Consider the following 57,671-nt stretch of genomic DNA (forward strand, 5'->3'; position numbering starts at 1 on the left):
CTGATATGACGGCTCATTGGGAGTTCCAGTTACAAGGCATGACAGAGAAAACGTATTCTTATCGTCCATTTATGCAGTCTCTGGAAACAAAAGTGACTAACTTTATGCAAGGGGTACAACAAGGTCCGGTTCCTGATTCACTGAGATCATTAAAAAGTCCGACAAAACCGCAATTTAAACGACGAAAAAGCGCAAAGAAATCGTAGAGTTAGATCAGTATCATCGAACTTGAAAATATAATCAGTTAATCTTACTTCTCATTTCTAAGCGATTAATATAAGAAGTAAGTATGACATTTAAGCATGTTGTTGGTTTTGGTGTTGCAGGTAATTTTGCCGGTCATTTAGAGCAGGCCGGTGAAGCTTCTGATTTTTTGAGCGTTAAAGTTGAAAACTCAATTCAGCCGAAAGCGTTGTTTCCATTTTATATCCCTTCAGAGAAGGCGGGATTTTTATCTCAATATCCGTTGTCTTCAGATACGATTATTCCACCGAATGATGCTGATAATTTACAAATAGAGCCTGAAGTTGCCATCGTGTTTGATATTGAGTATGAAAATGGAAAGGTAGCTCAGTTAATACCTGTGAAATTTGCAGCTTATAATGATTGCTCTATTCGCAAGCCGAATGCAAAAAAAATCAGTGAAAAGAAAAATTGGGGAAATCACTCTAAGGGGATTTCTCAAGATTTTATAGAGCTGTCTTCTTTCTCTAAAGGATGTGAATTGGATGCGTATCGCATTGCCAGTTTTCATGTGCGAGATGGGGAAATTAATCGTTATGGTGAAGATAGCGCAGTTATTGACTATAGTTATTTTCATGAACAACTAAGTTCGTGGATCATTGATCGAATGAACCATCAAAAAGATGAAGGCCCTGCGGAAGATATTTCATTGCATTTGTCGAATGCAGAGTTCCCAAAGCAAACTATTATCAGCATTGGTGCAACCCGATATACCCCGTTTGGGGAGTCTAATTTCTTACAGAGTGGGGATAAAAGCATTGTTGTCGTTTATAATTCAGACAAATATAAACCCGCCAAAATAGAAGAAATGGTACATAATAATCAACTTGAAAAAGACGGAATATCCTCATTAACTCAATGGGTTAGTGAATGAAAATAGCTTAATGCTTATATTATTTGATTGTCATAAATGTGTTAGGATTTATGTATTTGAGAGATTTTGCACAAAAATATAGGTAGTATATTCGGTTCAATTTTTGTTATAGAAGCATTTATGCCCAAATCTAATTTAAAACACATCTTTCTAATCCCAACACTGTTCTTTGTGTTGATCGTGGGGTTTGTTTTAAATAATCACCTTGGTGCAGTCCAACGACAAGTGAATCGAGAATATGATCGTATTATCGATTCACTTCAACGAACAATAAAAGTCATTATTTCTTTAGATTACAACCTCTCTCAAATGTATAAACAAGAAACGGGTGAATTTTATAATCATAATTTTGAGATGGATGAGAAGGCCGGACTTTGTGTTATTCGTCCCAGTAACGATCTTGATGCTGTCATGGTTAACCAAGGTATCTCGGTGCCTGAAAGTCGCTTAGATTATAGTATTGCTGGCAGTGAAGATTTATGTGACGAGAATTCAGAATTATATAAAATAGCGTCTAAAAAAATCGCCTTGGCACCTGTAATTTCCTTCATTCATGACTACGAAAATTATCTTCATGGCATCTATTTTATTTCAAAATATAATTACATCATTTCAGCCCCTAAAGAAATAGCAGAAAATCTAACGAAACAAAGTTTAGAGACGATTTACACTAGACCATACTGGAAGAACAGTATGAAAAATGATAATGAAAGGCACATTACATTTACACCTCCCTATACTGATGCTTTTTTTGATGGGCTAGAGGTTCTTACTTTCTCAACGCCTATTTATTATAAAGATTTATTTAAAGGTGTTCTGGTTATTGATTTATCGGTGGATAAACTATTACGTTCTAGTAATGACATATCTCAGCATATTCAATTGTTAGATAGCGATGAATATGAACGCTTTGAACAATACCGATTTATGCAGCCAGTTATTCTCAATGACACTAATTTTACGTATTTTCTGTATTATAAAAGCTCAATAAAAGAAGAGATCAAAAGTTTCTTTGTTCATGATGCAAAAAGTCTCATTTTAATTTTTGTCACTTATATCTTAGCGCTTCTATCTATGTTTTATTACCAAACTCGATTGTCACAGAATTATTATCGTGATTTAGCAAAGCAAGATCCAATGACAGGGTTGTATAACCGTCGAGGGTTTGAAATGAGCTTACAAGATCGTGTGGTTAAAAAGTTTGTTGGTTTTGCTATTTATGACATCGATGACTTTAAGCAGATTAATGATGTGTTTGGTCATGATGTTGGAGATGAAGCGATTAAGTATGTAGCAAGAATGCTGACTAAGAGTGTGAGAGACAGTGATATAGTCTCTCGCTTTGGGGGTGAAGAGTTTGTTATCTGCATTAATGCAGATTCAAGAGAAACGCTTGAGAATGTATGTGAACGAGTGAGAAAATCAATTCAGGATTCATCAGGTAAAATAGTGAGCGGTGGTTTTACTGTGTCTGGAGGGGTTTCGATTATTGATTCTCATCAAGACTTTTCATTTGAACACATTATTAAAAAAGCCGATGATTTGTTGTATAAAGCCAAAGAAGATGGAAAGAATCGTGTTTACTTTGCATAAACACGATGAGTAATAGCGATTAACTAACGTTCTCTAATTCTTGATTTAAGCGCTCTACAATTAAAGGCGCTTTTTTATGGCTTCGAATATCCATGAAAATATCTTTAGCTTCAGTATATTCTTGTCGAAGATAAACTAGCCATTGTTTTACTCTGTTTGCATAATACTGGCCTTTATCACCAGCCATTTGTAATTTTGAATAATGAATTAATAATGCAATCACTTCTGGCCACGGCATTTTCGGGTGATTGTGTTTCACTACGTTCCCAAGGTTTGGCATATTAAATGCGCCTCGGCACACCATTAACGAATCAATTCCTGTGGCGGCAATACAACGTTGTCCATCGGCATAGTTCCAAATTTCACCATTAGCGATAATAGGAATATCTATTTTTTGGCGAACTTGGTTGATGTAATCCCATTTTATTTCTTCTGCACGATAGCCATCAGTTTTAGTGCGCGCATGGATGGTTAATTCGTTTGCGCCAGCTTGTTTTATCGCATCGGCAATAGCAAAACATTCTTCGGGATTCTCCCAACCTAAGCGAATTTTTGCAGTGACTTTTTTATCTTGTGGTACTGCTTCACGACACGCTTTAACGATTTGATAAATTAATTCAGGATCTTTTAAAAGCGCAGCTCCGCCCCGACTTTTGTTTACCGCTTTTGCTGGGCAACCAAAGTTTAAATCAAGACCATCAGAACCAAGATCAATTGCTCGTGCCGCGTTTTCTGCCATCCAATTAGGTTCTTGTCCTAATAATTGTAGACGAATAGGGGTACCTGATTTGGTTTTACTGTCGTTATGTAATTCCGGACAGATTCGGTGGAATACATGAGGAGGTAAAAGTTGATCAACGATGCGCACAAACTCAGTAACACAGAAATCATAGTCGTTAATTTCTGTTAATAGTTCACGCATTAAGTGATCGAGTACGCCCTCCATAGGGCCTAGTATTACTTGCATATCCCACCTCTTTTATTGGAGGTGGGATTGTAGGGGGAAAGGGGCTAGATGTCACTTAGTTCCTTTATTATAGCTTTTAGTTATCGTCTCCCCTGTAGAGGGGAAGTAATTTAGTTGGTAACCTTGTTGGCTTTTGTTTGTTATATCTGATGTATAGTAATACATACATGCTTGTGGTTTACCTGAAATAGGTGACCCATACCAATATTGGATATCAGCACTAGTGCTTACAAAACCATCACCTGCATATTTTTCAATAGTTAAATCTTGATTTAATAATGCATTCCAAAGTTGACCACAGCCTTCACCAGTAATCTGCCCAGGTGAGTTTTGTTCCGTTTTTAAAGGAAAACCTTCCTTTGATGGGTAAATGGTCTCGTCTGAAAAAATAACACCGACACCAGAACTTACAGACGGTTCACCTTGCAAAACCCATGCGCCGTGATACATATTGACAGCAGCAGTGAAAGCTGAGAACACGCCATTCGCCCTCGATTCATGTGCATCATCTTGTAAGTTCAAAAATTTAGGCGCAGCGGTGACCGCTAGAATACCTAAAATAACGATAACAACGATCAGTTCAATTAAGGTAAATCCTTGATTATTTTTCATAGATTTCTCAGCAGCAAAAAATTAATAATAACGGCACTTAGGCTCTAATAATTATTTGCGCTATACTACGCCGAAAACTTAATTTCGGAAGTGAATAAATAATGAAATATCAATTAATTGCGTTAGATGGCGTTGATTTGAACTGTTCTGGCCTTTTTCTTGAAGGTGCAGTGCTTGCCGCTAATATGGCAACGAAGCCATTAGCACCAGAAGCGTGGTTAGGTGATCTTATTGGTGCAGATAATGCACTTGAAATGGAAAAACAAATCTCTCAGCACATTGAACACCAATATACGTTACTTAAACGTAATGAATATGAAATTACCGAATTAGTTAATTTTGATGATTTAGATGCCGTCACTGATTTCGCAGAAGGCTTCATGACAGTATGGCCAATGGTTGAAGAGTTATGGTCAGATCTTAACGTCGCTGATGGTACGATGCGTATGCTGTCCGCGTTATTAACGACAATGATGCTGGCTGTTGATGAAGAAGAAACGCACCGCCAAATGGCTGAAGCGGGTATTGATACACCGCCAACATTAACTCAAATGCTTCCTCAGTTAGACATGATGATTTTAGAAGTGGCAATGGCTGCGGATGAATATCAAATCGGCTATAAAGGACAGAAAGTGAATCCGTACAAAAATGTGGGCCGTAATGATACTTGTCCATGTGAGAGCGGTAAGAAGTTCAAGAAATGCTGTGGTAAATAGGTAGATTTCTATTTTCTGATTTAAATAAAAAAGCCATCGGGTAATAATTACCCGATGGCTTTTTTGTTATTAGCAATATAAATAGTTAATTATGCGCTTTTCTTATTGAAGAACTGAGCGATAACAATAATAGCGAGAGCAACTAAATTACCTGCAAAGATAATAACTAACCATTGTGGCATGGTAAGTGTTAGAAATTGCCAAACGATTTTGCTGCAGTCACCATACGCTTCAAACATCCAAGGTGCCCATTTATTTAATGGTGCCCATGATGGGAACGTGACAAATAAATCACACGTTGAGAATGGTGAAGGGTTTAATTGAAAATCAACATGTTGCATAGCAAGTTTTAAGCCCCAGCCAGCACTTATCCCCCAAGCAATAAGACCACACCATCTGAAAATAATGTTATTAGGGTTTAAGAGTCCAATAATGGCAGCACCAGCAATACCCATCATGGCCACTCGTTCGTAAATGCACATGACGCATGGTGGTAGTTTTATGATGTGTTGGAAGGTCAGTGCACAAGCTTCAAAAAAGAGAATGAAGATAAGCAAAATAAGCCAAGAGAGGCGAATGCGTGAAAAATGGTTAAGGGCTTGCATTATTATTCCTTAGTAAAAAGAAAGGCTCCGTATAAACAGAGCCTTTTAGTCAATCAAAAGTGGCTATGCCATTATTAATGACCACTAGAAACGGCATTAGTTGCAGCTTCTATCGTTCCGTGTGTGATCCAACCGAAATCGTAGAACATTGTTGTCATTGGTTCAAGTAAGAACGAGATACCAAATAAACCAACTAATGCCAAAACGATGGTATATGGCAGAGCCATCCAAACCATACGACCATAAGATAATTGAATTAATGGTGCGAGTGCTGAAGTTAATAAGAACAAGAAGGCTGCTTGACCGTTTGGTGTGGCAACAGAAGGTAAGTTAGTACCCGTATTGATTGCAACGGCTAATAAGTCAAATTGGTCTCGTGTAATAACACCATCAAGTAATGCGGTTTTAACTTCATTAATATAAACGGTACCAACAAATACGTTGTCAGAGACCATCGAAAGAATACCATTTGCCACATAGAATAGGGCAAGTTGAGAACTCTTATCTTCAACTGCTAATACCGCATCTATAATTGGTTTAAATAGTTCTTGATCTATAATCACTGCGACAATGGCAAAAAAGACCGCAAGTAATGCAGTGAAAGGCAATGCCTCTTCAAATGCCTTACCCATAGCATGCTCTTCAATGACACCAGTAAAAGCAGTTGCAAGAATGATGACAGATAAACCAATGAGGCCAACAGCTGCAAGGTGCATTGCTAAGGCAACAATTAACCATACGGCAATCACGCTTTGAATAATCAATTTTGCGTTGTCGATATTCGTACGATTTTTACGTTCTTCTGATTCGTACTCTTCTAGAATATTACGAACATTTTCAGGAAGTTTTGCACCGTAACCACAAATACCTAATTTTTCTACAACAACACACGTTAACAAACCGCAAATAAATACAGGGGCGGTCACTGGTAACATACGGATGATGAACTCACCAAACATCCAGTTTGCTTGATCCGCAATAATTAAATTTTGCGGTTCACCCACCATGGTCATTACGCCACCAAGCGCAGTACCAACACCAGCATGCATTAATAGGCTACGTAAAAATGCTCGGTAGTTTTCTAAATCGTCACGACTTAATTCATCCGTTACATTCGAATCACAAGTATGATCATGGCTAGGTGTACCACCTTGACCTGAGGCGACTCGATGGTAAATAGCATAAAAGCCAACAGCAACACTGATAACAACGGCAATAACGGTTAATGCATCAAGAAATGCAGATAAGAATGCCGCGGTAAAACAGAAAGCCACTGATAAGGCTGTTTTTGATTTTATGCCAATAAGTATTTTTGTAAAAATGAACAGCAGCAACTGTTTCATAAAGTAAATACCAGCAACCATAAACACAAGCAGTAAGAGAACTTCAATATTAGCTACTAATTCATGTTTTACTTGTTCGGCACTTGTCATACCTATAGCGATTGCTTGAATAGCAAGCAAACCACCAGGTTGAAGAGGGTAGCATTTTAAAGCCATTGCAAGAGTGAAAATGAATTCCACAACGAGCAACCAACCTGCAGCGAATGGGTCAACAAAAAAGAAAACCAGCGGGTTGATGATTAGAAACGAAATTATTGCGATTTTATACCAGTCGGGGGCTTTACCAAGAAAGTTTTTGATAAATGCATTCCCTAGCGAAATAGACATGTGATGCTCTCTACAATTGTTACTCTAATTCCATAAAAATAAGGTTAAGTAAGGAGTTGATAATAATCGCCTAACGTATTGTTTTTAGTAAAGATAAACAACTATTTAGTAAAGCAACAAGTAATAAATTACTGCCTTGCCAAATAACTACCTATAATTATCTTAACCTTATACCAAACGCCTGAACTCTACTCTTTATTGCTAATTAGTCAATATTATAGGGGGGGATAATGTACAAAATGTGCCTTTGCTCGGTTTTATAAAGAAAACTAAAGAAATGTATAAAAAAAAGTCATCTTCTACTTGATTCTTCTAGGGAGATATAGGCTTAAAAGTGAGAAGGTTAAGGCCTTAATTCGGTTTCAAATTAAGAAATAGTTAAGAATTTGTTTAAGTGGTGGTATGATGAGTTTAGTTATTTTAATAAAAAATGGATCGTAAACTTGTATGGTTATTAAGGCTAAAAGTCCTGCCGGATTTGCTGAAAAATACATTATAGAAAGCATTTGGAATGGTCGATTTCCTCCAGGTTCAATCTTACCAGCAGAACGTGAATTATCTGAATTAATCGGGGTTACAAGAACAACGCTTCGAGAAGTATTACAACGCCTTTCTCGTGATGGTTGGTTAACGATTCAACATGGTAAACCAACAAAAGTTAATGATTATATGGAGACGTCGGGTCTTCATATTTTAGATACATTAATGACATTAGTGGATGCAAATAATGCGACTTCAATTGTTGAAGACTTATTGGCAGCAAGAACTAATATTAGTTGTATCTTTATGAGACAAGCATTTAAGACCAATAAAGAAGGATCTCTTCGCACATTAGACCGAGTAATTGAGTCTTGTGAGCAGTTAATTGCAGCAGAAAGCTGGGATAAATTTATTGAAGAATCTCCATTTGGGACAAAACTTAAAGCTGAAATAAAAGAAGATAATGAAAAAGATCCAATAAAGCGCCAAGAGTTGTTAATTGCAAAAACCTTTAATTATTATGATTATATGTTATTTCAAGGTATTGCATTTAAATCAGGCAACCAAATATATGGACTGATCTTTAATGGTCTTAAAAAGCTTTATGCTCGTGTTGGTAGTTATTATTTCTCAAGCGATGAAGCAAGAGAATTAGCATTACAGTTTTATCGAGACCTAAAACAGATTTGTGAAGAAGAAAGAAAAGATGCTGTAATGCCGAGAATGCGTCAGTATGGTATTGAAGGCAATCTTATCTGGAATGAAATGAAAAAGAATTTACCAAGTAATTTTAGAGAAGATGATAGTTAATTTCATCTAAAAATACATAAAAGGCAGGCTAATATAGCCTGCCTTTTTTTTGTTCTAAATTTATAAAAGTAGTTATATTCTGTATTTTTTGTCATTTAATTGCGTTATCTAATGGTTGATAGTGTTGGTTCTATGTTTTTATTTGGAATTTAATTCTGTATACGTTAACAATATCTTAAAAACTGTCAAAGAGTATCTAGTACTGTATAGTGCGTAGGTATAAATAATAGAATTGATATAATCATCGATAATTAAACGTATAAAGGGTATGCAGTGAATAAATTAGTCAGTGGTTTCATCCTAGGAGCAGTATTGCTCGTAACCAATAGTGTAAATGCAAAAATATCTCAATGGTCTATTGGTGCTGCAGCAGCATATTCCCCCTCTTTTTATAAAGAAACACCATCAAATACAACGGTAATACCAATGATTGGTTATGAGGGAGAGCATATATTTTTGCGTGGATTCAATGGTGGTTATCGTTTATATCCTATTGGCTCACCTCAAAATATTATCTTTCGTTTTGTATATGATCCTCGAACATTTCAACCAGAAGATTCTAAAAATGCAGAGATGCAGCAATTAGATGAACGAAAAAGTACGGTGCTAGGTGGGGTTAGCTATCAAATAATTACTCATATAGGGATCATTGAGTTCACCGGAGGGACTGATGTTGGTAGAGCGCATAATGGATTATATGCAGAAGCAGCATGGCGTTTACCGATTAGAGGGAAAGGATGGGCCGTAACCCCATCTTTTGGTTATTCATATAATAGCCAACGGTTAAACAATCACCTTTATGGGGTATCAGCTGAAGAAGCCCAGAGAAGTGGTATTGAAGAGTTTGATGCTGATTGGGATGGCCAATTTTTTATTGGATTATCGACTTATTTCCACGTAACCCCAAATATAAGAGTGACGGGGGGCTTACGATATGTGAACCTTGAAGGGAATTTAGAGCAAAGTCCGATGATAGAGCACACAACCAGCTCTACGGGTAATGTTGGTATAGCATACGTATTCTAAATAATAGATATTTAGAATAAAAAAAGCCATTCTTTTGAATGGCTTTTTATCGAAATCGCATTGTTCTATAAGAACAATTTAGATAGCGAACTCTTCTAATGATTTACCAGAATCAAGGTGTACTTGAAGTGCTGATGGAGTGCGGCCTTGGCCTGTCCATGTTTTTTCTTCGCCAGCGTGGTCTAAGAATTTGTACTTAGCTGGACGTGGAGCACGTTTCTGCTTTGTTTTAACTGTAGTAGAAGACATTGTGTCTAGTAGATCTTCAGGAGCGATACCGCTCTCAATCATCATTTGACGGAATTCTTCAAGCTTCGCTTGTTTTTCAGCAAGTAGAGCGCGATCTTCAGCTTCTGTTTCTTGACGTTCAGCAACAACTGCTTGAAGCTTTTCAAGCGCTTCTTCTAGTTGCTCTAATGTCATTTCACGAGATAACGCGCGTAGGCTACGTAGGTTCAGTAATGTTTTAATAGTATCAGACATGTTTGATTCCATATTAATTTGATAATGTAATTTTTATATAACCATTAAATAATATATCAAACTATGGGATAAGGAAATAATTAATTATTAATGATAATAATATTAAAAGTGATATGTCTCTATTGTGAGATAATTAAATGTTAATTTTAAAGTATCTCATTCTACCTATGCGTGGTTTTTAATGTTAAAATTCTCAGAATAGTATTGCAAAGTTGTATTCAATCCGTACAATAACTCCACCTAAACGGGTAGAGGCGCATTGCCTAAAAGTAAATTGTTCGAGGTTGATAACCGATGACTGCAATTGAAAGGAGTTAATGCCGAAGTTAGTGCTGTTATCAAACAGGTTAGCTGGGGTTATTTCGAAAAGGAATAACACTGCCATAGTCAATTTTATTTTTTAACTATGGAGCGCTACTGTGGGGGAATGGTTTTATTACATTCACTTCCTTATAACGGTATATACCGTATCTACAGTAGATCTCCAACCAAACTGGTTGTTGTAGATCATGAATTTAGCCGATTTTTCCAATTCTCCAATTTCAATATTGCCCCCATTAGTTGCACTGGGTTTAGCTATCATTACGCGTCGAGTTTTATTATCTCTCGGTGTGGGTATCGTTTTAGGTGCTATCTTATTATCAAGTTATTCTATTTCTGGCACAAGCACGTATGTCTTTAATTCAGTTAAAGGTGTATTTATTGCTGACGGAGCAATAAATAGCTGGAATATGAGTATTGTTGCTTTTTTAATCTTATTAGGAATGACAACAGCACTTTTAACCCTATCAGGCGGAACTCGCGCTTTTGCTGAATGGGCACAAACACGTATTAAAAGTAAACGTGGAGCAAAATTATTGGCAGCCTGCTTAGGTGTGTTTATTTTTGTTGATGATTATTTTAATAGCTTAGCCGTTGGTTCAATATCCCGCCCTGTAACTGACCGTTTTTATGTATCACGTGCTAAGTTAGCTTATATTTTAGATTCAACAGCCGCGCCTATGTGTGTACTAATGCCTGCGTCTAGCTGGGGTGCATACATTATTACTATTATTGGTGGTATTTTAGTTTCTCATGGAGTAACTGAATATTCAGCACTGGGCGCTTATGTTCGTCTCATTCCTATGAACTTCTATGCGGTATTTGCATTATTAATGGTATTTGCTGTCGTTTGGTTCCAATTAGATATTGGTCCGATGCGAGATCATGAAAATGAAGCTAATCGTGGTAATGGCTTTGATGATCAAGCGGTTGATAAAGAATCGAAAGACTTAAATGAAGAGCTAAACATTACAGAAAGTGATACTGGTAAAGTTTCTGATTTAATCTTTCCAATTATCGTACTAATTGTCGCGACTATTTTCTTCATGGTTTATACCGGTGCTCAAGCGTTAATCGCTGATGGTAAAGAGTTCAATATTCTGGGTACCTTTGAGAATACCGATGTTGGAACCTCATTATGTTACGGTGCTTTACTTGGTTTAGCGTCTGCATTAATTACGGTTTTCCGCCAAAATATAGAAATGAAAGACATTGCAATCACAATGTGGATTGGTGCTAAGTCAATGTTTGGCGCAATACTAATTCTATTCTTTGCGTGGACAATTGGTTCTGTTATCGGTGATATGCAAACCGGTTCATATTTGTCTAGCTTAGCTCAAGGCAGTATTGGTATTCATTGGATCCCAGTTATTTTGTTCTTATTGTCAGGTTTGATGGCATTTAGTACAGGTACGTCATGGGGTACATTTGGTATTATGCTTCCTATCGCAGGAGACATGGCTGGTGCAACAGATATCGCACTCATTTTACCAATGCTAGGTGCTGTGTTAGCTGGATCTGTGTTTGGTGATCACTGTTCTCCTATCTCTGATACAACAATCTTGTCTTCAACAGGGGCTCGTTGTTGCCATATAGACCATGTATCGACACAATTACCTTATGCGTTATCTATTGCCGGTGTTTCAGCGGTTGGTTATATAGCACTTGGCTTTACTAACTCTGTATGGATGTCATTTTTAGCATCAACCGTTGCCTTTGTTCTTGTTTGTGGCGCAATGATGGTAATTTCAAAGAAGGGTCGCGTAACCGCTTAATCCTCTCTTTTTTTAACTCTTAAAAAACCGGCTTTTATTGCCGGTTTTTTATTGCTATTTTTCTGTTTAATCGCGATCATGGCGTTTCATATATGCTTTTAGGAGTTCTTTGTGTCTCGTTATAGTTTGCCTCTCATCGATAAAAACTCCCCATTTCAAGCTGTATTTGAACCGGCAATTAAAGACTTGATGGTGCATGTTCGTTCTGCTGCTCCTAAGTCAATCCACAGTATTTATTTATATGGTAGCGTGGCAAGACGAGAGGCGATTCCGGGCCGTTCAAATTTAGATGTTACTTTAATTACCACCGTTCCTTTAACAAACAAAGAACAAACATTAATCAATACAATTAAGGTTCGTTTTCAGTCTAAATATCCACAAATTACCGGGGTTACTTTCAACATCGGTACTGCATCAGAAGTTCTGCAATTAGAATCTATATTCAGTTGGGGATTTTGGTTACGTCACTGTTGTGTTTGTATTTTTGGTGATGATCTTTCTACTCGTTTTGGTGATTTTGAACCGAGCTGGGAAATTGCTAAAAACATGAATATGGACATTGAAGAATGGTTACAAGTGTACATAAAAAAAATCACCGCTAGCCAAGATATTAATACTCAAGTTCAATTACAGAAAACCATAGCAAAGAAATTATTAAGAAGTTGTTACTCTCTTATTATGCATAAAGATAAGGGCTGGTATGATCATCCTATTTTATGTGCACGCAAATTTCTAGAATATTATCCTGAAAAGCAGACAGAAATAGAACGCGTTGTTTTATTATTAAAAGGGCGAAAAGTACCTAAGCGCTCAGTTCTTGTTTTATTAAAAGAATTTGGAGATTGGGTTGTGAGCGAATTTAATAACATAGAAAGAAGAATAGGTTAACGATTGAACTCTCCTCACTGCGGCTTTTTATTAACTCGTCAGAATAAAGACATCAGAGACCATTCCCTCGTCGATTTATGGGTTAAATGTGATGACCATATAGCACATTTATTAATTGAAAATGAATTGGCTGTTATTTTCTTTTTGAAAGAACGACAAGCTGAATATGAGTCAATATTAACGAACGCACATATTCATTATTCAATTAAATCGACCTCTTTACATACTTTTCAGCATCAGCCTGTTTTTGGTTTGTATTTTTCGAGTACTCAGCAAAAACGAGTAGCAACAGCCCTATTTGAAGATCATCAACTGCCGACTTTTGAAGGTGATATTCGTTTAGCCGATCGTTATTTAATGGAACGTTTTATTTGTGGAGGAATGGCTTTTGTTGGTACTCCGCGACAAAGAAAAGGATACGTTGAATATCGAGATGTAAAAATTAAATCCGCAGAAATGACACCTGAATTCAGTGTGGTTTCATTAGATGTAGAGTGTTCAGAAAAAGGTATTTTATATTCTGTAGCGCTGCACTGTGAGCGTGATACTCGTATCATTATGGTAGGGCCAGAAGAGACGAGTGACTTACCGATAGAATGGGTTGAGAATGAAAAAGCATTGCTTCTTGCTCTAGAGTCTTGGTTTCAAACGTTTGACCCCGATATTATTATTGGATGGAATGTCATTAACTTTGATTTTAATTTACTAATTAAAAGAGCCAAATGGCACAACCTTGCCTTTCGGTTAGGTCGAGGGAATTCCTCTCTTTATTTTCGAGAATCAAATAAAAATAGGCAACAAGGTTTTTTATCTTTTCCCGGTCGGGTGGTTTTGGATGGCATTGATGCGTTAAAAACGGCGACATATCATTTTTCGAGTTGGTCTTTAGAGTCGGTATCTCAAGAATTATTAAATGAAGGGAAATCGATACACGATCCGAGTGATCGGATGGGTGAGATAAACCGTATGTACCGTGAAGATAAATGCGCATTAGCAAAATATAATCTTCAAGATTGTGTGCTAGTTACTCGTATTTTTGAACTAACACATTTACTAGAGTTTGCTATTGAAAGAACGAAATTGACCGGTATCGAACTCGATCGTGTTGGTGGTTCGGTTGCCGCTTTCACTAATTTATATTTACCTCGATTGCATAGAGCAGGGTACATTGCTCCGAATTTAGAAAGTGAGAATTGGATTGCAAGCCCTGGTGGTTATGTCATGAGCTCTAAACCGGGTCTATATGAATCGGTATTGGTCCTTGATTTTAAGTCGCTTTATCCTTCTATTATTAAAACCTTTCGTATTGACCCGTTGGGGCTAGTTGAAGGCTTAAAATTAGAATCGGGGATAGATGATGGGCAAGCTATCGAAGGATTTAGAGGTGGTCGTTTTCATAGAACAAAACATTTTTTACCTAATTTGATCGAAACCTTATGGTCAGCGAGAGATGTCGCGAAGAAAAATAATGAAAAAGCGTTTTCTCAAGCAATTAAAATCATAATGAATTCTTTTTATGGGGTGTTAGGATCATCTGGATGCCGATTTTTTGACCATCGTTTAGCGTCGTCAATTACGATGCGTGGGCATGAAATAATGAAAACAACCAGAGAGCTTATCGAATCTCAAGGGTATGAAGTGATCTATGGCGATACCGATTCCACCTTTGTTACCTTGGGGGAATCTATGCCATCTGATGAAGCGGATAAAATAGGCAAACAGTTAGTTGATCATATTAATCAATGGTGGACCGCGCATTTAGAGTCTGAATACGCAATAGACTCTGCTTTAGAAATTGAATATGAAACGCATTATCGTATCTTTTTAATGCCGACTATTCGCGGTTCTGAAATGGGATCGAAAAAACGCTACGCAGGGTTGATTAGAAAAGGCGATAAAGAAGAGATCATTTTTAAAGGGTTAGAAACGGTGAGAACCGATTGGACCCCTCTCTCTCAAGAGTTTCAAAAGGTACTTTTTGATAAAGTATTTCATCAACAAGCTGTGGAAGAGTACGTACGTGAATATGTTGATAAAACAAAATCGGGTGAATTTGATAATAAGTTAATTTATCGTAAGCGTTTACGTAGACAGTTAGATGAATATCAAAAGAATGTTCCACCGCATGTGAAGGCGGCAAGAATAGCCGATACACAAAACCAAAAATTAGGAAAACCACTCATGTATCAACAAGGGGGGTGGATTGAATACATAATAACGACAGCGGGTCCTGAACCCATTGAATATCGCCAAAATCCGATTGATTATGATCACTATGTTGAGAAACAATTAAAGCCAATTGCTGAGGGCATACTTCCTTTTGTTAATTTAAGTTTTACTGAATTATCGGCTTCTCAATTAGGTCTATTCTAACGATTAGTTTTGTTATATATTGAGTAATACATCTAAAAAACTTAGTAAAGTCAATAGGCTTTTAATAGCAAAAATTTGCGTCCTAACGCATAATCAATGCGCGCATTACTTTTTATTTAAGGTAAAATAGGACATTGAGATAAGCCTCAGCCGAGGTGGCTGTAGATTAATTCGGAGTGTCAGTTGTGATTAAAGTATTCCTTGTAGATGATCATGAGCTGGTTCGCACAGGGATTCGACGTATTCTTGAAGACGTCCGTGGAATTAAAGTAGTAGGGGAAGCTGACAGCGGTGAAGATGCCGTTAAATGGTGTCGAACAGAGCAGGCTGATATTGTTCTGATGGATATGAACATGCCTGGTATTGGTGGCTTAGAAGCCACGAAAAAGATTTTACGATTTAACCCAGATATGAAAGTTATAGTATTAACTATTCATACTGAGAATCCATTCCCAACGAAGGTGATGCAAGCGGGAGCTGCAGGCTATCTAACCAAAGGTGCGGGACCGGATGAAATGGTGAATGCTATTCGTATGGTACAAAGTGGCCAGCGTTACTTATCACCAGAAATTGCTCAACAAATGGCGTTAAGTCAATTTACGCCTGATTCTGAAAATCCTTTTAAAGAACTTTCAGAGCGTGAGTTACAGATAATGATCATGATTACTAAAGGCGAAAAAGTGACGGATATTTCCGAACAACTTAATTTAAGCCCTAAAACTGTGAACAGTTATCGTTATCGATTATTCAGTAAATTAGACATTAGTGGAGATGTTGAATTAACGCATTTAGCTATTCGTCATGGCATATTAGATGCTGAGACGCTGTAGTGCCTCCTTTTGATTCAAAAGCTTTTCTACTATCAGTTACCCATCAGCCCGGCGTTTATCGAATGTATAACGCCGAAGCTGAGGTTATTTACGTCGGTAAAGCAAAGGATTTAAAAAAGCGATTATCGAGCTATTTTCGCAGTAATATCCCTTCAGAAAAAACCAAAGCCTTGGTCACTCATATTGCACAAATTGATGTTACGGTCACTCATACAGAAACTGAAGCATTAATTCTTGAGCATAATTATATTAAGCAATATTTACCTAAATATAATGTGCTGCTGCGTGATGATAAATCTTATCCTTACATTTTTATTTCGAATCATAAGCATCCAAGGATCTCCATTCATCGTGGTACGAAACGAAAAAAAGGAGAATATTTTGGACCTTATCCTGATTCAGGAGCGGTTAGAGATTCCCTTCATCTAATTCAAAAACTATTCCCTATTCGTCAATGTGAAGATTCAGTGTATGCAAATCGTCATAGACCTTGTTTAATGCATCAAATTGGTCGCTGTTTAGCACCATGCGTAAAAGGCATTATTAGTGATGAAGATTATGCCGAGCAAACTGAATTTATTCGATTGTTTTTGCAAGGGAAAGATCGACAAGTTATTCAATCTCTAGTTGAACAAATGGAAGGGGCGAGTCAGGCTCTTAATTTTGAAAAAGCAGCGACAATTCGTGATCAAATTCAATCAATGAGACGCGTACAAGAACAACAATATGTTTCGGATGAAAGTAGTGACGATCTTGATGTATTAGGTTTTACAATTGAAAATGGACTCGCTTGTATTCACTTGTTAATGATTCGGCATGGAAAGATTTTAGGCAGCCGTAGCTTTTTTCCTAAAATTCCAGCTAAAACTGAGAAAGAGGAAGTGTTTTCTAGTTTTCTCACTCAATATTATTTAAACCATAGTCAAGGGCGCACTATTCCCAATCGAGTGATTACCAGTTTTGAATTTGAGAGTGAAGGGCTAGAGCAGGCATTAACGGAGCTGTCTGGCCGTAAAGTGTTATTTCAATTAAACCCTAAAGGAATGAAAGGTCGCTATTTAAAACTCGCGGATACGAATGCATTGTCGGCCTTAACGAGTAAGGCTAACCATAAGCTTACGGTTTATCAGCGATTTAAACAGTTAGAAGAAGCGCTTTCTTTAGCATCTATCCAACGTATGGAATGTTTTGATATCAGTCATACGATGGGAGAGAAAACCGTTGCGTCATGCGTTGTATTTAATCAAGAAGGGCCAGTAAAATCGGAATATCGTCGATACAATATTACCGGTATTACTGGAGGGGATGATTACGCCGCGATGGCTCAAGTTTTAGAGCGTCGTTATAGTAAGCAATTGGATATTGATAAAATCCCTGATATTGTGTTTATTGACGGAGGAAAAGGGCAATTGAACAGAGCTTACGACGTTATTCGTCAGCATTGGGGAGATTGGCCTAAAAGACCGTTATTACTTGGGATTGCAAAAGGAGTGACAAGAAAGCATGGGCTAGAGACTCTGGTGAAAATTACAGGAGAAGAGTTTTCGATGCCAAGTGATTCGCCTGCATTGCATTTAATACAACATATTCGTGATGAGAGTCATAATCATGCGATTAGCGGGCACCGTGCTCAGCGCGCTAAAGTAAGAAAAACCAGTACATTGCAACACATTGAAGGTGTCGGTCCTAAGCGGAGACAAGCATTATTACAATATTTAGGTGGTCTACAAGAATTAAAAAAGGCAAGTGTTGAAGAAATAAGCAAAGTGCCAGGTATTAGCCGCTCTTTAGCAGAAAAAATACAGGATGCGTTGAAACAAGGGTAAAAAAAGCGCACCATAGACCCGCGGACCAAAACTAAAGAATTATTATGCGATTAACGATACCAAATATACTCACGTTTATCCGACTTGCACTTATTCCAGTGTTTGTTGTTGTTTTCTATTTACCTTATGAATGGTCTGCAGTTGCTGCTGCGATGGTTTTTTGGGTAGCAGGCTTTACTGATTGGTTGGATGGGTTACTAGCAAGAAAGCTAGGACAAACCTCTCGATTTGGTGCCTTTTTAGATCCTGTCGCAGATAAAGTAATGGTTGCTGCGGCCTTAATTTTAATTACCGAACATTATCATAGTATTTGGATCACAATTCCTGCGATTACCATGATAGGGCGTGAACTGATTATTTCTGCTTTAAGAGAATGGATGGCAGAAATAGGTAAACGTGCAAGTGTTGCTGTTTCTTGGGTTGGAAAAGTTAAAACCGTTTCTCAAATGTTCGCATTGTGGGTTTTAATTTGGCGTTATGATGATTGGATGGTGTGGGTTGGTTATGTTGCACTTTATGTAGCCACCATTCTAACGTACTGGTCAATGATGCAATATCTCGCTGCAGCGAAAGATGATCTACTTAATGCTGATGATTAGTCAGTGATTGAGATGAAGAAGCGAACTTAGGTTCGCTTTTTTTGTATTTATAACAAAATAAAGTATAGAGTTCTGATATTGCTGCTTTTTATTCTTAGTTTTTAGTTTGTTTTATTCTTACTTTCTACAGTCATCTTATCTTAATTTGTTTGAATACTGCATTTTTAGTGTGTTTTATATTCATTTTGATCGCATTTTATTCAAACGGAACAAAAATAGAAAAATAGTGTTGACTACAGATGCTGAATCAGTAGAATGCATCCCGTACCCAAGAGGAAGGCAACTAAGTAATTGGTTAAGTCTTTGAGGGCTGGAATGGCGTGTTGGCAGAGTGGCTATGCAGCGGATTGCAAATCCGTGGAGCTCGGTTCGACTCCGGGACGCGCCTCCATTTGCGACACTAGCTCAGCTGGTAGAGCGCAACCTTGCCAAGGTTGAGGTCACGAGTTCGAGCCTCGTGTGTCGCTCCAAATTTTGTAACAACAGTCAAGTAACATTGGCGGACTGTTGAAGATGGTGTCTAACCCGCTTTATTTATAAAGCACATTGGTTGGGTGCATCGCAATAAAGAATTGCGTGCCCTGGTGGTGGAATTGGTAGACACAAGGGATTTAAAATCCCTCGGCGTTCGCGCTGTGCCGGTTCAAGTCCGGCCCGGGGCACCATCTATTAAAAGTCTATATCGAAAGATATAGCATGCGACACTAGCTCAGCTGGTAGAGCGCAACCTTGCCAAGGTTGAGGTCACGAGTTCGAGCCTCGTGTGTCGCTCCAAAATTAATAAGCCCGATCAGAAATGGTCGGGCTTTTTAACGTCTGCAGTATGTGAATATGAAATTCACTATCAACGACGGTGATTATTGTTGGGTAGCATAGAGTGCAACTTTGCCAAGGTTGAGGTCACGCCTAAGCCTTGAAGTACGGGAGCCCCGTATGTCGCTCCAAAATTAAAAAGCCTGATCAGAAATGGTCAGGCTTTTTAACGTCTGTACTATGTGAATATGAAATTCACTATCAACAACAATACATACTGTTTGGTGGAGTCGAATGTTAGATTATTTATCAGTTTGTTCTTAACGTAATGGTAAATAAGCGGTTATTTCACATTAATGATAATAATGTTATGAAAAAGAATTGCCATGTTATGAATGGATATGGTATTTTTCTTCACAATCTCGGGGTAAGTTCTGGGGGAAACGCGTAATGACCATTAAAGCTGGTGACATTACGTAGGGTAGGTATCAGTAAAACTTTACTGATAGAAGGGATACTAGTGGCAACAGTGCCATATAAACGGGAAACCCAACATGTACACATTCAAATTATATACTCCAATCAGCTCAATTCTTCCAACATGCCCTGTTGTTGAAAACGGTAGCATTACTGAACCTTGATTTAACTTAAAGCATTTAATCACTCCTGTGATATTAAGATCCCGTACTTATTAGTAAGTCATTGGGATACTTTGCTGTGCCACTTTTATTTTTCGCTATCTATATCCTGTTTTTCGGGGTGTTTTGTTATGCGTTAAAAATAAAGAGGTTTGAAAACATATTTCAAGGTAACAACAATGAGTTCTGTATTTAATGTCGATAACTCGACACTTACGTCTGCATTTTCACTTCAGGTTCCGATTTTAGATAAGCTCTATGATCTAACACCAGATAAAGCTTTAATCGAACAAACTGAACATGAATCAGAGGTTCGTTCTTATCCTAGACGCTTACCAATAGCGATAAAAAAAGCGTTTGGTGTGTTAGTTGAAGACACGCGCGGACAACTTTATTTAGATTGCTTGGCAGGAGCTGGAACACTGGCGTTAGGCTACAACCATCCTGAAATCAATCAAGCATTAAAAGATCAGTTAGATTCAGGTTTGCCTTATCAAACTTTGGATATTACAACGGAAGTTAAAAATACCTTTATTCAAAAAGTGAAACGTTTTTTACCAGCTTATTTTTCTGAAAATGCCGTAATTCAGTTCTGTGGACCATCAGGTGCTGATGCTGTTGAAGCAGCCATCAAACTGGCTAAGCAAACGACGGGACGAAATACGATGTTTGCATTTCGTGGGGCGTATCATGGGATGACAAATGGCACGATGGGGATGATGGGTAATCTTGAAACGAAATCTAGACGCACAGGATTGATGTCTGATGTTCATTTTATGCCCTTTCCTTATGATTTACGCTGTCCCTTTGGGCTTGGTGGCGATGACGGTGCGAAAGCCAGTATCCAATATATTGAACGGTTATTAAGTGATGATGAAGCTGGGATTATGAAACCGGCGGCGATGATTGTCGAACCTATTCAAGGTGAAGGTGGTGTGGTTCCTGCCCCTGCTTTTTGGTTGAAAGAGTTACGACGCTTGTGTGATGAACATGAGATCTTACTCATATTAGATGAAATTCAATGTGGTGTTGGTAAATCTGGTTATAACTTTGCTTTTGAAGAATCCAATGTTTCTCCTGATATTTTATGTTTATCAAAAGCCATTGGCGGCGGTTTACCAATGTCTCTGTTGGTGTTTAATAAGAGCATCGATACATGGAAAGCGGGTGAGCATACCGGAACATTTCGTGGTAATCAGTTAGCAATGGTGTCAGGGACAAAAGCGTTAGATATTATTGAACGAGATAATTTGGTCGAACATGCCACTGTGGCGGGTAAATATTTTCGTTTAGGTTTAGAGGCGTTACAACAACGCGTTAATTGCATTGCAGAGGTCCGTGGTAAAGGGTTGATGCTAGGTATTGAGATTCAAAAATCAGACGGCAGTAAAAATAAGTTTAATGAACCTCAATCTGATGGTGTTCTTACTTTAGCGATTCAAAGGGCATCATTGGAGCGTGGTTTGCTGATTGAAAAAGGGGGACGTGATGGTTCTGTTATTCGTTTTCTTCCCCCTCTTATTATCAGCTTTGAACAAATTGATTTTGCTCTACGTGTACTTGAAGATGCGATGATTGCTTGTGGTGGTGTGAGTGACACGATTGAGAGTGATGAAGTGCGTGAAGAATGGAGGTCGCACTTTATTCATACTGGGAAATGTGGAAGTGATACTTTTTCTCAAGTGATGAATCACACAACAAAAGCAATGAAAGCTGTTTTTGAGCAAACGACAGTCCCGTATTCAGGTTTAGATCCAAAAGAACTAGAGAAAGCCATTTATGCGGTGAATTTAGATACAAATAACGCACCCATTAATGATGTTATTGATGATATGGCGGATCTTGTTGCTAAACACTCAATTATTGTTCAACACCCAAGCTGTATTGCCCATCTGCATACACCGCCATTGATGTCCGCGATTGCTGCTGAAGTAATGATTGCAACGCTAAATCAATCAATGGATTCATGGGATCAAGCTTCTTCAGCGACGTATGTTGAACAGAAAGTCATTGATTGGGTTTGTACTAAATATCAATTAGGTGCTGACTCAGATGGCGTTTTCACCAGTGGTGGAACACAAAGTAATCTCATGGGGCTACTGTTAGCTCGGGACTGGATTGCGGATATGATCAGCCAGCACTCAATCCAAAAACAAGGCCTTCCAGAATATGCACATAAGCTGCGTATTATATGCTCTAACAAATCACACTTTACGGTACAGAAATCAGCGTCTCTATTAGGGCTTGGTGAAAAAGCAGTGTGCAGTGTTGAGACAAATGATAATGGCACCATAAAAATTGCAGCTCTTAATAAGACAATCTTCGATTTAAAAGCCAATGGATTGATCCCATTTGTACTTGTTGGTACCGCTGGGACGACCGACCATGGTGCTATCGATGATTTATCTGCATTAGCGGATACCGCCCAAGAACATGATCTTTGGTTTCATGTAGATGGTGCTTATGGAGGGGCATTAATACTCAGTAGCCATAAAAATCGTTTAAATGGAATCGATCGTGCTGATTCTTTAAGTGTTGATTTTCATAAATTATTTTATCAAACCATTAGTTGCGGGGCTTTGCTGTTAAAGAATCAATCGGCTTTTAAATATTTACTTCATCATGCGGATTATTTAAATAGAGAGCATGATGAACTTCCTAATTTAGTCGATAAATCCATAGCGACGACTCGTCGATTTGATGCATTAAAAATATTCATGACGATGCAGAATGTGGGGCCTAACGTATTAGGTGATATGTATGACCATTTGCTGGATCAAACACAAAGAGTAGCAAGCTTAATCAAACAAAATGAATGCTTTGAATTACTTGCTCAACCTGCATTATCAACCGTCCTATTTCGTGTCGTTAATCATGACATTGAACGTCTTAATTGTCTTAATCAGAACGTAAGGATTGAAGCGTTAACTCGAGGTGTTGCCATTCTCGGGGAAACGATTGTGGGTGATAAAACCGCATTGAAATTAACCATACTTAATCCATGTTTAAAGATGTCTGATTTTGAATCTTTGCTGGAAAAAATTAATACGTTGGCCGTAGAACTATCAAATAAGGGTAAATAATTATGTCTATTTTACAAATTGGCGCAGGTGGTGTTGGGTGGGTTATTGCCCATAAAGCGGCGCAAAATAATGACACGTTAGGTGATATCACGATTGCTTCTCGTACCATTGAAAAGTGCGAAAAAATTATCGAATCAATTAAGGGAAAAAATAACCTAAAAGATCCGACAAAAAAGTTAGAAGCAAAATCAGTGAACGCCGATGACGTTGAGGCTCTAATTACCCTTATTAATGACGTTCAACCTGATCTGGTTATTAATGCAGGTCCTCCATGGGTTAATATCGCGATTATGGAAGCGTGTTATCAAGCGAAAATCTCGTATTTAGATACCTCAGTTGCTGTGGATTTATGTTCAAAAGGGCAGCAAGTACCAGAAGCGTATGACTGGCAATGGGGTTACCGTGAAAAATTTAAAGAAGCGGGCATTACGGGTATTTTAGGTGCCGGTTTTGATCCGGGTGTAGTGAGTGTATTTGCCGCTTACGCGGTTAAGCATCTGTTTGATGAGATCGACACGATTGATGTCATGGATATTAACAATGGCGATCATGGTAAAAAGTTTGCGACTAACTTCGATCCAGAAACGAATATGCTAGAAATCCAAGGGGATTCTTTCTATTGGGAAAACGGAGAGTGGAGACAAGTGCCTTGCCATACCCGTATGTTAGAGTTTGATTTTCCACATTGTGGCACCCATAAAGTGTATTCAATGGCGCATGATGAAGTACGTTCAATGAAAGAGTTTATTCCTGCTAAACGAATTGAATTCTGGATGGGTTTTGGTGATACCTACTTGAACTACTTTAATTGTATGCGCGATATTGGTCTATTAAGCCCAGAGCCACTGACATTGCATAATGGAACTGTCGTTCAGCCTTTGCATGTCCTAAAAGCATTGTTGCCTGATCCAACCTCTCTTGCCCCAGGTTACACGGGATTAACGTGCATAGGAACGTGGGTACAAGGTAAGAAAGACGGTAAAGAGCGTAGTGTGTTCATTTATAACAATGCCGATCATGAAGTGGCGTACAAAGACGTAGAGCATCAGGCTATTTCATACACAACAGGGGTTCCCGCTATCACCGCTGCTTTACAGTATTTTCGTGGTGAGTGGGCTGCGGCTGGTGTGTTTAATATGGAGCAGTTAAATCCGGATCCATTCCTAGAAACAATGCCTCAAATTGGTTTAGATTGGCATGTTCAAGAACTCACACCAAAACAGCCAACGATTAATATTTTAAAATAATAGAAATACGATAATAATCGGTGTGATTCTTTGAAAAATCGCATCGGTTTATTCGATGTGCAGAGATGAGTATCATGACAGATCAATTGAAAAAAAGTGAATTGAAAACGCCTTATTTTATGATTGATGAAGCGAAGTTAATCGCGAATCTTGAAGTGGCAAAACGATTAAAAGAACAATCAGGCGTTAAGCTTGTGTTGGCACTTAAATGTTTTTCAACATGGGGTATCTTTGATCTGATTAAACCTTATTTAGACGGTACAACAAGCAGTGGACCTTATGAAGTGAGACTGGGGCACGAAACGTTTGGTGGTGAGACACACGCTTACAGTGTGGGTTACAGTGAAGAGGATGTGAAAGAAGTCATCGAAATTTGTAATAAATTGATCTTCAATTCGCAATCTCAGTTGACTGCTTATCGACATTTAGTTGAAGGCAAAGTGTCTGTCGGTCTTAGGTTAAATCCTGGTGTTAGCTATGCAGGGCAAGATCTGGCCAATCCAGCCCGTGAGTTTTCTCGCTTAGGTGTTCAAGCGGATCACCTTGATACCACTGTATTTGAGTATATCAATGGTGTGATGTTTCACATGAATTGTGAGAACAAAAGTGTAGACGCATTTTCGTCACTCCTTGATGCCATCTCAGTTCGATTTGGTACTTATTTAGATACTCTTGAATGGGTAAGTCTTGGGGGAGGCGTTTTCTTTACATGGCCAGATTATGATGTTGATAAGCTGGCAACAGTATTAAAAGCTTTTTCTGATAAACACAAAGTGCAGCTGTATTTAGAACCGGGTGAGGCCATTATTACAAAAACGGCCGATTTGGTTGTTAGTGTGGTGGATATTGTTGAAAATGGTAAAAAAACAGCCATTGTTGATTCAGCAACAGAAGCGCATCGCTTAGACACATTAATTTATAATGAACCCGCCTCGATACTAGAAGCCTCAGAGCAAGGTCAATATGAATACATTATCGGTTCATGTTCTTGTTTAGCGGGGGATCAATTTTGTGAAACTCAATTTGAACAACCATTACAGATAGGACAAAAATTGCACTTATTAGACAGTGCAGGTTATACCATGGTGAAATTAAACTGGTTTAATGGTTTAAAAATGCCATCGGTTTATTGTGAAAGACGGTCTGGAAAAATAGATAAACTGAACGAGTTTGATTATTCTGATTTTAAACGTTCGTTATCTCAGTGGACGATAAGTTAAAGAATAACAGACAGATAAGATGGCAATAAGACCGTACGCTTATTGCCACTTTTGCTTTAGAGCCATTTATTTATGCGTGTAAATAAATGGTTCTTATTTTGACTCAGGTTTACTTGGTGTGCTTAATATTTCTGATAAAGAATGCATTTCAGGTAATATTTGGTGGATCAAATGAAGCTGCTGTAAGACCATTCTGACTGAGTTTTCATCTTCATCACGCCATTCTGAAAGACGTTTTTCAATCCCTTCCTCGTTACGAATATTATTCTCAACGTTAAATTCTTTATTGTTTAATTGGCATTGAATTTGGTTTAAATGAGAATGAATAATACGGTGAGACTCTGCAACTAATTGATGTGTTTCTTCATCTTTTAAACGAGTTCGGTGAGCACCTAAAGCCGAAATATAGCTGAGCATCGCATGACATAAACAAAGAAATCGGAATGATTCATCCACCGCAGTTTGGTATTTTCCGGGTTCAATGAGCATGTTACTGATAGCAGAGCTTAAAGCGGCCTCATTATTGTGTGCTTGTCGGCGAGAAAGACGATATTGAAGCGAGTCTTTTTTCCCTGCGCGGTATTGGGCAATGATATTTGAGAGGTAATCTTGATGTGCTGTTACCGTGTCTGCCATGACTTTATGCAAGCGTTTTGACTGCCAATCTGGAAGTATGTAAGTAACCGCAACTACTGCTAATGCACACCCAACGATCGTATCACCAAGACGCGGAAGTATCACCGCATAGCCTTCACCTAATTGGTTAAAGCAAAATAAGACTAAGATCGTGATAAAGGCAGTGGCAAACCCGTAATTCGCTAATCTAAATGCAAAGAAAAGCACGCCTGCAATAACCATTAAGACTAATTGGCTGTCGATTGAAGGAAAGAGAACCAGTAATAACGTACCGACAACTAAACCAATTAGCGTACCAGCAATACGAGCGACCAGTTTTTCTTTTGTTGCGCTGTAGTTTGGTTGGCAGACAAACAATGTGGTTAATAAAATCCAATACCCATGATTTAAATTGAATGCTTGAATAATGCCATAACCCGCAGTTAGGGCAATCGCCATACGTATCGCGTGACGAAAAAGCATGGAGTCGGGTGTGAGATTCGCCCTCAGTCGTTGCCACATTGCTTTTGGAGTATGAGCGCCTTGGTCTGATAAAACTGTGTCATCTTCATTTTCTAAACATGCACGCTCAGGGTTACTGATATTGGCAAATTGACGTTCAACGGTTGCAAGGTTATTAAATAAATAATCCAATTGAATTAACGACAATCGCCACTCAGGTCGATGTTGTTCTTTTAATGCAAGAAGCGATTGTTGTAACTCATCCAAGGCGAAAATAGAGGTTTGTGCGTGTTGATAAGGCAAACCTAACGATAAGCAACGAGCCACTTCCTCACAGGCTAAAGATTGGCTGTGAAGAAGATGTTTAAAGCGAAAAAGAATGTCACTGCGGTTAAATGTATTTGCTAAGTCTTGGTAACGATAATGGCTTGAACTAACTCGTTCATGAATGTCTTGTGCAATGAAATAAATTTTTAAGAATCGATCGCTTGCCCCAACAACATGACCACGTTTAGCTCGGGTTAATAATGACGTTTTGCTGTCGTTTAATGCCGTTACCATTTGCGCATTATTTTTGGCTTCTTGGAGGCGATAAGGTTGAGGCGTTAAATTAGTGACAGGGTGAAAGAGTTCACTTTTATTGTTTAAATACGTAGCCATGGTTTCAAAGACGGTCGCTAAATTTTGTTGAACTGGTTGCAACGGCCAGAATATTTGCCACGTTAAAGAGATGGAATAATACCAAGCGGCACCACCGAGCAATAAGGTCGGTTGATACCATAAATTAGGGCTTTGATCAGCACCTAACATGGTGTAAATAGCGATGAGTAAGGATCCAAAAGCGATACTGGCGTAACGTGGACCTAAAGCCCCAAGCATAATAAAGCTGATGGTGGATAAGAATAAACCAATCGCAAAAAGTATCGGAGTATCAAATAAAAGTTCAATAGAGAATGCTGCAATAGCAAAGCAGATAAACGTAAAGAAAAGTGCTTTTAATCGTCCCGATAATTTGTCTTCGGTTTCAGCAAGTGCAGCAGCAATAATCCCTAAAATTAATGGGGTGATCGCGGTATTTTCACCAAGGTACCAGCAAGGGATCACTGCACCGATTAAGGCAAGTAATACACGAACACTGTAATTAATGGTTTTATTGGCCCAGTACTGACGAAAAAGCTGACGACTATTCACAAAATGACTTTTTATAAGAGAAAAACCCATCATAACAAAGTCATATAGAGAAGACAGCGTTTGCTCATCAATCAATGTCTTAATACTGATCTGGGACAACAAAAAAATAACCTGATATCCTATGCGGTCTTCGGTTGACGTCGAGTTGCCGAAAATACGTTCATCAGTGTAATTTTTATTAGGTAGTATCGAATCATGCAGATTAAAGCAACCACCTTCGCTCAATGGTTAGTTCAGGGTGACTTTTATCAACTTGAATTAGAGCCAGAGCAGCTGTTGTTTACCTCCCACAAATATCAAGTTTCTGTGCCGTTTGATAAATGGAACGGACAAGTCACTTTCCAACGAGGATTAGTGTGGGGAGCGCTTTGTTTCTATAATCGAAATGAACAAATAGCGTGGCGAGTTTCTGGGTTGCCTTGGCAAGAGTGTGACGCGGTAATTAATGCCGTATTAAACGCGTACGCAGAATGGAAAGAATCGAAAGTCGTTATGTTGAATCAGTTACAACCCCAGATGTTAGAACTGGTGAGTACGTTCAGTGCACAGCGTCGTTATTTGAAGCAAACCGAAGCGCTGTTGATGGTTGAGAAATTATACGATTTATTTGAGCAAACCAAGATATCGATCCCTTTAGCTCAACAACTTCAGCCTGAATGTATTGCGCCTGTATTAGATTGGTTAATGGAACCTGAACAACAACTTATCACGTTAAACGAAACGTGGTTAGAAGAGCAAAAAGTGGAGTGGAAATCTTTTTTCTCAGAATGTGAGTCACAACCATTAAACGAATCACAACAAAGTGCGCTGTTATTAAATGAAGACCATACATTAGTATTAGCGGGAGCGGGCTCAGGTAAAACAAGTGTACTTGTTGCTCGTGTTAATTATTTGATTAAAAGCCAAGTGGCTCAACCTGAAGAGATTTTATTATTGGCTTTTGGTCGTCAGGCCGCTCAAGAAATGTCAGCTCGGATCATTGAGAAGCTAGGAACTGATATTGGACAAAAAGTAAAAGTGGCCACGTTTCACCAATTAGGGTTGGATATTATTCGTCATGTCGAATACCAACAACCCAAATTGTCATGCTTGGTGACGGATTCAAAAGCAAGAAAAGAGTGGTTTAGCCATGTGTTAGATTCGGAGTGGAAAAATGCCACAGCAACGAATCGTTGGAAAAAACACTTAAAAAAATGGCCTATCGCTTACTTACGTGGTGATGTTGATTTAAAAGAAGAATCGCATAACGAAAAATTACAAGAATGGCTGCACAAACAAGTATGCCAGTTAAACAGCTTACAGCTAGATAAAAAAACAGTTACCGCCCGTATTGAAAACCATGCTGATGCGGCGCGTTTAAAAAGCGAGCTCAACATTGTATGGCCATTTTTTAAAGCGTATGAAAGAACCCTTAAACAAGAAGACGCAATTGATTATGATTTAATGATAACCAAAGCGACAGCCTATATAAATGAGGGGAAATACGCCTTACCGTGGTCATTTGTTATGGTTGATGAATATCAAGATATCTCTCCGCAGCGTTTAGATTTAATTGAAGCGATTTGCCATAAAGAGAATGATAAAAAAGAAAGAGCCACATTGTTTGCGGTCGGTGATGACTGGCAAGCGATTTATCGTTTTGCTGGTGCAGATGTATCTCTAACTACTGGGTTCGAACAACGTTTTCAATCTTGTCAAATTGCAAATTTATCAATGACGTATCGTTTTAATGATCAAATTGGTGCCGTTGCTAACCGTTTTGTACAAGAAAACCCGATGCAGCTTAAAAAAGAGCTGAACAGTTTCACAAAACAAAAACGTAAAGCAGTGAAAGTGATTGAGCACCAATCGATAGAAAAAGAATTACTCTCTTTGTCTAAAAATATTCGAGATGGTGAGAAGGTTCTGATGTTAGGACGTAATCATAATCACTGTCCTGATGCTTTTGATGAGTGGGTGAAATTTTACCCAGGGTTAAACCTTGAATACAAAACGTGTCATGCAAGTAAAGGAACTGAAGCTGATTATGTCTTTATTGTTGAAATGACGGATGGTCAATTCCCAATGAAAGAGAGAGCGGAATCTTTAGATGGCGCCTTGCTGCCACACCTTGAAGATTTTGCTTATGCTGAAGAGCGTCGATTGTTTTATGTTGCGTTAACGCGAGCGAAGAAGAAAGTGTGGATCGTATATCATGGAAAGGCATCCCCATTTGTTCAAGAGATTGTCGATAAAGATTACCCAGTGATCCTTGAGTGATGATGGATAGATACTGATAAATAAAAAGCCCTTATTATATTGTTAATAAGGGCTTTTTAAATGAATCGTACTTTTTAATTCATTGTCTCTATTAGATAGATGCTAGATGCGTTCAGCTAAATACGCTTGATAATCAGGGATTTCTATTTCTATTTCTTGAGTCATTCGAGGAGACGAAATCATAAACTTAGCGCTTGAACGATTCATTGCGACAGGCACATTCCATACCGTTGCAATACGCAATAATGCTTTTACATCTGGGTCATGAGGAACCGCATTGAGTGGATCCCAAAAGAAAATCATCATATCAATTTTCCCTTCAGAAATAAGCGCACCAAGTTGTTGGTCACCGCCCATAGGACCACTAAGTAAGCTTTTTATTGCTAATCCTGTTTCTTTGCTTAGAAGGTGTCCGGTGGTCCCTGTCGCGTATAAAAAATGCCCTTGTAGAGCTTCTTTATTTTCTTTTACCCAACGTAACAACTCTGCTTTGTAATTATCGTGTGCGACTAAGGCAATGTGTTTATGTGCCGGTACGATACGCGTTGTTTTCTTCATCAATGTTCCTTATTTTTATTATTAGTGCCGTATTTTTTCATCTTATAAATGATGACAATAGCCTTTATTTTTTTGCGCCCACAAAAAAAGTTGGACGATATTCTGCTGGCGAAAGAGAATCTAATAGTACTCGTTTTGGTAAATGATTTGGGGTTAGTGCTTCAATTTTGGGTGATAGAGCAAACGGCAACGGTTGGTTTTCTAAGTATCCAATCGCTTGTTGAACACTAAGTCGACCTTGTAATACCATTTTATCTGTCGGAGAAAAGAGAACTTTACTGCGAAGTAGCCCACGATAAACCGCATGACTTAAATACGTCGATATTAAACCAACGTCGTCTTGCATTTTTCGACTAGCAAGCTCGCTAATGGCGACTTCAATAGCAACGGCACCACCGACAAGGTAATCCAATTTTTCGTTTTCAAGCGCATCTTGTATTAAATTACGTTGTAATTCCTTGCTGTTATCACCCCAATAAGTCGCACTGACAATGACATCACTGTTTTTAATTGCATCATAAAACCCTTTTGTTACCGGCTTTGTTCCGCCTCGGGTTTTAGGCCCAGGTAGCCAACCAATATGAACAATACCTGAATCTCTAGGGTGCAGTTTGGCTAAGAAAGCCCCGGCTTGATACCCCATGTCATACCAATCAACACCGACTTCACCAAAATGAAGAGGGGGTAATTTCCCTGTTGAGCTTTTCAGTTGGTTTACTGTTGCAAATGTTGGGATACCTTGAGTCAATTGTCTGAAATTATCTTGATAGGCGATAGGATCAACCGTACCTAATAAAATGGCGTTAGAGCCTATTTCAATGCATTGTTTAATTTGTTCTTTTTGGCGATCAATATTGGGATAACCACCAGATTCATAAACGGTTAATTCGACATTATTGCGTTTTGCCTCTTCAACCATGCCATAGTTGATAGACAACCAATAAGAATCTTTTAAATGCGGATAGATGGCACAAATCTTCCAAGGCGCTTTAGCGTAAGAAAGAGGGGATAACAGTATTGAAATCAAGGTAATAAATAGGGAGATTGCTTTGATCTTCATGGTATCTTCGCACTGACTTTAGGTTGGTGATATGATACCTGCATTACTCCTTTTTCCAAAGTGTATTCCAGATTATGTTATTTTCTTCTACAGGCATAGGCCAAAAACTGTTCATTACCTTCACGGTGATGATCGCGTTAATGGCGTTTGGCTCTGTTGTTGGCGTGCTTGGTTTTTCATACGTAGAAAAAACAGAAAGAACGGTGATTGACTCTGCGATTCCTGCAGTGATTGAAGCTCGATATATTTCTGATTTAAGTACAAAAATCATTTCAACATCTCAATTACTTTCGCAAGTAAATGTAGAAGATGACCGCAATAAATACGGAAAAGAATTATTTAGCGCTATCGAAAGTTTATACGTTCGATTAAAAGGCCTAGGTGTATACCCATTTGATAAAGCATTGTTGTCACGTCTTGATCAGCAAGTTCAAGATATTGTAGATAACTTAGCAACAATGGGGGATACCGTTGGTGAAAAAGTGATATTACACCGTATTATCCAAGAAAAAAGCAAAAATCTAACGCAAACAGCACTGCAATTAGAAGAACTTGCTCGTTCACAAGTACTTAATTCAAATACGATAACCATTGCTAATGTCGTTAAAATTTACGATCTTGTTGAAAATGGGAATAAAAATGACGTTTATGAGGCGCTTGATACGTTAGTTGAAATTGATCTCGATCTTGCGGAACGTTTGCATGAACTTCGCTTATTAACGTTTAAAGTGGTTAATACTATTGATGATGCAAGAAACAGTCATTTAATTAGCCAAGTTGAAAAACTGCGTCAAGATTTTACTCGAGACATGACGATTATCACTCGTCGAATACAAGCGGTTGAAGATCCTAGTCGCACAAAACAAATGTTAGATTTAGCCAGTGATTTAACCCACAGCCAACGTTTGTTCAGTGAACTGATTAAATTAATTGACTTAAATAATGAATTGAAAGCATTAAGTGATGAGAATATTCATCAATTCCAAAGACTGAATTTGACGATAGAACAACTGCTTAATCAAGCGAATGAAGTGACACAACAAGCGGTGGCTGATGTGAATTTTGTACTTAAAATCGTACAGCAGTTATTAATATCCATAACTTTACTTGGTCTTTGCTTGGTTATTTATATTATGTGGCGATACGTCTACGCTCGTGTATTAACACGTTTAAATCAATACGAGAGAGCATTGATGGATGTGGCCAATGGCAAACTGGATATTGAACTGGATACATCCGGTGATGATGAGTTGGCTCAAATGGGACGATCTATTTTGGTGGCTCGTGATACGGCTCAAGAACTGCAAGAACATAAAGACAGTCTTGAGTTACAAGTCGCCCAACGAACTCAAGAATTAAAATCCAGTAATGAACGGTTAAATGTTGAAATTATTAATCATGATAAAGCAAGAGACTTGGCTGAACAGGCTAACCGAGCAAAATCCGCGTTTTTAGCCACGATGAGCCATGAGATCCGAACGCCACTTAATGGGGTGTTGGGCACCGGTGAGCTATTACGAGGCAGTCGTTTAACTGCTCAGCAAAAGCAATACGTCGATATTATTAATCGAAGTGGTGAGAACCTGCTCGATTTATTGAACGACATTCTTGATTATTCGAAAATCGAGGCTGGGCATTTATCGATCAGAAAAAGTAACTTTAATGTTCATTCTATTGTTACTGATGTCCATCATCTATTTAGTTCTAGAGCTCAACAAAAAGGGATCACCCTTGATTTCAATATTCCGCCAGAGACACCGTTGTGGTGGATTGGCGATTGTAGTCGTATTCGTCAGGTACTCAATAATTTTGTGGGTAATGCGATTAAATTTACGCATACAGGCAGTGTGTCTATTCAGCTTCACGTGATATTAGAAACGACCTTATTGTTTGAAGTGATTGATACTGGTACCGGTATTGCTGAGCATGAGATAGACAGTTTATTCGATGCCTTTACTCAAGCGGAAGAAGGCCAAAAAGTCACGGGTGGTACGGGGCTTGGTTTGGCTATCAGCCAACGATTAATTGAAGCAATGGAGGGTGAAATTGGTGTGGATTCTAAAGAAGGGCTCGGAAGCACTTTTTGGTTCTCATTGGAATTAGAAGAAGGGCATCGCGTTGAAGTATCAAATGAAATATGTGCGATTTCTGATTTAGCGCCAGCTCATCTTCTTTTAGTTGAAGATAATCCTGTGAATCAAATGGTGGCCACTGGGTTCTTAGAAAGATTAGGTCATAAAGTGACCGCTGTTGATACAGGGCAGTTAGCGGAAGAGCAAGTAAAAGAACATCAATTTGATATGTTGTTGTTGGATATTAACTTACCAGATACTGATGGTGTGACATTACAAAAACGCTTAAGAGCGATTGAAAATGAATATCATGGGGAAGGGTGCTATACGCCAACGTTAGCGGTATCGGCTCATGTATTTACGGAAGATGTCGAAAGTTATTTAGCTGCAGGCTTTGATGGTTTTTTGGGAAAACCGTTAGTTGAAAATCAGCTGGTTCAAATGTTAAATCGTTTTTTAAGAGACCAATATACCGTGATAAATACGGACAGTTACGAACCCAATGAAAGAGTCGAGACAGAACAAAATGAGAATAATGAGATGATTATTGATGAGAAAGTAATTCAAGGTGATGTAACTATCTTGGGTAAAGATCGAATGACAAAGATTATTGGATTATTTGTACACTCTTCAAAAATTAATATGAGTGAATTGCAACAAGCGATTGTTAATAAAGAGGCTTATCAAGTAAATCAACTTGCTCATAAATTAAAAGGATCGGCGGGAAGTTTAGGCTTAATGAAGCTTTATGCTTTATGTCACGAGTATGAAAAGGCGAGTAAAGAGGGGGATATTTCGATCTGCAATAAAGATGAATTGCAAAACACGTATGATAATTCAGTTATTGCAGTGGAGAAAATTATCCTATAGAAATAAATTGAGGATAAATTTAACAGAATGATGAACTATATTTATGGTAATAATGATTTAGCTCATCATGTTGATTTAATTTATTGATATAGTCCACGGATTATTAGTCATTAAACCGTGGAGAAAAGATGAAGTTAATTAGTCATCTATCAGTAAAATATAAAATCGCAATTCCCGTGATCGCTATTGTTTTATTATTTAGTTCTATATCTATATTAAATGTCGCTAAATTTAATGAACAAGCAAAAATAAATAACACACTGACTGTCGTTGTTCAGCCGGTAATGGACAGTCTTGAAGATGCTTATCGTGATTTGTATCAGGTAATTACAGCCGCGCAAGGCTTAATGTTATCGGATAATACCCCTCAAGAAGTTGATTTTTATACGTTTGAGTTTAAAGATAATGCGTATAAAACAATACCTCGAATGAAAAAAGTTGATGTGTTATATCAACATAACTTACTGCCAATGAATACTCGCTCTGAATTAGAGACACTTATTCGTGCAACGGATAAATGGATTGCCCTTTATGAACCTTTATTTTCCAATCCTAGCGAAGCGCAATTTTATTATGACAGTGTAAATTCACAAATGGAAAACGAATTCATTGTGATTCGTAAACAATTAAAATCGCTGCGTAGTCTTATCGAAATTGAACAAAATCAATTAAAAGAGCAAAGCTTACATGCGACTAATTCAGGTAAGTTGATCTCTGAAATAGGTGCAGGTGCAGCCATTGTTCTCGCTTTATTTGCTGTTTGGTTATCCATAAATTGGATTGTAAAACCAATCCAATCTCTTGAAAGCGCGATGTCAGAAATAGCGTCGGGTGAGGGGGATTTATCTCAACGTATTTTAGTGGGATCTCAAGATGAAGTTGGGCAGTTAGCTTCTGCTTTTAATCAGTTTGTATCGAAGATACATGTAACAGTGCAAGATGTTATTTTATCGTCTAACTCTGTACGCCTAGAAGTGAAAAGCATTCAATCTCTCACTCAAAATATCTCTGAGTTTTCATCAAACCAACAACAAGAAAGTGAAGTCGTTGCTGCCGCTGTTCATGAGATGAGAGTAACCAGTGGCACGGTTAACGAGAATGCAAATGAAGCGGCAGAAGCCAGCCAAAGTGCAACGTCTGAAGCGGGCGTAACAGCGAAAATATTACAGCAAACGGTTAACTCGATTGAGAGCTTAGCCAATGAAATTACTCAAGCAAGTGGCGTGATTCAAACGTTAGATAATGATGTGTCTAACATCGCTTCCATTCTTGATGTGATAAGAGGCATTGCTGATCAAACCAATCTACTTGCTTTAAATGCGGCGATTGAGGCTGCAAGAGCGGGTGAGCAGGGGCGTGGTTTTGCTGTCGTTGCTGATGAGGTTCGTGCTTTAGCAAGTAAAACTCAGGACAGCACGGGTGAAATTCAAAGAATGATTGAGCGTTTACAGAAAGGCGCAAAAGAAGCGGTGGTTGCAATGGAGTCGAGTAGACAAAGTGGTGGCGTAACCATTGACTTAGCAAACAGTGCGTCTTTATCTCTTGAGCAGATCACAAATGCGATTATGATCATGAATGATATGAATACTCACATTGCGACTGCTGCGAATCAACAGAGTCAGGTGAGTGAAGACGTAAACAGTAATGTTCAACGGATCGCTGATAATAGTCATCAAATGGTGACGATGGTGGGAAGCGCAGAACATGCGTGTGAATCGCTCTCTAACCAGTGTACGAAAATGGATGAATTGGTCTCTCAATTTAAAGTGTAATCATAGAATAGAGATTGAGGGTTCGTCGAATAATTAACAAAAATGGCTTACTTGTGTAAGCCATTTTATTTATCATCAGTATTCAGAATTGCATTTATTACTTATTAAAGATCGATGTTTTAAATCTTTCTTGTGTTTCTTTATCTGCTTTCTCATACCAGTAATTCAACATTTGCTCTGCTGTATTTTCACCTTTCTCATTTTTTATTTCTTTATGAGTGACGGTGATCATATCTTGTTTAAAAGCGGCAGCATGCTCAGTCGTATTAAATTTCGCTAATTCAAATTGAATATTACGACCAATTTGCACACCGTCATAGACTAATTTTGCTTGTGCGAACGGTATATTTTTATCGTTTTTATCTTTTAATTCCCAATTAAGCTCGGTATTAAATGCTTTGGCTTTTTCAGGAGAATTATAAGACGGGAATACAAAGCTAATGTCTTGGTTGGTTGCGGTAAACTTTGAAACAATAATATCACTCGAGACTATAATGTTGTCTTTACCTTGCTTAAATACTGGATTGTATCTGAACACAATTTGGTGTTCGCCATCGTCCAGCTTAAGTGTTGATGTCGTTGAGAAGAAAGAACTATCAAGTTTGACTTCTTGGCTATCAACTAAAAGAAGCTCTACTTCACTTGGTACGGTTAAATGAATTGAGGCAGAGGCACTTAATGAGGTTAGAAGACATAAGCTAGCAGCAAGAAAAGAGTGAAATTTCATGTGAGTACACCAGTAATTAAAATAATTAAACTAAGTGTACTCATCTTTAGTTAAGAATGGAATATTTAGGATCGTGCTAAAAGTTGTAGGTCAGCCCTACGTAGGTCGTTCCAAAATCGTAACCAATCCCATCCATAATGGCTCGTGCAATATTGTGTCCAGCGGTTAGCGTAATGTGCTTACTTAAGTCGTACCCTGCCTCAAAGCCGTATGAAAGGCCTAAAGCGCTCTCACTTTGAGATCCTTTGCCGATATAACCCAGTTGTCCGTCTTCTAAATAGAAATCAACATCCATATCTAAATAATAATAACCATAGCCAAACATGCTGGTGATAAAGAAATCTGATTCAAACATATACGCACGATATTTTAAATTGGCTCCAAAAAAATGAGCATCAACATGACTTGTCGCGTATTGATTTTTATTTCGCCAATCAAAATCAAAGCGACCCATATTGTTATATTCAAGCTCTACAGACATATAGAAAGTGTCTGAAATTGGGAAGTCATAACCGCCTTTTATATTATACCCCCCATCAAGATCGGTTTGTGAGCCTAAAAAGGTAACGGAAGAATTTTCAATATTGGTGGTAATGTAATAGCCAGACTTATCGGCGTGCGCCGAAATTGAAAACAATATTGTCAATAATAAATAGAGTTGCCTCATGTATGTATTTCCTTTATATATTCATAATTGGTATATCATTCACTATTTACATAAATTTCACAAGAGCATTACATTATTACTTATATTTTAAAGCGAAAGATTGATTTTTAAGAGCGGTTATTTGGGGGGGAAGTTAAGTGCTTATCAAACTCGATTAATCAAGAGTCATGGGAAAGGTGAAGTGAACTTGAAAAGGTGTAATTTCGTTATACGGCCATCGATGTGCAAGCCCAACCTTTGTGTTGGGTTTCCTACATCTGGCATATAGGAATGGCATCAATATTCACCTCTACGCCTACGAGATACCCTGAGTCAAATTCAGAACCTGAGTGCGGCATGTCCGAGAAAGAGATAGCACGTATTGATGCCGCAATGAACAACCTTGCTAACTTGATGCGAGAGCAAAGCCGTACACTGAATAAAGTGCTTATCACGTTAACGAAAACTCAAACCATTCAAGTTTCAAACTCTAAACGAATAGATAAGCTCGAATCAGACAAAATAGGATTGGTTCGATTAATTTTTGGCCCAGTGATCGCCGTTGCGGTTGCTGCTTTAAAGGTAATGTAATATGAATAAATTCAGCAAAACAAGTGCAACTCGATTGGCTTCTTGCCACCCTAACTTACAGAAAGTTTTTACTGCCGCTCTTGAGGTGTGTGATTGCTCTATTCTTTGTGGCCATCGAACCAAAGAAGAGCAAAACGCCCTGCCAAGCACAAACACTCAAGTTCGGTACCCAAACAGCAAACACAATTCATTACCAAGCAAGGCCGTCGATGTAACCCCATACCCATACGATGAAGATGATCGTGAACGCTTCAGTTACTTTGCCGGTATTGTGATTGGTGTCGGTGCCTCAATGGGCGTGGCCATTCGTTGGGGCGGGGATTGGGACAAAGACAATGAGCTAAAAGACAATGGCTTTGATGATTTAATGCATTTTGAATTGATTGATGAGTAGGGCGTGAATGATGGGATTATTCAGCAAGATATTTGGTACCGATTCCGCCATCAAAGCAGGCATTGATTTAATCGCCAATACAGGGGATGCGCTTGTGTTCACCGATGAGGAGAAGTCGAAACAACACATTATGTTACTCAAAGCGTACGAGCCTTTTAAGTTGATACAACGCTTTATCGTGATGGTCTTTTGTGTGCCTTACATTGGGCTGCATACCATTGTCATTATAGGTTGTATTTTTGGTGCGGATTGGGGAGCGATTAGTACCATGATTAATGATGCGTTTGGTTATCCCGTACTTGCAGCTGTGGCGTTGTATCTGGGCGGAGGGGCAATTCCAAAACGTAAAAGCTGATTTTTTGCGCACAATACACCATATTTTTATACCGACAGTAGTTAATCTTAGTTTTGACGTCTATTGTTAATTGATAAGTGTAATAATAAGGAAGGTATGAGTGACTGTAGATATTAACATCATCTATTCAATATTGGTGTCGTGGAATAAACCGAAAACGTACTCGGATTTAACTCAAGATTATAAATGCAGAACAGGTGAGTGGTATTCTCCTCAATCTTGGAATGAGGTATTAAGTCAGTTAAACAAGATATTGGCAGAGGCCGATGCGCCACCGTTAAGTGCACTTGTTGTATCGCAAAGTACAAATGAGCCGGGAGCGCTTTTTTGGGCTAGTGCGTCAAATGTCCCACCGAAACACAATAATCCACTTAAACGTACGTTAATGTGGCAAGGTATTCTTAATCAGGTAGTGACGTATCAATGGCCAAACAAGTTACCAATAAATTGAAGTCAGTTTATTTTTTAAAACGCCACTTTTTACAGTGGCTTTTTTATGCGACTTTTCTAGAGGATAAGAAAAGGGGGTGCATTCATTTAGTTATTTCACCTATTATTTCAGTAAAAGTGCATCTTATTTTTAATTTATCCTTACAAAGGGATTTAAAGTTAAGTTAGGGATAAGATGAAAGTCTGGGATGAGAAAGTAGAAAAGTTTGTTGAATCGGTTGATGAAGATGCCCCTAAGTTTGTTAGAGCGCATTACCCATGGAATGAAGAGCTTGCAAGAGAAGCGAAAGTTGATGTCCCTCACCATGAAGCAGTGAAAGAGATATTGGCAAAGACAGCGGCTTTTGAGTATTCGATTGAGATTGCGTGTGCGAAAGACGAATTAAACACGTATCAAGTGGGTGTGTTCTCTTTAGGAAAGACCAAAGAAGAAGCAAACATTTCATCATGGAATAAAACACAAACAGAGAAAGGGTTTACGTTACTTACAGCGAGCGTAAATGTGAATGAGCCAAAAACACTTAATCGAGAGTTTTTTATCTCAAGTGGGACTGCATTGTCATTTGATGATGTGCAACCAGTAGAGCAAAGTTCTGGGATCCATACAGAGTCCTTTATTCCTGTAAAACCTGCGGTTCAAGTGGGTGAGCGTCTTGGTTGGCCAACCGAGGGGTACTTTTATCATTTTGTTGATGATGTATTGACTCACGAATATAAATTAATGGGTGAGGGTAAGTGGGCATTCCAAGTCACCCGAACGACTGAAGATAGTCTAACTGATGAGTTAGTCTCTGATCATCAATACAGCTTTATTTTACTTCCTTGGAAAATCAACAACACGGTTGTTACTCGCCAATATTTACTTTACCTTCCCCAAAAAATGACGACAGAAGAGCTTGAAGAGTTAACCCCCGCTTGGCTTGATGAAAATGGTTGCTTGCTTGATGTCGATGCGATAATCCAAAGTAAAAGCGAAGAAAAGTCGGATCGTAAGCAAACAGATCCTGAGACATTACCGCCTACAAAAATTCAAAACATTGGTCAATCAATTAGCTTTACCAATGTTTATACAACACCTGAAACTCAAAAGTTACGTCATAATGTTGTTCCAGCAACTAAAGATAATGCTATTCCTGAACGCACTCCTATTTTAAACGTAAGTAAGGTAGAAGCGGCCGCGAAAGCGATTGAGTTTGGTAATATGGCGGTTCTTGCTTTGCCTGCGTCAACCGCTACTGGTGGTAGTGTATTGGGTACGTTAAGCAGTAATGTAAGTAAATCAGTCGGTAGTTGGGCATTATCCGATGCAGCAATCAGTGGGATGGCTCGTTTGGGTGGCGGTCTTATTGCTGCATTATGGCCATCTCAGTTAGGTGATGGCTCACTTGATGGTAGTCTTCAATTTAATACCTCAGATGCGATAAATACGACGGTTCGTTTTAATTTATATAAAGATGAAAATGGTACTGAGCAAATCGTGGGTATTCATTCTGGTGATGGATATGCTTATGGTGAGCGAGTAGCAAAGAAAGTTGCCGTTCGAGATGGCGATAAGTTTGTAATTAACCTTGAAGAAGGCATTACATTGACTTGGGTTCCTGATGGTGAAGAATATAAACTTGATCCAAGTACCGAGCGTCCAGAATATGATGGCTTAGATGTGCATGATGTTTGGGTAAGGCCAATCGAAGAGCATCAACAAGAATTAGGGACAGCACTTTACCCTGAAGAAGAATTAGTTGAATATATTGTTACGTTCCCCGCCGATGCAGGGTTACCACCTTTATATTTGGTGTTTAAGAAGACGGCTCGGGATGATGCAGGAGTGGTCACAGGAAAAGGCGAAGATATTACAGGGATTTGGTTAGCAAATGCAGGTAAAGATTTAGGTGCGGCGGTTCCGTCACAAGTGGCAGATAAGTTGAGAGGGCGAGAATTTAGTAATTTTGATGCATTTAGAAAGGCATTTTGGACCGAAATTCAAAAAGACAAGATATTAACTGAGCAATTTTCTGGTTCTAATATAAGTACGATGATGAAAGGTCGAGCCCCATTCCCTAGAAAAAGAGATCGAGTAGGGGGGAGAGTTAAATATGAAATTCATCATGTAAAAGAAATTCAGCATGATGGAAGTGTATTTGATGTTGATAATATGAAAATTACAACACCAAAAAACCATATTCAAATTCATAAAAAAGGCAGCTGAAAATGAATAATGAAATATTAAATTACACGAAACAAGACTTTATTATTTTGGTTAAAAAAATTTGCAATGATGACTACGAAACAGAGCAGGAACATATTGATGCTGTATTGTTTTTTGAAAAATTAACACAGCATCCTGATGGTTCAGATTTAATTTTTTATCCTGAAAATCTAGGTGATGATTCTCCTGAACGAATTACAGAAATAGTTAAAGAGTGGCGAGAGTCTCAAGGCCTGCCATGTTTTAAAGATTAATCAATGTAATTGATGCGAAATACAACCGAGTCCGAGAACTCGGTTTTGTTTTATGCGCCACCGTATCCAAGCTCTCATAGTCCTTAATGCTCACCACTTCCATACCTGCAAAGTCATTCAATTCACACACCGCTTCTAAAATTGGGATAAGCTCATTCTTGTAAAAGATGCGATCGACTTTATTCAAGCCACTGCTTGAGTTAAATCCTTCACGAACCACGCTCATTAAATCCAATGGAATACGATGACTCGATAACACATCATTGGTCGTCATGTTCTTAATGTCTTTGAATACTTTTTTGCTTCCACTATTATCAATAGCGACCGTTCTGGTTGCGGTTATCGGGTGGGTGTGGGAGAGCATCAAATCAATGATAAACATGTTACCCGATGCATTAATCCCTGATGGATGGAAAAGCTCTGCAGAAGCGGCAGGCAAAGAGGTGGATAAACTCAGCACCAAAATAAATAAGCTCAAAGATAAGAACGCCAAACTTGGCATAACAACCAGTGAAAGTAAAAACCAAGTTATCGCCACGTCCTACCACGAGCAGAAAAAACAGGGCTTCTCAAACAACATCATCCCAATGTCAAAAGCAGCACCATTAACCAATCAAGCGATGAAAAGCAAAGCTGAAGTTGCACTCACCATTAAATCAGATAAGCCAGTATCAATAGACAAAGCAACGAGCGAGAAAGGCGCAGATTTAAGTTTGAATCTGGGCAATATGAGTATGAGTTATTAGAGCGGTTAAAGAAGAAAGTGCCGAGGAGCGATTAAATCCCTCGGCGTGGAACGCAAGCGAAGGTTCCAGAAGATATGTGCTTGATGCCTTAAGGCTCACTTGTATGAAATAATTATAAAACTTAGTGACTTAGTGTGTAAAGTATCAGTATTAATCATTGGAGGTAATTGCGATTTGGTTTGAATTTTGATGTGATTAAATGCGTTAATTTTGGTGAGTTAGAAGATAAAGCAGGTTAAACTATGTTGTAGTATACATATTTTAGCTAATGCTTTGTCACTATGTGCAGATTGTAGTGTTTAGAGCACGTAATTAAATATGAGTTTTACAACTCGACATCAGAGATCCTATGAAATTTGTATTACCTACAAAAAAACAATTTCAAAAGTGGAATATGTTGAATCGTATGGGATATATTGCAGCTTTCATTGGAATTCCTGTTGCCATTACTCAGTTAGTTCTTTGGATTTCGAGTACTTATCAATGGTTAGAATCTGCCCCTAAAATTCTAACGGTAGCAGATAAACTTTTGATTGACAGTAATCCAACAAATCTTGAAATCGCAGACGTTTCAATACAAAAATATGATTCTAAACGCGACGTGATAGTTTTTACCTTAGTAAACCCATCTTCGGTTACAGCAAAAAATGTACGTGTAGATTTTTACAATTATGAAAGTGAAAAGTCGCCCTTTTCTGAAGGTATGCGTTATGTCGATAGTGGAGATGGGATCGATATTCCTGCAGGTAAAATGCGTTCTTATAAAGTCGCATTTAAGAGTGATTATGAGAACTTCTTTAACCCTAATAATCCAAGTGAGGAATTATTAGGAGTATCGAAAAATATAACCCACAAGAATCCTTTTGAATTAAATAATATTGTTTGTGGAAATGCTTCGTCTTGTTTTTTTGAATCTAATCGTAATTCTACAGCTGTGAGTATTAAATATGGTTCTATTTTTGGTCAAAAGTATGGCCTTTACACTCAATTTTATAACATATTTCTAGATGGCGAAGTGCATAAAAGTTAATGAATTTATCGTAAAAGGTATGCGAGTGTTGGTGTTTAGGTGGTTGTTGTGATGACATTTATTCGAGATTAAATTTTTATATAATCTGTAAGGAGAATTTTAATGCCAATTCTAGTTGTTAAACCAAGCGTAAATGTTCCAAATGAACCTCAGTTTAAAGATATTATTATATCGAGAATGGCGAGTGGTTTCTTTGCTAGTAAAAAAAGTGCAGATAATTGTTTAATAATAATAATTACTGATGGTATATCATGCAAAGCGGGACGAATTGTAAGTGTTACTGAAAAATTAGTCCCACCTAAATCACAAAACGCAAAGAAGTGGATTAAAAGAATAGACGTTACTTTTGATTCAGTGAGAAATTTGTCTTTTCAAGAGAAAACTCAAATTTCGGCTATTAATTGGTCTAGTAGAAATGTACGTTTTATTTAAAAATTAACAAGTTGAATAAAAAATATTATAAGTGAACAAGGATTTGTAATGTTAAATACAAACTTAGAAATAGCGTCTAAAACAATTGAAGATTTGTACGATATGTACAGTAATAAATTGTTAATAGTAAATCGACGTTACCAACGTAAATTGGTATGGTCATTAGATGAAAAAAAAGCATTAATATCATCAATTATAGAAGAATATCCAATACCATTACTTCTTTTTGTAAAGATAAAAGATGGGCGAGAAATATTAGATGGGATGCAACGACTTGAAGCCGTTATGGGATTTGTTGAACAAAAATTTGATTTTGATGGTGAGTATTTTGATTTAGATTCAACAGCATTAACTAAAGACCTAAAAGATAGAGGTGTACTTAAACAAAATACCCCCATATTATCTCGCTCTTTATCTGCTACCTTTTTACGCTATAAGTTTGCTGTCTCAGAGTATTCATCAGATGATTCAAGTATAGATGAAGTTTTTAGGCGTATAAACTCTAATGGTAAAAGATTAACAAAGCAGGAATTAAGAAGTGCTGGTAACTGGAGTAATTTCGCTGAATTAGTTAGGAAAATATCTACTATTATTAGAGGTGATACTTCTCATAGTGACATATTAAAACTCAATTCTATGAGTGAAATATCAATAGGTACAGATAATTTGAACTATGGTATTTGTATCAATGATCATTTTTATGTTAAAAATAGCGTTCTTACGCGTAATTGTATTCGAGGTTCTGATGATGAGGAGCTAGTAGCTAATATTTTAGCTTATATTGCGCTGACGAAAAAACCAACATCAGGTTCAACATCTTTAGATGATTTTTATGGTGTTAATTCAGCTAATGTATCTCAAAGAGAGAACTTGGATAACTTTATACAAGTTACTGGTTCGGATAAGATATTAAATAATTTTATTTATATTTATGAAGTAATAAAGGAATTGTTTAAAGATAATAATGCTAATTTTAAAAAGCATATACTAGGAGATAATTCGTCTTCGAAAAAATCCCCTCGTTATTATCAAGCAGTGTTCTTAGCTATATATGAATTGATCATTAATGAGAATTTAGTAATTTCGAATGAAAAAGGTTTATTTAATAAATTAAAAAATAGTGGTGCAAAAGTTATTCAGGTTACAGATGGTGGTCGTTGGACTGCGATTGCAAGAGAGCAAAGTGTCGAAGATTTAAAAGCTATACTTAGAAGGTTTTGTAAGTTGAATCAGGCGAAAATACAAAACCATGCCTGGATAACAGAAATCGATCGTATCATTACAAGTTCAAAAACTGAACAGACTAATTATGATTTTAAACAAGGTTTTATGCGATTAGACGGTACTCATGATTTCGATTATGATTTATTACACAAAGTTATTGCAACGTGTGTTGGTATAAATAATATAGGCAATGATAGTAGAGGGTTTGTTTTAATAGGAATTGCAGATAGTCAAAGTTGTGCGGATAGATTATTGCAAATGTATAGTGTAGATAGTATTGAAAGCAATGGTTTTTTTATTGCGGGTATAGACCATGAAGCTAATGAGATTTTTGGTTCTATTGATAAATATTATCAACATATAAAAAGTAAAATTTCTAATCTTGAATTTACTGAAAAACTTAAGCAACAGTTACTTAAAGATATTAAGATATGTGACTATAATGGCCGTCATCTAATAAAAATAGAAATAAAGAGTGTAGGAGAAGTTTGTACTCTTGACGATAATTTTTATTTGAGACAAGGAACTAGTACGGATAAGAAGAATGAGCCGAGAGAAATGATAGCTCTTATCGGGAATTATAACTCAGGGCGTTAACCTTAATCCCATTTGTTGTCATTCTTGAAAGTAATCGGAATATGTAAAAATACTCAGAATGCGACTGTAGGGATTTGTTAGCCATATGATGAATATAATTAGATAATAAAAAAACCCTTAGATATAAAGGGTTTTTTTGTATTAAGATAGTAGGCTTAAGGTATATTTACTCTTCTTATGATTGAATTAACATGAATTAACATGAATTAACATGAATTTAAATATTTATGAATAAATACTTTAAGGATAAGAACGTTAGTTTATATATTTAGAATTTTTGTTTTTTATATCAACAATACATTCCCTGTCACACTTTCAACTTCCTCTTCAATTAAAGACTAGCTTGTCTCAATAACACCATATTAGTGTCACGACACCTTAATTACTCAAGACAGGTGTTCAAATGCTACCAATAAAAAAAGACCAACAAGCCATAGTGAAACACATTATTCAACAAGCCTCATTTGAAGAAATTACGCCAGATAAAAGAGTTATTCCTAATCAAAGCCTGACACATATCCAGTTTCTTTTTGAGCAATTAACTATGTTCGGTTATCTATCAAAACTTACAAACGGATGCTATGTTCGCGCTTAAATGTAACTGTGTTTATATACAGTAGTTATTTGTTTTTATGCCTTGAGTACCTGAGACCCAATAGATTATTGGAGAGGAAGCATATTAACCAACTCAGCCACTACTAGTGGCTGGGTTCTTCTGTATTCAAGGCTCTATTTTATGGAGTATCGAATGCAAACAAATACATTACACAATGGCCAATTGCAGCTCATTAACGCAGATTGCCTAAACTACCTTAAAACCTTACCTAGTAATTCAATAGATCTCATCCTTACCGATCCCCCTTATTTTCAAGTAAAGAAAAACGCATGGGATAACCAGTGGCCTGATGTTGAAACGTTTCTCGCGTGGCTTGACGAAGTGCTTGTTGAGTTCTGGCGTGTATTGAAGCCTTCTGGCAATTTATACCTGTTCTGTGGTTCTAAACTAGCGGCTGACACTGAACTGCTTATCCGCTCTCGTTTTGATGTATTCAATCATATCGTATGGGCTAAACCTTCAGGTGTATGGAGAAGGGCACACAAGCCTCACTTACGCTCATTCTTTCCTTCTACAGAACGTATTATTTTTGGAGGCCATTATGATGCAGAAGGGTTTGCAAAAGGCTGTAGCCAATATGCAACAAAATGCACTGAGTTAAAGAAAACTGTATTTAAGCCATTAATGGATTATTTTAAAAAAGCAAAAGACACTCTTAATGTATCAGCCAAAGAAATTAATGAAGCCACAGGAACGCAAATGTGTTCGCATTGGTTTTCTTACAGTCAGTGGAAGCTGCCTACAGAAAAACAATATCAACAACTCCAGGACTTATTTGCTGACAAAAGCGGTGAGCTATCTCGCAGCCATGCAGAATTATCTGATGAATACAGTTTGTTAAATAACGAATATGGGGAATTATTAAAAGAATACAGTGAGCTAAAAAAAGAGTACGAAGAACTGCGACGACCATTTTATGTGACTGATGAAGTGCCTTATACCGATGTTTGGACATTTGCACCAGTTCAGTATTATCAAGGTAAGCACCCTTGTGAAAAACCTGCCGATTTACTAGAACATATCATCTCAACAAGCAGCAGAGAAAATGCGGTCGTGTTGGATGCGTTCATGGGTTCAGGTTCAACAGGGCAAGCTTGCTTAAAGTTGAATAGAAAGTTCATCGGTATTGAGATGGAAGAGGAGACTTACGTGACAACTGTTGATAAGTTGTCGAAATAAATAGCTGTGGTCGTAATGTGGTCATGGTAAATTTAATTTTAATATAAAACCGGTAGTTAAATGACAAAAAAGCCCCTAACTAGAGGGGCAAAGAGTTTCCATCGCTTTCTTATAATTTAGAAAATAAGGTTAACCAAAGTCACCATTTACATAGCCTTGAGTACGGTCATCTTTAGGGTTTGAGAAAATAACATGAGTGTCATTATGCTCGACCAATTCACCCATTAAGAAGAACGCGGTTTTATCTGAAATTCGGCGAGCTTGTTGCATTGAGTGAGTAACGATAACGATCGTGTAATCTTGTTTTAGTGTTTCCATTAACTCTTCAATTTTGTGTGTTGCAATTGGATCCAGTGCTGATGTCGGTTCATCCATTAAGATGACATCAGGTTCCATTGCGATAGTACGAGCAATACACAAACGCTGTTGTTGTCCACCAGATAGGCCAAAAGCATGAGATTTTAAGCGATCTTTTACTTCATCCCAAAGAGCAGCACTGCGAAGTGACTTTTCAACGACGGCATCTAGTACTTTTTTGTCTTTTACGCCTTGTGCTTTTAAGCCATAGGCAACGTTTTCATAAATGCTCATTGGAAATGGGTTCGCTTTTTGGAAAACCATTCCAACTTTGATTCGTAAATCGGCAACATCGATATTACCGTAAATGTCATGGTCATCTAAACTAACAAAACCCGTAATTTTCACGCCAGGAATTAAATCATTCATGCGGTTTAAACAACGCAATAATGTTGATTTTCCACAACCAGAAGGGCCGATCAGTGCAGTTACTTGTTTTGCAGGGATCGGTAAGTTAATGCCTTTTAATGCTTGGTTTTGTCCGTAAAAAAGATCTAGGTTTTCAATATTAAATTTGTTCATTGTGTTTTCCTTACTGATCGCATCTTATACCGTGCAATCAGTCAATAATTAGTGATAGATAATAAATCGATTAATTAAGACGCTTTATTGATTTTTCGAGCCAATAGCTTCGTTAGCGTGTTAATTATTAATACAAGAACAATCAATACTGTCGCTGTTGCGTAAGCTTGATTCCATTCTTCGATAGTAAATAATTCAGTGGTTAATTTGTACAGGTGAACGGTTAATGTTCTGCCTGAATCAAGCAATGAATCAGGAATACGTGCCACCATACCAGCGGTTAAGAATACAGGTGCGGATTCACCAATAACACGACCAATACTTAAAATAACAGAGGTTAAAATACCTGGCATTGCGCTTGGTAGTATTAAGCGCCAAATGGTATAGATTTTTGATGCCCCTAAACCATAAGAGCCTTCTCTAAAGGTTTGAGGTACAGCCATTAATGCTTCTTCTGTTGTACGAATAATCACGGGTAAGATTAAAATACTCAGCGTAAGCGCACCGGATAAAATAGAGAAACCTAATCCTAAAATACCGACAAAGAAAGTCATACCAAATAGACCAAAGATTATCGATGGAATACCCGCTAATGATTCGGTACAGAAGCGAATGACTTTAACGAGTTTACTGCCTACTTTTGCGTATTCGGTTAAATAGATGGCCGTCATGATCCCGAGTGGCGCTGCAACCGCAATTGAAGCTAATACCATGTAAAGGGTGGCGACGATCATTGGGAAGATACCGTGTTCTTCACCAGTACGAGTGTAGTTATCGGTAATGAATGACCAACTTACGTGTTGTAGACCATTCGATAAAATGTACCACATTATCCAAAATAGAAAGCCGACGGTGATGGCTGCTGAGAACCAGATGAATCCTGCTGCGATCTGATCTTTTATGTGACGTTGTTTTTTAAGTTTATTCATTGTCTTATCTCGCTGTTTCACGATTTAGATAAAGAAGAATGCCATTCAGAGACATGATAAAGACGAGTAATACTACGCCTGTTGCATATAGAGCACTGGCATGGATGCCACTTGCGTATGACATTTCAATCGCAATGTTTGCTGTTAATGTACGCGCAGAATCTAAGATACCTTCTGGCATGGCAGGGGCGTTCCCCATAACCATAATGATGGCCATTGTTTCTCCAAGAGCGCGAGCAATACCTAAAATGACACCCGTCATAATGCCTGAACGAGCAGCAGGAAGAAGAATACGGAAAATGGTGAATATTTTAGAAGCGCCAAGGGCCAATGAACCTTCTTTATAGGTCGCTGGGACGGCTCTGATTGAGGTTTCTGATACCGTGATTACGGTAGGTAAAATCATAACACCTAAAACGATAATACCCGCAAGGATAGTGTTACCTGCAGGGACTTGAAATACGTCTTGAATCAATGGAACAATAATAACAAGGCCAAAGAAACCATAGACAACCGATGGGATGCCAGCCAGTAATTCAACCGCTGGGCGGATAATATCGGCAAGGCGTTTAGGCGCGATTTCAGCGATAAAAATAGCCGTAAGGATACCGATTGGAACACCGACGAGAACGGCACCAAAGGTAGAAACAACGGATGCAACGATCATGGTGAAAACACCATAAAGAGCGGGTGGTAGCCAATCTTGACCTAAAACGATGCCACTAACACCAACTTGTTGAAATGCAGGAATACTTTCTTTAACGATAAAATACGCAATGGTGGCTAAAGATAACGTACCGATGATGGCACAGCTGAGAAATAATACGTGGAAAATACGCTCTCTCCAATCCACACGTTTTTTCTGTCGTAACGGATTAAGAGAAGGCTTGTCTTGATTGACAGTATCTTGATTATTCATGGCGATGGTCATAATAAATACTCACATGTCGAAAAATTCGAAATGGAAAAGCCTGGCCTTTGCAGGCCAGGAAAATTAAGGTAATAAATTAGTTAACTGAAATGTAGCCGTTCTTTTCAACTAGATTTTGTGCTGTTTCGTCTGTCATCCAGTCTAGGAATTTTTGAGTTTCTACTGATGGCTTACCTTCACGGTACAGTACAAGGAAAGGACGAGAGACTTTGTATGTGCCATTTTTAATATCAGCAACGCTTGGTACTACGTTATCGATAGAAAGGGCATGAACTGAGTTATCTACGGTACCTAAAGAGATATAACCAATAGCGTATGGGTTGCTTGCTACCATTGTTTTTAGCGCGCCGTTGCCATTTGCTACTTGAGCTCGTTGAGAGATAGCCGATACTTTCATACCTGAGATTTTTTTCTTAAGGCTCATGATGTCTTCGAATGCGCCACGAGTACCTGATGCCGTGTCGCGTGTAATTGCAACGATTGGCTTATCTTCGCCACCCACTTCTTTCCAGTTTTTCACTTCACCTTTGTAGATAGCGGTAACTTGTTCTGACGTTAGGCCTTTAAGTGTATTGCTTGGGTTAACCACAACAGCGATACCATCGTGTGCAACCACTAATTCTTTTAATGTCGCTTCTTTTTCTGATGCTTTTAGATTACGTGATGACATACCTAAATCCGCAGAACCATTCTTCGCTGCTTTTACACCAGCAGAAGAACCAGGGCCTTGAACTTCGATATAAACGTTAGAGTGGTCTTTCATGTAGGTTTCAGAAAAAACTTCCATAAGAGGGGTCACGCTGCTTGAACCAACTGCAGAAATTGTTTCTTTCGCTGATGCTGGTAATGCTACTACTGAACTCAGAATTGCTAGTGCGCCGATAACTGACTTTTTCATTTTCATTTCCTTTGAGGCATACGTGCCGTAATTAAGTTGACGAGGCCACTTTAGGAAACTTATGTGACAGTAATATTTCAGTTTTCTTAAAAGTGTATGACATTCTGGTTTTTTTATTAAAAAGGCGTATTCATTAGAAATGAATGTTATTTAATCTTATTGTTCAAATTCATAGCGTTATGTGTTTTTTATTGACGTAAATGTAAAGTTTGACGGTTTTTTTGTATTGATTATTGAACGGTTTGTAAAAATAGATCTACGTCACAGTGTACTATTTGAAAATAAAACCAGAGATAATGACATTATTAACAATTATTTTTGAGAGTGTTATGAGGGTAAATAATGCGTAAGTTGATCAATGGTTTTTCTATTAAAGTTCAGGTTTTAATTCCTGTATTACTTATTTCTATCATTATGACTGGGGGCGTGTTGCTCGCTCGTGGTGATTTTGAAGCATCAATGACGAACATGGCGTCTGCTTCGAATGAATTAAGTGAAAGCAAAGATGAGCTAGCAACCATTATCAACACAACGTATGCAATGCGAATCAGTGCCGTTTATAGTTTGTATGATTCTGAAGAATTAAAGAAATTAGCGGCTAATCTAGATTCAGGATTTAGAAAAAATATCATATCAATGGATAAATTAAGGAAGATGAATGGGCTTTCTCAAGAGATTGATACGTTAAAATCAGCAATGAATTACTACGTTCAATACAGTAAATCACCAATGATGCCTCTATTGAAAGAAAAGCATACTGGTGAATACAATACGACAGAGTATGATCTGGCTCGTACTGAGTACAGGCGTGCAGGTGCTGCCATGGTTAACGCCATTGATGAGTTATCAGCAAAATTGAATCAAGTGGTTGAAACGGAAGTTTCCAAAGCAAAAATGGCGCATGATGCGACATTAACACAAGTGACTATTGCCATTTTTATTGCCATTTTTGTATCGCTTATTTGCGCTTGGTGGTTAGCAAGTATTATTGTTGCACCAATTGGTACAATACAACAAATTATGCAGCGCATTGCGAAAGGTGATTTGAATGTAACGGTTAATGAAGAAGGGGATAATGAAATTACCGCCCTTAGCCGTGATATTAATACAACGGTACATCAACTGCGTACGACTATTGATTCGATGGTTCGTATCTCTGAAGATGTGGCTTCAGCGTCAACGGAACTGGCTACGGTGATGACACAAGCTCAAGTAAATTCAGATCAAGAAAAGCAAGAAATTGAGCAAGTTGCTTCTGCCGTAAATCAATTATCAAGTACCGCTGATAATGTAAATAGCAGCGCGTTAAATGCAGATACCGCAGCGCATCAAGCGAGTGAAATGGCCTCTCATGGCTTAAAGTTATACCAAGAAAGCACGGACGCAAGTTTAAAAATGGTCGATCAAATCACATCAGCTGCGAATGTGGTGACTGGCTTAAAAGAACAATCTGAAAAGATCGGTAATGTTATTGACGTGATTCAAAGTATTTCAGAGCAAACAAATTTATTGGCATTAAACGCTGCGATTGAAGCAGCTCGTGCGGGAGAAAGTGGACGAGGCTTTGCTGTGGTGGCGGATGAGGTTCGTATGCTTGCTGCTCGTACTCGAGAATCAACCCAAGAAATTCAGGTGATTATTGAAGAGTTGCAAGTGCAGTCGACAAAAGCCAATGATGGAATGCAATCAAGCCTTGATGTATTGGCGAATGATCAAGCATTAGCGAGCCAAGTCAATGAGGCTTTGATGAGTATAATGGGATCGGTTAATGGTATAACTGCGATTAATACACAAGTAGCGACAGCGGCAGAAGAGCAAAGCCAAGTTACGAATGACATTAATCGTAACATCACAAATATTCATGAAATTGTAAATCAAAACGTAACGGGTATTACACAGAGTGCGGCTGCAAGCCATGAATTATCACAGTTAGCAGAGCAACAGAAACAACAGTTAACCTATTTTAAATTGTAGGATCTTTGTTTTAAGTCGAAATGAAAAAAGGCGTTAATCCAAATGGGTTAGCGCCTTTTTATTGATCTTGATATTGTGGATCGTGCTATTTACCGCATACAGAGCAGTGGGGTGTTTTTGCTAATTTCATTTCACGCCAGTTCATTGAAAGGGCATCTAAGATCAGAAGTTTCCCGATTAAGGGTTGTCCGTAATTAGTTAATACTTTGATGGCCTCAAGAGCTTGTGTTGCACCAATAATGCCAACAACAGGAGACATTACGCCGGCTTCAACACAAGTAAGCGCCTGCTCACCAAATAAACTACTTAAGCATTGATAACAAGGCTCGTTATCTTGATAAGTATAAACGCTCACTTGGCCTTCCATACGAATTGCCGCACCTGAGATTAACGGTGTTTTAGATTCAAAGCACAGTCGGTTTAACTGATTTCTGGTCTCTACGTTATCGGTGCCATCTAACACTAAATCATGAGATGAAATAAGAACACGTAACTCATCATCAGATAAACGTTTATCAATAGGGGTAATATGACAATTAGGATTAATACGGTTTAAGGCATTTTTCGCTGAAATGACTTTCTTTTCACCAATGGTATCGTCGCAATGCAAAATTTGACGTTGCAAGTTTGAGAGTTCGACAACGTCATCATCAACCAGTGTCATTGACCCTAATCCGGCAGCGGCTAAATATTGAGTTGAAGCACAACCTAACCCGCCAGCACCAATAATGAGAATGGTGCTGTCTTTGAGTTTCTCTTGGCCTTCAAAATCAAAATTTCTCAAAATGATTTGACGGTTATAGCGCAGCATCTCTTGATCAGATAATTCAGACATTGGGATCACTTCTAATAAAGAGAGGCGTTAAATAGTTCGATATTAACGGTTTCGCCAACACTAACACGATCACGCTCTCGTTCCAGAACAACAAAACAATTAGCAATACTCATTGAGCTAAATGCCCCTGAACCTTGATTGCCCGTAGTGGCCACTTCAAATTGACCTTTATCATTAATGGAGTAAATACCGCGTTGATAATCAGTACGACCAGGACGTTTTTTAAAGACCGTCGTTGCTACTGCTGGGATCGCTTTAGGCGCTTCCCATTTAGAGTGACCAGCAAGTTTCGCTAGCATCGGCTGAACCAATACATACATTGTTAACATTGCAGAAACGGGGTTTCCCGGTAAACCACAGAAATAAGAATCAGGCAGCTGACCAAAGGCAAAAGGTTTACCCGGTTTTATGGCTAATTTCCAAAAGCCAATTTGGCCTAATTCATCTAAGATGTCTTTTGTGTAATCGGCTTCACCAACACTCACACCACCTGATGTCACCACCACATCCGCTTCTTTATCAGCTTTAAGAAAGACGTCTCTTAGCGTTTGTGGGCAATCTGGAATAATACCAAGGTCAATGGCTTCACAACCAAACCTCTCGATTAATACTTTAATACCGTAGCGATTACTGTCATAGATCTGACCATCTTCGAGTGGTTGACCTAATGGTGTCAGTTCGTCACCCGTTGAGAAAAAGGCAACTTTAGGTTTATGAACGACGGGAATATCATTAATACCAAGTGAAGCAATTAATGGAATGTCTCTTGGTGTTAAGCGGTGACCTTTCTCTAAGACGGTTTGTCCTTGTGAAACATCATCACCAATCGGACGAATATTGGTTTGAGGTTTTATATCAGAAAGAGTGACATCAAACGTAATGTTACCATCAGAATTCGAGGTGAGTTCTTGCATAATAACGGCATCACAACCAACAGGGATCTTCGCTCCAGTCATGATTCTAATTGTGCTTTGTTCTTGCCATTCACCTTCAAAAGGAATACCAGCAAAAGACTTACCTGCAACTGGTAATGTCAGAGAGAGTGCTAAATCAGACAGACGAACTGCATAACCATCCATTGCTGAGTTTGCAAAAGGAGGAACGTTAATTGGGGAGCAAATATCTTCAGCCAAAACAAAACCAATGGCATCAGAGAGAGGCAATGTTTTTGCTAATGAAATAGGGGTAACTTGGGATAAAAGGGTATCCAATGCCGTTTCTACGGGGATGAGACCTTGAGTTGCGCAGCAATCCATCATGATATTCTCTGAACTAGTAGTAATAAGGAAGAACATTACCATATTTTGGTGCTGAACATCTAATAGACCCATGAAAATCAGGGTGTATTTATTTTACAGAGCGGGTATCCTTAGCGTAGGATTTTTAAATAGAATACTCTGGAGTATATGATGTCATCATTCAGTGAATCAGCCATTTTGGTGCGTGATGCTCTTGTTGCGCGTGGCCTTGAGACGCCAATGAAAGAAAATGGAATTAGTCGTGAAGAGAAAAAAGAACGTATTGAAGAGCATATGCGTGAGATCTTGTCTCTGCTTACTCTCGATCTTAGTGATGACAGCCTTGAAGAGACGCCTCATCGAATTGCTAAGATGTACGTTGATGAAATCTTTTCTGGGTTAGATTATGCGAATTTCCCTAAAATTACCGTCATTGAAAATAAAATGAACTGTGATGAAATGGTTCGAGTGAACGACATTACATTAACGAGTACGTGTGAACATCATTTAGTGACGATTGATGGAAAAGCCACCGTTGCTTATATTCCTCGTGAAAAGATCATTGGTCTATCGAAGATTAATCGTATTGTTCGATTTTTTGCCCAGCGTCCTCAAGTTCAAGAGCGTATGACACAGCAAATATTAGTGGCACTGCAAACATTGCTTGGCAGTGACGATGTTGCGATCACAATGGAAGCGACACATTATTGTGTTAAGTCTCGTGGTGTCATGGACGCGACGAGTAGCACAACGACAACTGCGCTTGGCGGGATTTTCAAACGTAATCCAGCGACAAGACATGAATTTTTAAGTGGCATTCGTTAATATTTACGGATGCTAAAAAAGCCCACGATAATTAAATTATCGTGGGCTTTTTAATTTATGTTTTGTTTTAAAGTAAGGGGCTAAACATAGAGAAGAAACGCTCAGTAAATCGATGAGCCCAATTTCGTTGCTGCCAATTTTCTAAAACAATCGCATCAGAATGTTCTAGGTAGCCATCTAATACCCACGTTAATTGTTTTGTAAATTCAGGATCATCAACAATCAAACTGACTTCAAAATTCAACCAGAAGCTGCGCATATCTAAATTCACAGTACCAATAATGCAATAGTTATTATCAATGACCACTGATTTAGTATGCAATAACCCGCCTTTAAACTCAAAGATATGAACCCCTGCGTTTAGAAGCGTTTCAAAGAATGATTTTGAAGCCCAACTTACCATTAATGAATCGTTCTTCTTGGGTAAAATTAACGTAACTTTTACTCCTCGGTGAGCTGTGGTTCTTAAGGTATGGAGCAATAACTCACTAGGAACAAAATAAGGTGTTGTGATTGTGAGTGATTCTCTAGCTTGATTAATTGCTGTGATCAATACTTGCTGAATAATGTCATCTGGCATACCCGGACCCGAAGGCACTACCTGAGTAGTGTGGTTAAATGGGTCTATTTCAAATGGGCATTCAGGTATTGTTGGCAGTGCTCGTATTCCCGTTTCTACTTCCCAATCCCATGCATAAATCGTATTTAAGATCGCTACATTAGGGCCGGTAATACGAACCATTACGTCAACCCATTGGCCTACGCCCGAATTTTGTTTGAAATATTGAGGATCGACTAAATTCATTGATCCTGTATAGGCAATTTTATTATCGATAACGACAATTTTTCGATGTAATCGTAGGTCAAGTCGCCTAAAGAACATACGGAATGGACTCACGCTTAAGGCTTCAACAATATTGACCCCAGATTCTCGTAACATTCTTGGCCAGTGGCTTTTGAAAAAATCAATACTCCCAGCCGAATCCAGTAAAACATTAACGGTTACGCCTCGTTTAGCCGCTTGAATTAATGCGCTTGCGACACCATCGGCTAATCCACCATGATGCCAAATGTAGAATTCCATATTGATTTCATGCTCTGCTTTTTCAATATCTCGAATAATGGCGGTCAAAATTTCTGACGGGGTATTTAATAAAGAAAGGGTGTCGCCACTTAATGCTGGAATACCTAATCGATTTGAACACAAATTATGAATGGATGAAA

At 38.1% G+C, this 57,671-nt stretch carries 50 protein-coding genes, 4 tRNA genes and 1 riboswitch (2 of these 55 cut by a window edge); of the genes, 36 read left to right on the forward strand and 18 right to left on the reverse strand.

Annotated features, from left to right (window positions below; genetic code table 11):
• The 3 genes from A6E04_RS18325 to A6E04_RS18335 form a co-directional block, all read left to right on the forward strand.
• On the forward strand, positions 1 to 206 hold the end of the coding sequence (locus tag A6E04_RS18325; protein WP_012550681.1) for a DNA topoisomerase III. Its footprint begins 1,738 nt before the window's first position; 206 of the gene's 1,944 nt are visible here — the last part of the coding sequence; its start codon lies off the left edge, out of view; the stop codon is at positions 204 to 206.
• 83 nt (positions 207 to 289) lie between these two features.
• Positions 290 to 1,117: a DUF5718 family protein gene (locus A6E04_RS18330; RefSeq protein WP_065612043.1), complete on the forward strand. Its 828-nt coding sequence runs from the start codon at positions 290 to 292 to the stop codon at positions 1,115 to 1,117.
• 120 nt (positions 1,118 to 1,237) lie between these two features.
• Positions 1,238 to 2,710 carry a sensor domain-containing diguanylate cyclase gene (locus A6E04_RS18335; RefSeq protein WP_012550679.1) on the forward strand — a complete coding sequence of 491 codons (1,473 nt, stop codon included), beginning with the start codon at positions 1,238 to 1,240 and terminating at the stop codon, positions 2,708 to 2,710.
• A 19-nt stretch (positions 2,711 to 2,729) separates the two neighbouring features.
• Here A6E04_RS18335 and dusC read toward each other — a convergent pair whose 3' ends face one another.
• Entirely contained in the window at positions 2,730 to 3,677 is a 948-nt protein-coding gene (gene dusC / locus A6E04_RS18340; protein WP_012550678.1) for a tRNA dihydrouridine(16) synthase DusC, read from the reverse strand.
• A gap of 51 nt (positions 3,678 to 3,728) precedes the next feature.
• Positions 3,729 to 4,289, reverse strand: coding sequence for a type II secretion system protein (locus tag A6E04_RS18345; protein WP_012550677.1), 561 nt, complete (start codon positions 4,287 to 4,289; stop codon positions 3,729 to 3,731).
• 101 nt (positions 4,290 to 4,390) lie between these two features.
• Between A6E04_RS18345 and A6E04_RS18350 the strand changes: the two genes are divergently transcribed.
• Positions 4,391 to 5,005, forward strand: a complete 615-nt coding sequence (locus A6E04_RS18350) for an SEC-C metal-binding domain-containing protein (RefSeq protein ID WP_012550676.1) — start codon at positions 4,391 to 4,393, stop codon at positions 5,003 to 5,005.
• 89 nt (positions 5,006 to 5,094) lie between these two features.
• Here A6E04_RS18350 and dsbB read toward each other — a convergent pair whose 3' ends face one another.
• Positions 5,095 to 5,610 carry a disulfide bond formation protein DsbB gene (dsbB, locus tag A6E04_RS18355; RefSeq protein WP_012550675.1) on the reverse strand — a complete coding sequence of 172 codons (516 nt, stop codon included), beginning with the start codon at positions 5,608 to 5,610 and terminating at the stop codon, positions 5,095 to 5,097.
• Positions 5,611 to 5,684: 74 nt separating this feature from the next.
• Positions 5,685 to 7,280, reverse strand: coding sequence for a Na(+)/H(+) antiporter NhaB (gene nhaB, locus A6E04_RS18360; protein ID WP_012550674.1), 1,596 nt, complete (start codon positions 7,278 to 7,280; stop codon positions 5,685 to 5,687).
• A gap of 447 nt (positions 7,281 to 7,727) precedes the next feature.
• Here nhaB and fadR point away from each other — a divergent pair, with 447 nt between their 5' ends.
• Together fadR and A6E04_RS18370 are read left to right on the forward strand one after the other, a co-directional pair.
• Entirely contained in the window at positions 7,728 to 8,570 is an 843-nt protein-coding gene (gene fadR, locus A6E04_RS18365) for a fatty acid metabolism transcriptional regulator FadR (protein ID WP_012550673.1), read from the forward strand.
• A gap of 273 nt (positions 8,571 to 8,843) precedes the next feature.
• Entirely contained in the window at positions 8,844 to 9,596 is a 753-nt protein-coding gene (locus A6E04_RS18370) for a MipA/OmpV family protein (protein ID WP_065612044.1), read from the forward strand.
• 78 nt (positions 9,597 to 9,674) lie between these two features.
• On the opposite strand, the gene A6E04_RS18375 is transcribed toward A6E04_RS18370, so the two are convergent.
• Positions 9,675 to 10,079, reverse strand: coding sequence for an H-NS family histone-like protein (locus A6E04_RS18375; protein ID WP_017022835.1), 405 nt, complete (start codon positions 10,077 to 10,079; stop codon positions 9,675 to 9,677).
• 241 nt (positions 10,080 to 10,320) lie between these two features.
• A riboswitch (Lysine riboswitch) is annotated at positions 10,321 to 10,504 on the forward strand.
• A gap of 84 nt (positions 10,505 to 10,588) precedes the next feature.
• Here A6E04_RS18375 and A6E04_RS18380 point away from each other — a divergent pair.
• From A6E04_RS18380 to nspC, 13 genes are all read left to right on the forward strand, one after another.
• Positions 10,589 to 12,175, forward strand: a complete 1,587-nt coding sequence (locus tag A6E04_RS18380; protein WP_065612045.1) for a Na+/H+ antiporter NhaC family protein — start codon at positions 10,589 to 10,591, stop codon at positions 12,173 to 12,175.
• A gap of 111 nt (positions 12,176 to 12,286) precedes the next feature.
• Complete coding sequence (locus A6E04_RS18385) at positions 12,287 to 13,063, forward strand: nucleotidyltransferase domain-containing protein (RefSeq protein ID WP_012550669.1); 777 nt, start codon at positions 12,287 to 12,289, stop codon at positions 13,061 to 13,063.
• A gap of 3 nt (positions 13,064 to 13,066) precedes the next feature.
• Positions 13,067 to 15,436, forward strand: coding sequence for a DNA polymerase II (locus A6E04_RS18390; protein WP_065612046.1), 2,370 nt, complete (start codon positions 13,067 to 13,069; stop codon positions 15,434 to 15,436).
• A 185-nt stretch (positions 15,437 to 15,621) separates the two neighbouring features.
• A complete protein-coding gene (gene uvrY / locus A6E04_RS18395) occupies positions 15,622 to 16,266 on the forward strand; it encodes a UvrY/SirA/GacA family response regulator transcription factor (protein ID WP_012550667.1) in 645 nt (214 codons plus the stop codon).
• Entirely contained in the window at positions 16,266 to 18,092 is a 1,827-nt protein-coding gene (gene uvrC, locus A6E04_RS18400) for an excinuclease ABC subunit UvrC (RefSeq protein ID WP_012550666.1), read from the forward strand. Before uvrY ends, uvrC begins: the two co-directional genes overlap by 1 nt.
• 44 nt (positions 18,093 to 18,136) lie before the next feature.
• Entirely contained in the window at positions 18,137 to 18,691 is a 555-nt protein-coding gene (gene pgsA / locus A6E04_RS18405) for a CDP-diacylglycerol--glycerol-3-phosphate 3-phosphatidyltransferase (protein WP_017022839.1), read from the forward strand.
• A 317-nt stretch (positions 18,692 to 19,008) separates the two neighbouring features.
• Positions 19,009 to 19,082 (forward strand) — tRNA-Cys (locus A6E04_RS18410).
• A gap of 3 nt (positions 19,083 to 19,085) precedes the next feature.
• Positions 19,086 to 19,161 (forward strand) — tRNA-Gly (locus A6E04_RS18415).
• Positions 19,162 to 19,269: 108 nt separating this feature from the next.
• A tRNA-Leu gene (locus A6E04_RS18420) sits at positions 19,270 to 19,356 on the forward strand.
• A 33-nt stretch (positions 19,357 to 19,389) separates the two neighbouring features.
• Positions 19,390 to 19,465, forward strand: a tRNA-Gly gene (locus A6E04_RS18425).
• Positions 19,466 to 20,261: 796 nt separating this feature from the next.
• Positions 20,262 to 23,165 carry a pyridoxal phosphate-dependent class III aminotransferase gene (locus A6E04_RS18430; RefSeq protein WP_065612047.1) on the forward strand — a complete coding sequence of 968 codons (2,904 nt, stop codon included), beginning with the start codon at positions 20,262 to 20,264 and terminating at the stop codon, positions 23,163 to 23,165.
• 2 nt (positions 23,166 to 23,167) lie between these two features.
• The gene (locus A6E04_RS18435) at positions 23,168 to 24,412 is read left to right on the forward strand and encodes a carboxynorspermidine synthase (RefSeq protein ID WP_065612048.1); all 1,245 of its coding nucleotides are present in this window, start codon (positions 23,168 to 23,170) and stop codon (positions 24,410 to 24,412) included.
• A gap of 86 nt (positions 24,413 to 24,498) precedes the next feature.
• Positions 24,499 to 25,632 (forward strand): carboxynorspermidine decarboxylase, encoded by a 1,134-nt coding sequence (nspC, locus tag A6E04_RS18440; RefSeq protein ID WP_023603543.1) that lies wholly within the window; start codon positions 24,499 to 24,501, stop codon positions 25,630 to 25,632.
• Between the two features lie 93 nt (positions 25,633 to 25,725).
• Here the strand turns inward: nspC and yccS are convergent, their stop codons facing one another.
• On the reverse strand, positions 25,726 to 27,900 hold the full coding sequence (gene yccS / locus A6E04_RS18445) for a YccS family putative transporter (RefSeq protein ID WP_139078872.1): 2,175 nt from the start codon (positions 27,898 to 27,900) through the stop codon (positions 25,726 to 25,728).
• A gap of 195 nt (positions 27,901 to 28,095) precedes the next feature.
• Here yccS and helD point away from each other — a divergent pair, with 195 nt between their 5' ends.
• Positions 28,096 to 30,159 carry a DNA helicase IV gene (gene helD, locus A6E04_RS18450; RefSeq protein WP_065612049.1) on the forward strand — a complete coding sequence of 688 codons (2,064 nt, stop codon included), beginning with the start codon at positions 28,096 to 28,098 and terminating at the stop codon, positions 30,157 to 30,159.
• Positions 30,160 to 30,261: 102 nt separating this feature from the next.
• Here the strand turns inward: helD and A6E04_RS18455 are convergent, their stop codons facing one another.
• Both A6E04_RS18455 and torT read right to left on the reverse strand, forming a co-directional pair.
• The gene (locus A6E04_RS18455; protein WP_017022249.1) at positions 30,262 to 30,717 is read right to left on the reverse strand and encodes a methylglyoxal synthase; all 456 of its coding nucleotides are present in this window, start codon (positions 30,715 to 30,717) and stop codon (positions 30,262 to 30,264) included.
• A 64-nt stretch (positions 30,718 to 30,781) separates the two neighbouring features.
• Positions 30,782 to 31,777 carry a TMAO reductase system periplasmic protein TorT gene (torT, locus tag A6E04_RS18460; RefSeq protein ID WP_065612050.1) on the reverse strand — a complete coding sequence of 332 codons (996 nt, stop codon included), beginning with the start codon at positions 31,775 to 31,777 and terminating at the stop codon, positions 30,782 to 30,784.
• Positions 31,778 to 31,851: 74 nt separating this feature from the next.
• Between torT and torS the strand changes: the two genes are divergently transcribed.
• Both torS and A6E04_RS18470 read left to right on the forward strand, forming a co-directional pair.
• Positions 31,852 to 34,719, forward strand: a complete 2,868-nt coding sequence (torS, locus tag A6E04_RS18465; protein WP_065612051.1) for a TMAO reductase system sensor histidine kinase/response regulator TorS — start codon at positions 31,852 to 31,854, stop codon at positions 34,717 to 34,719.
• A 128-nt stretch (positions 34,720 to 34,847) separates the two neighbouring features.
• The gene (locus A6E04_RS18470) at positions 34,848 to 36,491 is read left to right on the forward strand and encodes a methyl-accepting chemotaxis protein (protein WP_065612052.1); all 1,644 of its coding nucleotides are present in this window, start codon (positions 34,848 to 34,850) and stop codon (positions 36,489 to 36,491) included.
• A 97-nt stretch (positions 36,492 to 36,588) separates the two neighbouring features.
• On the opposite strand, the gene A6E04_RS18475 is transcribed toward A6E04_RS18470, so the two are convergent.
• Positions 36,589 to 37,218, reverse strand: coding sequence for a YccT family protein (locus A6E04_RS18475; protein ID WP_065612053.1), 630 nt, complete (start codon positions 37,216 to 37,218; stop codon positions 36,589 to 36,591).
• 76 nt (positions 37,219 to 37,294) lie between these two features.
• Positions 37,295 to 37,885: a porin family protein gene (locus tag A6E04_RS18480; RefSeq protein ID WP_017022254.1), complete on the reverse strand. Its 591-nt coding sequence runs from the start codon at positions 37,883 to 37,885 to the stop codon at positions 37,295 to 37,297.
• A gap of 270 nt (positions 37,886 to 38,155) precedes the next feature.
• Between A6E04_RS18480 and A6E04_RS18485 the strand changes: the two genes are divergently transcribed.
• The 6 genes from A6E04_RS18485 to A6E04_RS18510 all read left to right on the forward strand — a co-directional run bounded on the left by A6E04_RS18485 (position 38,156) and on the right by A6E04_RS18510 (position 42,114).
• Positions 38,156 to 38,455: a hypothetical protein gene (locus tag A6E04_RS18485; RefSeq protein ID WP_065612054.1), complete on the forward strand. Its 300-nt coding sequence runs from the start codon at positions 38,156 to 38,158 to the stop codon at positions 38,453 to 38,455.
• Between the two features lies 1 nt (position 38,456).
• On the forward strand, positions 38,457 to 38,849 hold the full coding sequence (locus A6E04_RS18490) for a M15 family metallopeptidase domain-containing protein (protein WP_065612055.1): 393 nt from the start codon (positions 38,457 to 38,459) through the stop codon (positions 38,847 to 38,849).
• Between the two features lie 10 nt (positions 38,850 to 38,859).
• On the forward strand, positions 38,860 to 39,204 hold the full coding sequence (locus A6E04_RS18495; protein WP_065612056.1) for a hypothetical protein: 345 nt from the start codon (positions 38,860 to 38,862) through the stop codon (positions 39,202 to 39,204).
• A gap of 100 nt (positions 39,205 to 39,304) precedes the next feature.
• Complete coding sequence (locus A6E04_RS18500) at positions 39,305 to 39,655, forward strand: hypothetical protein (protein ID WP_012550650.1); 351 nt, start codon at positions 39,305 to 39,307, stop codon at positions 39,653 to 39,655.
• Between the two features lie 174 nt (positions 39,656 to 39,829).
• Positions 39,830 to 41,860, forward strand: a complete 2,031-nt coding sequence (locus A6E04_RS21515; protein WP_065612057.1) for an S-type pyocin domain-containing protein — start codon at positions 39,830 to 39,832, stop codon at positions 41,858 to 41,860.
• Between the two features lie 2 nt (positions 41,861 to 41,862).
• Positions 41,863 to 42,114 carry a bacteriocin immunity protein gene (locus A6E04_RS18510; protein ID WP_065612058.1) on the forward strand — a complete coding sequence of 84 codons (252 nt, stop codon included), beginning with the start codon at positions 41,863 to 41,865 and terminating at the stop codon, positions 42,112 to 42,114.
• On the opposite strand, the gene A6E04_RS21380 is transcribed toward A6E04_RS18510, so the two are convergent.
• Positions 42,104 to 42,496, reverse strand: a complete 393-nt coding sequence (locus tag A6E04_RS21380; RefSeq protein WP_175365441.1) for a phage portal family protein — start codon at positions 42,494 to 42,496, stop codon at positions 42,104 to 42,106. The genes A6E04_RS18510 and A6E04_RS21380 overlap by 11 nt on opposite strands.
• Between A6E04_RS21380 and A6E04_RS18520 the strand changes: the two genes are divergently transcribed.
• The 6 genes from A6E04_RS18520 to A6E04_RS18545 all read left to right on the forward strand — a co-directional run bounded on the left by A6E04_RS18520 (position 42,486) and on the right by A6E04_RS18545 (position 47,938).
• Positions 42,486 to 42,860, forward strand: a complete 375-nt coding sequence (locus tag A6E04_RS18520; protein ID WP_244886295.1) for a hypothetical protein — start codon at positions 42,486 to 42,488, stop codon at positions 42,858 to 42,860. The genes A6E04_RS21380 and A6E04_RS18520 overlap by 11 nt on opposite strands.
• Before the next feature lie 349 nt (positions 42,861 to 43,209).
• Positions 43,210 to 43,890, forward strand: a complete 681-nt coding sequence (locus A6E04_RS18525) for a hypothetical protein (RefSeq protein WP_065612060.1) — start codon at positions 43,210 to 43,212, stop codon at positions 43,888 to 43,890.
• 102 nt (positions 43,891 to 43,992) lie between these two features.
• Positions 43,993 to 44,322, forward strand: coding sequence for a hypothetical protein (locus A6E04_RS18530; protein ID WP_065612061.1), 330 nt, complete (start codon positions 43,993 to 43,995; stop codon positions 44,320 to 44,322).
• Between the two features lie 48 nt (positions 44,323 to 44,370).
• On the forward strand, positions 44,371 to 46,143 hold the full coding sequence (locus tag A6E04_RS18535) for a DUF262 domain-containing protein (RefSeq protein ID WP_065612062.1): 1,773 nt from the start codon (positions 44,371 to 44,373) through the stop codon (positions 46,141 to 46,143).
• A 403-nt stretch (positions 46,144 to 46,546) separates the two neighbouring features.
• Complete coding sequence (locus A6E04_RS18540; protein ID WP_065612063.1) at positions 46,547 to 46,738, forward strand: hypothetical protein; 192 nt, start codon at positions 46,547 to 46,549, stop codon at positions 46,736 to 46,738.
• A 153-nt stretch (positions 46,739 to 46,891) separates the two neighbouring features.
• Positions 46,892 to 47,938 carry a DNA methyltransferase gene (locus A6E04_RS18545; RefSeq protein ID WP_065612064.1) on the forward strand — a complete coding sequence of 349 codons (1,047 nt, stop codon included), beginning with the start codon at positions 46,892 to 46,894 and terminating at the stop codon, positions 47,936 to 47,938.
• A gap of 129 nt (positions 47,939 to 48,067) precedes the next feature.
• Here the strand turns inward: A6E04_RS18545 and pstB are convergent, their stop codons facing one another.
• The 4 genes from pstB to A6E04_RS18565 all read right to left on the reverse strand — a co-directional run bounded on the left by pstB (position 48,068) and on the right by A6E04_RS18565 (position 51,575).
• Positions 48,068 to 48,817 (reverse strand): phosphate ABC transporter ATP-binding protein PstB, encoded by a 750-nt coding sequence (gene pstB, locus A6E04_RS18550; RefSeq protein WP_017022192.1) that lies wholly within the window; start codon positions 48,815 to 48,817, stop codon positions 48,068 to 48,070.
• 74 nt (positions 48,818 to 48,891) lie between these two features.
• Positions 48,892 to 49,746 (reverse strand): phosphate ABC transporter permease PstA, encoded by an 855-nt coding sequence (gene pstA, locus A6E04_RS18555; RefSeq protein ID WP_017022193.1) that lies wholly within the window; start codon positions 49,744 to 49,746, stop codon positions 48,892 to 48,894.
• Between the two features lie 4 nt (positions 49,747 to 49,750).
• The gene (gene pstC, locus A6E04_RS18560) at positions 49,751 to 50,677 is read right to left on the reverse strand and encodes a phosphate ABC transporter permease subunit PstC (protein WP_012550647.1); all 927 of its coding nucleotides are present in this window, start codon (positions 50,675 to 50,677) and stop codon (positions 49,751 to 49,753) included.
• A gap of 76 nt (positions 50,678 to 50,753) precedes the next feature.
• Positions 50,754 to 51,575: a phosphate ABC transporter substrate-binding protein gene (locus A6E04_RS18565; protein ID WP_017022194.1), complete on the reverse strand. Its 822-nt coding sequence runs from the start codon at positions 51,573 to 51,575 to the stop codon at positions 50,754 to 50,756.
• 342 nt (positions 51,576 to 51,917) lie between these two features.
• Between A6E04_RS18565 and A6E04_RS18570 the strand changes: the two genes are divergently transcribed.
• Positions 51,918 to 53,549, forward strand: a complete 1,632-nt coding sequence (locus tag A6E04_RS18570; RefSeq protein WP_017022195.1) for a methyl-accepting chemotaxis protein — start codon at positions 51,918 to 51,920, stop codon at positions 53,547 to 53,549.
• Between the two features lie 85 nt (positions 53,550 to 53,634).
• On the opposite strand, the gene moeB is transcribed toward A6E04_RS18570, so the two are convergent.
• Together moeB and moeA are read right to left on the reverse strand one after the other, a co-directional pair.
• The gene (moeB, locus tag A6E04_RS18575) at positions 53,635 to 54,384 is read right to left on the reverse strand and encodes a molybdopterin-synthase adenylyltransferase MoeB (RefSeq protein ID WP_017022196.1); all 750 of its coding nucleotides are present in this window, start codon (positions 54,382 to 54,384) and stop codon (positions 53,635 to 53,637) included.
• A gap of 11 nt (positions 54,385 to 54,395) precedes the next feature.
• Positions 54,396 to 55,640, reverse strand: coding sequence for a molybdopterin molybdotransferase MoeA (moeA, locus tag A6E04_RS18580; protein ID WP_065612101.1), 1,245 nt, complete (start codon positions 55,638 to 55,640; stop codon positions 54,396 to 54,398).
• Between the two features lie 153 nt (positions 55,641 to 55,793).
• Here moeA and folE point away from each other — a divergent pair, with 153 nt between their 5' ends.
• Positions 55,794 to 56,447 (forward strand): GTP cyclohydrolase I FolE, encoded by a 654-nt coding sequence (gene folE, locus A6E04_RS18585; RefSeq protein ID WP_012550500.1) that lies wholly within the window; start codon positions 55,794 to 55,796, stop codon positions 56,445 to 56,447.
• Positions 56,448 to 56,514: 67 nt separating this feature from the next.
• Here folE and cls read toward each other — a convergent pair whose 3' ends face one another.
• On the reverse strand, positions 56,515 to 57,671 hold the 3' portion of the coding sequence (gene cls, locus A6E04_RS18590; protein WP_017022198.1) for a cardiolipin synthase. 298 nt of this gene lie beyond the right edge of the window; 1,157 of the gene's 1,455 nt are visible here — the last part of the coding sequence; its start codon lies off the right edge, out of view; its stop codon occupies positions 56,515 to 56,517.

Source organism: Aliivibrio logei (genome assembly GCF_001691055.1).
GTDB classification, from domain to species: domain Bacteria; phylum Pseudomonadota; class Gammaproteobacteria; order Enterobacterales; family Vibrionaceae; genus Aliivibrio; species Aliivibrio salmonicida.

Excerpts from the sequence above, each read along its gene's own strand:
- A6E04_RS18330 (WP_065612043.1), top strand. The coding sequence starts at position 290 with ATGACATTTAAGCATGTTGTTGGTTTTGGTGTTGCAGGTAATTTTGCC.
- A6E04_RS18335 (WP_012550679.1), top strand. The coding sequence starts at position 1,238 with ATGCCCAAATCTAATTTAAAACACATCTTTCTAATCCCAACACTGTTC.
- dusC (WP_012550678.1), bottom strand. The coding sequence starts at position 3,677 with ATGCAAGTAATACTAGGCCCTATGGAGGGCGTACTCGATCACTTAATG.
- A6E04_RS18345 (WP_012550677.1), bottom strand. The coding sequence starts at position 4,289 with ATGAAAAATAATCAAGGATTTACCTTAATTGAACTGATCGTTGTTATC.
- A6E04_RS18350 (WP_012550676.1), top strand. The coding sequence starts at position 4,391 with ATGAAATATCAATTAATTGCGTTAGATGGCGTTGATTTGAACTGTTCT.
- dsbB (WP_012550675.1), bottom strand. The coding sequence starts at position 5,610 with ATGCAAGCCCTTAACCATTTTTCACGCATTCGCCTCTCTTGGCTTATT.
- nhaB (WP_012550674.1), bottom strand. The coding sequence starts at position 7,280 with ATGTCTATTTCGCTAGGGAATGCATTTATCAAAAACTTTCTTGGTAAA.
- fadR (WP_012550673.1), top strand. The coding sequence starts at position 7,728 with ATGGTTATTAAGGCTAAAAGTCCTGCCGGATTTGCTGAAAAATACATT.
- A6E04_RS18375 (WP_017022835.1), bottom strand. The coding sequence starts at position 10,079 with ATGTCTGATACTATTAAAACATTACTGAACCTACGTAGCCTACGCGCG.
- A6E04_RS18380 (WP_065612045.1), top strand. The coding sequence starts at position 10,589 with ATGAATTTAGCCGATTTTTCCAATTCTCCAATTTCAATATTGCCCCCA.
- pgsA (WP_017022839.1), top strand. The coding sequence starts at position 18,137 with ATGCGATTAACGATACCAAATATACTCACGTTTATCCGACTTGCACTT.
- A6E04_RS18430 (WP_065612047.1), top strand. The coding sequence starts at position 20,262 with ATGAGTTCTGTATTTAATGTCGATAACTCGACACTTACGTCTGCATTT.
- A6E04_RS18435 (WP_065612048.1), top strand. The coding sequence starts at position 23,168 with ATGTCTATTTTACAAATTGGCGCAGGTGGTGTTGGGTGGGTTATTGCC.
- helD (WP_065612049.1), top strand. The coding sequence starts at position 28,096 with ATGCAGATTAAAGCAACCACCTTCGCTCAATGGTTAGTTCAGGGTGAC.
- A6E04_RS18455 (WP_017022249.1), bottom strand. The coding sequence starts at position 30,717 with ATGAAGAAAACAACGCGTATCGTACCGGCACATAAACACATTGCCTTA.
- torT (WP_065612050.1), bottom strand. The coding sequence starts at position 31,777 with ATGAAGATCAAAGCAATCTCCCTATTTATTACCTTGATTTCAATACTG.
- torS (WP_065612051.1), top strand. The coding sequence starts at position 31,852 with ATGTTATTTTCTTCTACAGGCATAGGCCAAAAACTGTTCATTACCTTC.
- A6E04_RS18470 (WP_065612052.1), top strand. The coding sequence starts at position 34,848 with ATGAAGTTAATTAGTCATCTATCAGTAAAATATAAAATCGCAATTCCC.
- A6E04_RS18475 (WP_065612053.1), bottom strand. The coding sequence starts at position 37,218 with ATGAAATTTCACTCTTTTCTTGCTGCTAGCTTATGTCTTCTAACCTCA.
- A6E04_RS18480 (WP_017022254.1), bottom strand. The coding sequence starts at position 37,885 with ATGAGGCAACTCTATTTATTATTGACAATATTGTTTTCAATTTCGGCG.
- A6E04_RS18485 (WP_065612054.1), top strand. The coding sequence starts at position 38,156 with ATGGCATCAATATTCACCTCTACGCCTACGAGATACCCTGAGTCAAAT.
- A6E04_RS18490 (WP_065612055.1), top strand. The coding sequence starts at position 38,457 with ATGAATAAATTCAGCAAAACAAGTGCAACTCGATTGGCTTCTTGCCAC.
- A6E04_RS18495 (WP_065612056.1), top strand. The coding sequence starts at position 38,860 with ATGGGATTATTCAGCAAGATATTTGGTACCGATTCCGCCATCAAAGCA.
- A6E04_RS21515 (WP_065612057.1), top strand. The coding sequence starts at position 39,830 with ATGAAAGTCTGGGATGAGAAAGTAGAAAAGTTTGTTGAATCGGTTGAT.
- A6E04_RS18510 (WP_065612058.1), top strand. The coding sequence starts at position 41,863 with ATGAATAATGAAATATTAAATTACACGAAACAAGACTTTATTATTTTG.
- A6E04_RS18520 (WP_244886295.1), top strand. The coding sequence starts at position 42,486 with ATGATAAACATGTTACCCGATGCATTAATCCCTGATGGATGGAAAAGC.
- A6E04_RS21380 (WP_175365441.1), bottom strand. The coding sequence starts at position 42,496 with ATGTTTATCATTGATTTGATGCTCTCCCACACCCACCCGATAACCGCA.
- A6E04_RS18525 (WP_065612060.1), top strand. The coding sequence starts at position 43,210 with ATGAAATTTGTATTACCTACAAAAAAACAATTTCAAAAGTGGAATATG.
- A6E04_RS18530 (WP_065612061.1), top strand. The coding sequence starts at position 43,993 with ATGCCAATTCTAGTTGTTAAACCAAGCGTAAATGTTCCAAATGAACCT.
- A6E04_RS18535 (WP_065612062.1), top strand. The coding sequence starts at position 44,371 with ATGTTAAATACAAACTTAGAAATAGCGTCTAAAACAATTGAAGATTTG.
- A6E04_RS18540 (WP_065612063.1), top strand. The coding sequence starts at position 46,547 with ATGCTACCAATAAAAAAAGACCAACAAGCCATAGTGAAACACATTATT.
- A6E04_RS18545 (WP_065612064.1), top strand. The coding sequence starts at position 46,892 with ATGCAAACAAATACATTACACAATGGCCAATTGCAGCTCATTAACGCA.
- pstB (WP_017022192.1), bottom strand. The coding sequence starts at position 48,817 with ATGAACAAATTTAATATTGAAAACCTAGATCTTTTTTACGGACAAAAC.
- pstA (WP_017022193.1), bottom strand. The coding sequence starts at position 49,746 with ATGAATAAACTTAAAAAACAACGTCACATAAAAGATCAGATCGCAGCA.
- pstC (WP_012550647.1), bottom strand. The coding sequence starts at position 50,677 with ATGACCATCGCCATGAATAATCAAGATACTGTCAATCAAGACAAGCCT.
- A6E04_RS18565 (WP_017022194.1), bottom strand. The coding sequence starts at position 51,575 with ATGAAAAAGTCAGTTATCGGCGCACTAGCAATTCTGAGTTCAGTAGTA.
- A6E04_RS18570 (WP_017022195.1), top strand. The coding sequence starts at position 51,918 with ATGCGTAAGTTGATCAATGGTTTTTCTATTAAAGTTCAGGTTTTAATT.
- moeB (WP_017022196.1), bottom strand. The coding sequence starts at position 54,384 with ATGTCTGAATTATCTGATCAAGAGATGCTGCGCTATAACCGTCAAATC.
- moeA (WP_065612101.1), bottom strand. The coding sequence starts at position 55,640 with ATGGATTGCTGCGCAACTCAAGGTCTCATCCCCGTAGAAACGGCATTG.
- folE (WP_012550500.1), top strand. The coding sequence starts at position 55,794 with ATGTCATCATTCAGTGAATCAGCCATTTTGGTGCGTGATGCTCTTGTT.